This window comes from Collinsella sp. LCP19S3_B7 (assembly GCF_052121795.1).
Classification (GTDB): Bacteria; Actinomycetota; Coriobacteriia; order Coriobacteriales; family Coriobacteriaceae; genus Collinsella.
In genome coordinates this window covers 115,344-172,442 of the sequence record NZ_JBQKDO010000002.1, presented here as the reverse complement: position 1 = coordinate 172,442, position 57,099 = coordinate 115,344, and the positions used below count along the sequence as shown (strand labels likewise).

Here is a 57,099-nt window from a genome sequence, read left to right as displayed (position 1 = left end):
GCTACGTGCATGTTCTCTAGGCTTTTACCCGGCATGGGCAGACTCCTCCTCTATGATTTCTGCAGCTGATACCATATTGTAGCGATACCCCCTACGTTTCCCCAAAATCGAAAGGCTTCCATGAAACCCAGGACTAAATCTCAGGACATTCGCGACTTGAGCCAAAACGATATTCGCGAGCTCGTGGCCGAACTCGGCCAGCCCGCTTTCCGCGCGAAGCAGCTCATTGAATGGGTTTTTGAGAAGAACGTTTGTTCGTTTGACGATATGACCAACCTTCCCAAGGCTTTTCGCGAGCAGTTAAAGGAGGCATTTGCCTTCGACACGCCGACCGAGCTCACCAAGCAGGTGTCCAAGGACGGATCTCGTAAATACCTACTCGAGTACCACGATGGCATTTCTGTCGAGACCGTCGGCATGCCCCGTCGTAACAAGCTCTCTATCTGCGTATCCACCCAGGCCGGCTGCGGAATGGGCTGCGCTTTTTGCGCTACCGGCCTCAACGGCCTCAGGCGCTCGCTGACCGCCCAGGAAATCGTCGACCAGGTACTGCACGTTTCCAATGACTTTGGCGAGCGCGCGACAAGCGTAGTGTTCATGGGCCAGGGCGAGCCTTTTGCCAACTACGATGAGGTTCTTAAGGCACTGCGCATCCTTAATGACCCCGACGGTATCGGCATTGGAGCGCGCCATCTCACCGTGTCTACCAGCGGTGTTATTCCTGGTATCCGTAAGTTTGCCGACATTCCCGAGCAGTTCACCCTAGCTGTCTCGCTGCACTCCGCCATTCAGTCCACACGCAATAAGCTCATGCCCGGTGTCAAGAAGTACACACTCCTGCGCCTCCACGAGGCACTGCAGCTCTACACCGAGAAGACCGGCCGCCGTCCGACGTACGAATATGCCATGATCGAGGGCGTCAACGACACCAACCCCGAAATGCAGGCGCTCTGCGACTTCTGCGAGGGCACGCTGTGCCACGTCAACCTGATTCAACTCAACGATATTGAGGGCAGTCCGCTCAAGCCGTCACCGATCCATAAGGTAGAAGACCTTCAACGCCGGCTTGAGTCCCGTGGTATCGAGACCACGATCCGCAACTCTCGTGGCAACGATATCGATGCGGCTTGTGGCCAACTCAAGCAGCGTTTCAAAGTTCAGAAGAACGCGTAGGGGAGACCAGCCTAAACGTTTCATGTGAAACATCAGAAAGCCCCGGTTGCTTAATTGCAACCGGGGCTGTTTCATATTCATCGATTACCAGCATCATACGATTGTCCAGCATTATTTAGGACGATATTAGGGATCCCTGTACTGGTGATCAGACAAGGAACCCTTTGAGAATAGATGAGTCATTGTTAGGTACCTAAAAGCCTACATTTTCCCATTGATGATTAACCCAATCTTGGTTGATCTTTGGATTCTTAGTCATCTGAGCCGTACGCATGGCAACGTCCTCAGTCATAACATCCATTTTCTTTTTTGAGGTATCAACGATATCCTGTGCTCCGCGAAGTAAACGACCACGTAATTCATCATCTGTCACAATCTTATAACCGGCAAAAGCGCCAACTGCAACAGTTGCAGCCAAAGCGACAGCAGTCAGAACTTTATTCCTCATCCTGACCTCCTTGATCAAACTGAATGATTTCGCCAAGGATGCGAGAGAGTTCCTCTTCATCCTTAAATTCAATCTCGATCTTGTTCTTTCCTCGCGAGCTCTTTACGCGAACGTTCGTGTTAAACACCTGACGCAGAACGCGTGCCGCCTTCTTAAAAGACTGAGGGGTTGCGGTTCGAGGCGTTTTTGGTGTCTCTCCGGCAGAAAACAACGGAGCAAGATTTTCTGTCGCGCGGACGGACAATCCTTCCGCAACAACCTTCTCAGCTAACTTAATGCGTGCATCTTCGTATGGAACTGCAAGAATTGCACGAGCATGGCCAGCAGTCAGCTTACCTTCAAAGATCATCTGCTGAACAACCTCTGGAAGATCAAGTAGGCGCAGCGAATTGGTGATTGCAGAGCGTGACTTGCTAACAGCCTTCGACAAGGCCTCTTGAGTCATGCCACTCGCATCGATGAGCTGTCGATACCCCTTAGCCTCTTCGACCGGATTGAGATCAGAGCGTTGCAGATTTTCAATCAATGCAAGCGCAAGCATCTGTTCATCATCAACATCTTTTATGATGACAGGAACTTCCTCAAGTCCAGCAAGCTTAGAAGCCTGATAACGGCGCTCACCCGCGATAATCTCATAGCCTTTACCATGCTTGCGTACAAGAAGCGGCTGAAGAACGCCATGCTCCTGAATCGACTCACTTAACTCTCGAAGCTCGGTCTCATTAAAATGAATTCGGGGTTGGTTGGGGTTCGGAACGATATCTTCGATTGGAAGTTTAGTTTCCGAAGCAGTATTGGATGCAGACGTCGCAGATCCACCGGTCTCATATTCTGCTTCGGAGACCAATGCATTGAGTCCGCGACCCAAACCGCCACGCTTCCTTGGACTAGGCACGCTTGATCACCTCTTTGGCAAGGTTCATATACGCCTTTGCACCCTTATTTTGCGGCGCATATGTAATTACCGGCTCACCGAACGATGGTGCTTCTGATATTTTAACCGTACGCGGAATCAAGGTCTTAAATGCCTTATCGCCAAAGTACGACTGCACTTCTTCGACAACCTGATTTGAGAGCGATGTTCGCGAATCATACATCGTCATAAGCACACCATAGGTATCAAGGCTCTTATTTAAGCGTGTTTTGACCATCTTCATCGACTCAAGCAGCTTCGTGACACCTTCGAGTGCGTAATACTCGCACTGAATTGGAATCAGAACACTGTCCGCCGCCGTCAACGCATTAATGGTCAACAAGCCAAGTGAAGGTGGACAGTCGATAAATATAAAGTCAAACTCATCCTTAACAGGCTCAAGCAGATCCTTCAAGCGCGTTTCTCGTGCAATCGCACTTACAAGCTCAATTTCGGCACCTGCAAGCTGGATAGTAGCCGGAATTACAAATACCTTACTGCAATTTGTATCCAGAACAAGCGATTCTGCCGGAACATCATTCAGCAATGCATCATAGATGCAGTTATCAAGTTCTTCTTTTTCGATTCCAAAGCCGCTCGTGCTATTACCCTGTGGATCAAAATCGACAATCAGCGTCTTTCGACCCTGTTCACCCAGTGCTGCTGCAAGGTTTACTGCTGTGGTGGACTTACCCACACCACCCTTTTGATTGATGATTGCAATGATACGCGTGTCTTTTGCGCTCTTTGAACGCTTAACGTCGCGAAATCCCACGGTCCCTCCTGGTGTATTTTAAGCTGTTAAACGGAGGATGTTTCACGTGAAACATTCCGATTCATCATCTGTTATGTTTCACATGAAACATAACAAGTAATTACTATCAATTATGTTTCACGTGAAACATCTAGGCAAGCGGATTCTTCTTCGCCATGCCATTAGCACGTGGAAGCGAAATGGCTGCCGGACGAGATTTTTTTAGAATGATAAACTCGCGATGACCCAAGCCATTAGGCAAATCTAAATCATCTGTCATAAGTGTGGTGAACCCGCATATGCTAGCGGCAGTTAGACCAGACTGAAGTTCAACGTCTGAAGGGTTTCCCTTAGTAATAACAAAGAGACCATTATCTATTAGAAATGGTGAAGCATACTCGACGAGAACTGGTAAAGGTGCAAGTGCACGAGCAGTGACAACAGCAAACTGTTTCTTATGGCTTCGGGCATATTCTTCAAGACGATCATGAACCGCGTGAGCATGCTTGAGACTGAGAGCCTCAACAAATGAGTTGACGGCAGCAACCTTCTTGCCAACCGAATCGATATAGGTAGCCTTACGTCCGCTAGCAATTGTCAAAGGGATACCAGGAAACCCAGCACCAGTACCCATGTCTAACAAAGCGCCTTCTGGAGCTATGTCTATATAGGGAAGCAACACAAGCGAATCAAGAATATGAAGAACAGCGGCATCTTCGATATTTAGGATGCGTGTAAGATTGGTGGTCTTATTAGCCTCCAATACAAGATCAAGATGCTCAATACAGGAGCGTAGGACATCATGGGAAACCTTCAAAGAATAGTCTTCGCAATACGAAATTAGACGACTAAGCATCTGGCTTGCCTGCTCATCGGTTAGTACAAACAAGACAAACTCCTATCTGACAAAAATCAGTGTATCAATAACTTTTGACAAAAAAAGGGGACGTGGAAACCACGCCCCCTTAAGATAAGCTCGTTTAGGTTATCGAGCAACAATCACAACATGACGATCGGGGTCAGAACCCTCAGAATGCGTGTCGACGGCGTCGTTGCCGCGAAGAGCAATATGAACCAGACGGCGCTCGTAGGCATTCATGGGCGGAAGCGAAACGCTTTTGTGAGTACGAACTGCCCGCTCGGCAGCAGACTGAGCCATAGAGGCAACCTTGTCCTGGCGGCGGCTCTTATATCCCTCGACGTCGACGACGACCGGATACCTAAAGCCAAGCTTGCGGCTCACCAACAGCGAGAACATAACCTGAAGGGCATCGAGGGTGCGACCATGACGACCAATAAGGACGGCAAGGTCGGGAGCCATTACATCAAGAATCAGTTCGCCCTCGTCGCCCTCATACTCATCGATAGGAGAGTTGGCGGCGTCGAAATGCGAAAGGATGGAACGAAGAATAGAAATCGCAACATCAGCAATGGTGTCGAGCTCTTCGTCCGTAAGCTCTTCACCAGCCTTGTAGCGCTGTGCAATCTCGAGATAATCGCCCGCGGCCTGCGGGGCAACCTCCTCAAGCATATCCTCGACGATCTCTTCAGACATAACGTACTCCAAAAGTTAGGTACCTAAATAAGATTACTATACCGCTACTTCTTCTTGTGCGGGCGCGGCTTCTTCTCGCGACGTGTGACCTCAACCTGCAGCGGGGCGTTCTTAAGACGCTCCTCCTCTTCGGCCTTAGCCTTCTCGATAACCTTCTGCGTCACAAAGATCTGCTGGATGACCTGCCAGGCAGAAGACACGTCGTAGTACAAAAGAACACCAACGGGCAGGCTCCAACCCATCCAGAGCATCATGACGGTCATGACGACGGCCATCATGCGCATGCTCTGGGCCTGCTGGCCAGTCTGATTGCGCGACATGTACAGCTGCGGAATCAGGGTCAGGACAGCAAACAGAATCAGGCAAACCAGCGCAGGCAGTGCGACCATAAAGCCATCGGCAAAAGAGGCACTCGGCGTGGTAGTCAGATCGGGCAGAATGTTGAAGAACGAGAAGGTGCCCTCGTTAAAGTACTGCGGCAGGTTGCGCAGAAGCGTAAACAGGGCGATGAGGATAGGCATCTGAATCAGAAGCGGCAGGCAGCCGGACAGCGGATTGAACTTGTTCTCGCTGTAGAACTTCTGCATCTCCTCGGCCTGACGTTGGGGATCGTCGGCGTAGCGCTCCTGGATCTCGAGCATCTTGGGCTGCAGCACCTGCATACGGGCCGTCGACTTGGTCGACTTGAGCATGAGCGGCGTCAGCAGCAGACGGACGATGACCACCAGGATAATGATGGACAGGCCCCAGTCGACCGCAAAGGTCTGGATGAGCTTGAGCAGCTCGAAAAGGATGTTAACGATCCAATCCCACATGTAATTTTTCCTCCGATAGCGAGTGCCCGCTAGGGCACAGGGTCATAACCGCCGACGTGCAGGGGATTGCAGCGAGCGATGCGCCTCACGGCAAGCCAGCAGCCTCTACAAACACCGTATTTCTCGATAGCCTGGACGGCGTAATGAGAACACGTTGGATAATAAATGCAGGCGTCAGGCAATAAGGGCGAAATAACCTGTTGATATATGCGAATAGGAGCGATGGCAACACGTCGCAAAACGTGATTGCTCATCGCTCCTCCCCGGCAACGCCGGCGCGTATCACAAGCGAACGCAATGCCTCGTTCATCTCCTCCGACGACGAGATCCTCGTCTTGGGGGTCGCGAACAAGATGATGTCATAACCCGCAACGGGAAATCCGCAGCTGCGGGCGGCCTCGCGCATCACACGCTTAGAACGGTTGCGCACAACTGCGCAACCGAGTCGTTTAGCACCAACGAAGGCGACCCTTCCAGAGTCGCCTTCGCCAACCGATTCACATATGGTCATTCGAATCAGAGGATGATTGAAACGACGCCCCTGACTGAACACATGCTCGAAATCTTGCCGAGACTTAATAGTCTTCATGCGAGATGTGTGTATCGCTGCTAGACAGTGAGACGCTTGCGGCCCTTGGCGCGGCGACGGGCGAGCACGGCACGACCACCCTTGGTGGCCATACGGGCACGGAAGCCATGGGTCTTGGCACGCTTACGCTTATTAGGCTGATACGTACGCTTCATCTTAAGTTCCTCCTGCTGCATTTCGAGTGTCCGCGAGGGCGCGGACGCAGATATAGACACGTGAGCTTGAAGATTGTAGGGAAATCAATGTTCAAATGTCAAGAAATCAAAGGTAAAAGGTTGCGCAGTTCACACGGTTCCGCCATAAGCCGGATGAGTTTTTGAGTATGACTCCAACTTTTCACGATATTTCACCGAGTTTTCGACAGGTCATGTTGCCAATGTTGAGAACTTTTCGCCCATTTTCCAAAGTTTTCAACATGTTTTGAAAACTTGTCGAAAGATGAGAAACATTGCGCGGTGAGCTACTATTTATCCGAAACCTTTTGAAAGATTGCGAGCGGCATGTCTGACGACTTTTACACCATGGTCGATTCCGGTGACCCGGCACCCGACAACGAGCACATCAACGGCGTACGCGAAGAGCGCGAAGAGGGCGAGCAGACATCGAAACAGACACCGAAAACCATGTATGCGGCGCGCATCGCCGTCTATGACGACATGCTTTCGACCCCGCGCGTGATCGTCATCGAGCCGCAAGACATCCGCACGTATCTGGAAGAGACGACTAACACCGTCTACCAGTGCATGAAAGAGCAAGGCGGACACATCTCACTCATGGTTATCCGCGAGATTGTCGAAAACTTTATCCACGCCCACTTTGCCGAGCCCATTATCTCGATCCTGGACGGCGGGGAAACTATCCGCTTTGCCGACCAAGGTCCGGGCATCGACGACAAAGAGCGCGCCTTCGACTTTGGCGTCACCAGCGCAAACAGCAAGATGAAGCGGTATATACGCGGCACCGGGGCAGGTTTTCCCATGGTGCAGGAATACCTGGAAAACGCCGGCGGGGCAGTCTCCATCGAAGATAACATGGGCAACGGCACCGTCGTCACGGTGAGCCTCGACCCCAAGCGCGTGCAGGAAATTGAGCGCGCGGGAGGGCGCGGGGCAGCCGTGCGCCCCGAGGCCCAGGGGTCGGAATACCCACTGCCGGGAGCATTTCCACAGCAAGCAATGATGACTCCGCAGCAAACCATGGCCGCGTCCCCACTGCAACAGCCCATGGTTTCGCAGCAGATGCATCAACCCGGCATGCCGCCCATGCAGGACCCCCAGCCCGCGGGACAGACGACAACTCAAGGCTCGGCAGAGTCCATGGTCCCGGCCGATTCGGATGCAGCCGCGATGCAGCAGGTGACGGGCATGCAAGGAGCTCGGCAGATGGGCTTCCAACCGTACCCGCAGGCATATCCGGGACAATATATGCCGCAGCAGGGATACTCCCAGCAATATATGCAGCAGTATCCCCAGGGCTATCAGCAGCCGTATCAGCAGATGCCGCAGCCGTACAATCCCTGGGCCCAGCAGATGCCGCCGCAGCCATACCAACAGTGGCCGCAAAGTTTTCAACAGCCGATGCCAACCATGCAGAGTTCTCAACAACCAGCAGCTCAAATGATGTATCCTAATGCGGCGAATCAATACGCACAGCCGCAACCGGACGTATTTGTGAGCGAGCGCGGCAACGCGGCGCTGGGATATCTGGCTCAAAACCAAGAGTGCGGCGCCACCGACCTGGCGCGAGCATTTGGAAACTCCGCGCCCACGTGGTCACGCACACTCAATGACTTGGCGCAGGCCGGCTTGGTAATCAAACACGGTCAGAAATACCATCTGACCGAACTCGGCAGCGCTCGCGTGCGTGCCCAAAGTTAAGGACGGGAGAGACAGTGGACGAGGAAGCAAGCATCATCCTGGAGGATGCCATCGCCTTTTGCCAGCGCGGCGGCCAAGATGCACGCCTCATCAACATGTTGGGGCAATCGCGTGCCGTGAACCTGACCGAGGACACCTTGACCATCGAGGCACCGTCGCGCTTTGCCATTGCGCAGCTCAAAAAGCACCAGCCGACTATCGAGCACTACCTAGAAGAGATTGCCTTTGCGCCGATCGCGCTCAACATCGTGGCCCCGCAGGGTCCCACGACGGGCGCCACAGGGGCGGCACCCGTCACTCCCCCTTTGACGACCGTCGCCCCCGTGGCGGCTCCGGAGACCAATGCGAGCGATGTTTCCCGTGAAACCATGCCCCACGCAACAGCCGCGCCGGTAGCAACCGCCCCCAGCGTTTCACACATGCCCGTCGCGCACGACGCGGCGCCGGGCGAAGAACCGGGCGTCGCGATTAAAAACACGCTGTCGGCCGACGATTTCCGCCGCATGATGAATCAGATGAAGGGCGTGACACCCGCCAAGAGCGCAAAACCAGTCTCGACATCGCCTGTGAGCGTGCCTGCGGCTGCGGCGCCGGGCGAGCAGAACGCCGATGGCGCGCCCCTCGTGGCCAACTCAAAATTCACCTTCGAAAACTTTGTCTACGGCCCCGAAAACAGCCACGCCTATCGTTCGGCGCTTAAATTCGCCGCACTCGCAGACGAACGCGGTACTTGCACATCCCTGTTCATCTATGGCAAATCGGGCTTAGGCAAGACCCACCTGCTGCTCGCTATCAAAAACGAGCTCGCCGAGAAGTCGCCCGAGATCAAAGTGAAATACGCCAACTCACAGGCATACATCGATGATCTGATGACAGAATTCGACCGCCAAAAGAAGAGTAACGCTCCCATCATGCAGGCATACCACGGCGTGGACGTGCTCATCATCGATGACATCCAAAACATCATCGGCAAACGCGCGAGCGTGGACTACTTTTTCCAGCTCATGGACGAGTTTATCCGCAACAACAAGAAGGTCGTGATTGCCGCAGACCGTGCGCCCAAGGACCTGAACATGGACGAGCGCCTGACCAGCCGCTTTAACGCCGGCATGCTCTGCTTGGTAGCAGAGCCCAGCTACGAGATGAAGTACAAGATTCTGCAGCGCTATTACGAGAACACGATCGCGGCGGCGCCCGAGGCGGGCGACGACTCGCTGCTGGCGGCCTACGGTGGCGACAGCGGACATCTGACTGACGAGCACTTTAAACACATGGCGGAGGTATCGGGCACCAACATCCGTGAGCTCGAGAGCTTCTGCGAGCGCTGCGCCGGGGAGGCGGGCGACCGCGAGCGCGAGGGTAGCGAGCTGAGCTTCGACGACATCGATGCCATCGCCAGCCAGTACTTCGACACGTCGGCCAAAAAGATCAACGTGCAGACAGTTCAGTCTGTTATCGAGGAGCAGTACGGCGTGACGCATGAGGAGCTCATTGGTCCGCGCCGCAATGCCAATATCGCCAAGGCGCGCCATATCGCCATCTACCTAGCGATCGAGATGTGCGAGATGACAACCACCGCCGTGGGTGCGGAGTTTGGCAACCGCAACCACTCGACCGTCAGCACGAGCTACAAAAAAGTCCAGAAGATGATTCAGGAAGACCGGACCGTGACCGAGAACCTCAAATCGCTACGAGACAAAATTACACTGCGCTCGTAGGGAAATAGGCACACCTGTTGAAAACTTGTCGAAACCGCGGGCATAAGGTGTCTAAAACCCAGCCCGCTCCGATGAAAAGTTTTGCGCAGGTTTTGAACGTGGAAAACGACCCCTGTTGCACACAGGGAACTGTCGATTCTCTTTTTGGGTTTGACCTGCATGTTTGGGAGTAATCAACAGTTTCGTCAGTACTATTACTATTATTGAGATATTTATATCTATAGAAAGGTATTAAAAGATGAAGTTCACCGTCAGCCAGAGCTCGCTTACGCAAGCAATCGGCGTCGTCATGAAGGGTGTCGCTTCGGCATCCACCCTCCCTATTCTGTCGGGCGTGCTCATCAAGGCACAAGACGGCATCTTGGAATTCCAGACCTCTAACTACACTATCTCGATTCGTCACCGCATCGCGGCACATGTGGAAGAGGAAGGTGAGATGGTAATCCCCTGCAAGATGCTCTCCAACATCACCAAGACCCTTCCCGATGCCCCAGTTACCTTTGAGCTTTCGGAGCGCCAGGTGCTGATCGGTTGCGAGAAGAGTTCCTTCCGCCTGAATACGCTCGATGCCAACGATTTCCCCGAGTTCCCGGCCTATGCCATCGAGAGCGCCGTTGAGCTCCCGACCGACATTCTGTCCGAGATGGTCAGCCGCGTGTGGCGCGTCACCTCGACCGACAAGGCCCGCCCCATCCTGGGCGGTGTGCATATGAGAGTCGAAAACAACACCGTGCGCCTGGTGGCGACCGACTCCTTCCGTCTGGCCGTGTGCGATACGCAGGTGGAGACCTCGACGCTCGAGGGCTCCTTTGAGCTCAACGTGCCGGCCGATGCCTTCAACGACGCCCTGAGCATCATGGCGAGCCAGGCGACCATTATGATCGGTGCCACCGACACCCAGGTTGTCTTTGAAGCCGGCAACACCACCTACGTGTCGCGCCGCATCGAGGGTGTGTATCCCAACTACAAGCAGCTCATCCCCGATTCGTGCGTAACGAGCGTCAAGATCGACGTGGCAGCTTTTAATGCCGCCCTCAAGCGCGTGGCGGTCATCGCGAGCGCCAACCCCGCCGTCAAGTTTGAGATCGATGCCGAGAACGGCCAGATGGGCCTGTCCTCCATCTCCAATGACCAGGATCTGGCGCAGGAGACGATCGATGTCGAGGCCGAGGGCGAGTCGGGCACCATTGCCTTTAACTACCACTACATCTTTGGCTGTCTCAACGCCCTGTCCAAGGAGAAGGAGATCACGCTGGAGCTCAAGAGCTACTCGCAGGCCGGCATCTTTAAGTCCTACGACAAAATCAACTATCTGTACCTGGTCATGCCGGTGCGCATCTAGCGGCGCCCTATGGCCATGTTCGCCCGCGATCTTTCCGTCGCGCGCTACCGCAGCTTCGATAGCTATCGCCTGGAACTGAGCGAGGGCGTGACGGTGCTCGCGGGGCCCAACGCGGCGGGAAAGACCAACCTCATAGAGGCGCTGCAGCTGCTAACGAGCGGCGCCTCGTTTAGGCATTCCACTGCCGTCGAGCTTGTGCACGACGGCACGGGTTTGTGCAAGGCCGAGCTTAGGCTCGAGGGCGATGGCCGCGTGCTGGACATGGGCCTATGCGTGGAGGACGGTAAGCGTTCGTTTAGCCGCAACGGCAAGCGATGTGCCGCCTCTGGCGTGCGCGGCGTGCTGCCGAGTGTTTTGTTCTGCCCCGATCATCTGGATATGGTTAAGCGTGGTGCCAGCGTGCGTCGCGCCGCGCTCGACGACTTTGGCGTGCAGCTGAGCGCCCGCTATGCCGATCTGGCAAGCGCCTACGGCCGCTGCGTGACGCAGCGCAACGCCCTGCTCAAAGAGACATGGTGCTGTCGCGAGATGCTCGGTGCGTGGAATGAGTCGATTGCCCGCGCCGGATCGGCCCTGCTGGTGCACCGCTTGGCCTTGCTCGATCGCTTGGATGCCCACGTGCGCAATGCCTACGGGCTGGTTGCGTCCGGGGAGGAGGCCGATGTGGCCTATGCGTCCACGTTGGGGGAGCTGCCCCAGACCGATGACCGCGAGGAGCTGAGGGGCTGGGCATACGAGCACATGCTCGCGGCGCTCGACGAGCGCGCCGACGAGGAAATCCGCCGCGGCGTGACACTCGTGGGTCCGCACCGCGACGAGATTGAGTTTTCGGTCGCCGGCCGCTCGGCTCGCTCGTTTGCCAGTCAGGGTCAGCAACGTACGTTGGTTCTGGCTTGGAAGGTGGCCGAGGTGGCCGTAGCCCGCGATATTCTGGGTACCGCCCCGCTGCTGCTTTTGGATGACGTGATGAGCGAGCTCGACGGCGATCGCCGCGCCGCTTTTTTGCAGCTGATCGGCGACGACATCCAGACAGTCATAACCACCACCAATTTGGGATACTTTACCGATGAGTTACTTGATCGAGCCAAGGTGGTGAGCATGGGTGAGGCATGCTAATTACGAGCGTGAGAACGGCACGGCTGCCTTCAGTGACTTTTTGGGTGCCGAGCGCCAGCGCATCTTGGCGTCGGCTACGCCCGAGCGTCGTGCGCAAATGGAGGCCGCCGAGGAATCGCGCGCGGTCTACCGTGCTTGGAACGCGGTGTGCTCGGGCACGCGCGAGGGCCGGCACGTGACGGGGCTGCGTTATCTTCCCGAGTCCAACGAGCTGCTGGTGTATCTCGATTCGCCCTCGTGGACACAGGAGATGACACTTTTGCGCGAGATAATCCGCGCACGCATGGAGCGTGCCGGCGCGCATGTGGATGGCCTGGTATTTAAGACGACCCGCCCCGGCCACACGCCGCCCGCGGCAAAAGAGCGCCTGCGCCCGGTCGCGCCCGAGCGCCCGCCCGCGCCGCATGCCGACCTGAATGAAGCCGAGCGTGCCGAGATCGAGCGCCAGGTGTCGCCCATCGAAGACCAAAAACTGCGTGAGGCCCTCCAGAACGCCATGAGGGCCAGTGCCGAGTGGGCCAAGGGCGTGCAAAGCAAAAAAGAGTCTTAAATCGCATCTGGTGGCCTTGTATAGGCAAATACCCTCGTCCCCGAGGGTATTTTTTACGATAAAATAGTAAGGCTATACAGATTTTCTTAACCGAAGGAGGACGTGTGGCAAACGAAAACGATTACGATGGCGGCGAAATTAAGATCCTCGAGGGTCTCGAAGCCGTCCGTAAGCGCCCGGGCATGTATATCGGCTCGACGAGCGCCAGCGGTCTGCACCACCTGGTGTGGGAGATCGTTGACAACTCCGTCGACGAGGCCATGGCCGGTTTCTGCACCGAGATTCAGGTGACGGTCCACGCCGACAACTCCATTACGGTCGTCGATAACGGGCGCGGCATCCCCGTCGACGAGCACCCTGTCAAAAAGATTCCGACGCTCGAGGTCGTCATGACGATCCTTCACGCCGGCGGTAAGTTCGATAACTCGGCCTATAAGGTTTCCGGCGGTCTGCACGGCGTGGGCATCTCCGTTGTCAACGCCCTGTCCAAGCGCGTGGTCGTACAGGTGCGCCGCGACGGCAATATCTACGAGATGGAATTCTCGCGCGGCAAGACCGTCAAGAAGATGGAGGTTGTGGGCACCTCGGATTCGACGGGCACCACCGTCTCCTTCTGGCCCGACGACGAGATCTTCGAGACCTGCGTCTACGATTTCGATACACTGCACAATCGTCTGCAAGAGACGGCGTTTCTCAATAAGAACCTCAAGATCGTGCTGACTGACGAGCGTGAGGCGGCTCCCCGCGTGGAGGAGTTTTGCTACGAGGGCGGCATCACCGACTTCGTCAAGTTCCTCAACGACGGCAAGGACGTCCCCGAGGCCTTTAAGGAGCCCATCTACATTGAGGGTAAATCGGACCCGGATGCGCCCGTGGCCAAGATGGGCGAGGTCGAGGTATCCCTGCAGTGGAACGCCGGTTATGGCGAGAACGTCATGTCGTTTGCCAACGACATCTACACCCCCGAGGGCGGCATGCACCTTGAGGGCTTCCGCACCGCCCTCACCCGCGTGATTAACGATTACGCCCGCAAGCAGAACCTGCTTAAGGAGAAAGAGGCCAATCTGAGCGGTGACGACGTGCGCGAGGGTCTCTCGGCCGTCATCTCGGTCAAGCTGCCCGATCCGCAGTTTGAGGGCCAGACCAAGGCCAAGCTCGGTAGTTCCTACATGCGCACGCTTACGCTTAAGATCGTGACCGACGGTCTTGCCGACTACCTTGAGGAGCACCCCAAACCCGCCCGCGAGATCGTCAAGAAGGCGCAGCAGGCCTGCAAGGCCCGCAACGCCGCCCGCAAGGCGCGCGAGGCGACCCGTCGCAAGAGCCTGCTCGAGACGGCGTCGCTGCCCGGCAAACTCGCCGACTGCTCGGTGCGCGATGCCGAGCTGACCGAGCTCTTCATCGTAGAGGGCGACTCGGCAGGCGGTTCGGCCAAGGACGGCCGTCGCCGAGACATCCAGGCGATTCTGCCCCTGCGCGGCAAGATTCTGAACGTCGAGCGCGTGGGCGACCATCGTGCGTTCTCGAGCGACACCATCCAGTCGCTGATCACCGCGATCGGTTGCGGCGTCACGACGAGCGCCGGCGACGGCGGCGACTTCGATATCACCAAGGCGCGCTACCACAAGATCATCATCATGACCGATGCAGATGTCGACGGTGCGCATATCCGCATCCTGCTGCTGACGTTCTTCTACAAGTACATGCGTCCGCTGATCGATGCCGGCTATGTCTATGTTGCCTGCCCGCCCATCTTTGGCATTAAGGTGCGCAACAAGATCCACTACGTGTATCCCAACGGCCGACAGCCCGAAGACGAGATTCTGCGCGACACCATTCAGAGCCTGGGCCTGAACCCCGACGACAACGACGAGGACGGCAAGGCCAAGGATGGCAAGATCACCAAGAAGCGCAAGGGCTATACCGTCCAGCGCTACAAGGGCCTGGGTGAGATGGACCCCAAGCAGCTTGCCTCGACGACGATGGACCCCAAGACCCGCATTTTGCAGCGCGTGACGATCGAGGATGCCGTGGTGGCGGACCGTGCCGTACGCGAGCTCATGGGTTCCGAGGTGGGCTATCGCCGCGAGTACATTGAAAAACACGCGCATGATGCACGCTTCTTAGATGCCTAACCTGTTCGGCTTTCCCAGCCACCGCACCTTCGCCCTCAATCGTCGGTTGCGTACCCAAGTACGCTTCCCTCCTCTTTCGGGCGAATCTGCGGCACCTGGAAAAGCCGTCTCCGTGGTAGGGAACTAATGGACCACGCAAACCATGAGGAGGTAACGTGGCAGACGATATCAACAACAACGAGGGTATGGACGAGGCCGGCGACGCCGGTATGCCCGATGATCTGAAGCGCCTGCTCGCCCGCGCCGAGCAGGGCGAGGACGGCGATCCGGATTCCTACAACCCCGATGTCGAGGATGAAGAGGAAGAGGATGACGACGCCGAGCTCGAAGAGAGCTTTGGCGCGGTCGATCGCGGCGCCTCGGCCGGCGAGGACATCAACGGCGGCCAGCTCCAGATTTCGGAGTTTGGCCGCGAGATGAAGCAGTCGTTTATCGAGTACTCGATGTCGGTCATTACGGCACGCGCCCTGCCGGACGTGCGCGACGGCTTAAAGCCGGTGCACCGCCGCATCCTGTACGCCATGAACGAGAGCGGCATCTACCCCAACCGCCCGCACAAGAAGTCGGCCTGGACGGTCGGCGAAGTTATCGGTAAGTACCACCCCCACGGCGACTCCGCGGTCTATGAGACCATGGTTCGTCTGGCGCAGTGGTTCTCCATGCGCACGCCGCTTATCGACGGCCACGGCAACTTTGGCAACATCGACGGCGACGGTGCCGCAGCTATGCGTTACACCGAGAGCCGTCTGGCAAAGCCCGCCATGGAGCTGCTCCGCGACCTGCAGAAGGATACCGTCGACTGGCAGCCCAACTACGACGAGTCGCTCGCCGAGCCCGTGGTACTGCCCGCACGCTTCCCCAACCTGCTGGTTAACGGCAGCCAAGGCATCGCTGTAGGCATGGCCACCAATATCGCCCCGCATAACCTCACCGAGGCGATCGAGGCCACCTGCTACCTGATCGACAACCCCGACGCCACCGTCGACGAGCTCATGCAGATTATGCCCGGCCCGGACTTTCCCACCGGTGCCATCATCATGGGTAGTGCCGGCATTAGGCAGAGCTACGAGACCGGCCGCGGTTCGATCACCGTGCGCGCCAAGGCCCATGTGGAGTCCACCAAGACCGGCCGCAGCCGCCTGGTCTTTACCGAGATTCCCTACATGGTCAACAAGGGCACCCTGCAGGAGAAAATCGCCCAGCTCGTAAACGACAAGCGCATCGAGGGCATCTCGGATATGCGCGACGAGTCCAACCAAAAGGGCATCCGTCTGGTCATTGAGCTCAAGAAGGGCGTTATCCCGCAGGTCGTACTTAACAACCTGTATAAGTACACCTCGCTGCAGACCACCTTTGGTGCCAACAACCTGGCACTCGTCAATGGCGTTCCTAAATGCCTGAGCCTGCGCGAGATGCTGCAGCACTACATCGACCACCAGGTCGACGTAGTCACCCGCCGCACCCACTTTGACCTTAAAAAGGCCCAGGCCCGTGCACATATCCTTGAGGGCTACCTTATGGCCCTCGACCATATCGACGAGGTCATTAGCATCATTCGCTCCTCGCAGACCGATGCCGAGGCCAGCAGCCGGCTGATTGAGCGTTTTGGCTTTACGCCCGAGCAGACCACGGCCATCCTCGAGATGAAGCTGCGTCGCCTGACCGGCCTGGAGCGCGACAAGATCCAGGAAGAGCTGGACGGCCTGCGCCGTGCTATCGCCTACTACGAGGACCTGCTGACGCACGAGGAGAAGATTCTGGGCGTCATCAAGGAAGAGATGCGCGAGATCTCCAAGAAGTTTGGCGACAAGCGCCGTACCGAGATCAGCCAGGTCGAGAAGGATCTGGACGTCGAGGACCTCATCGCCGACGAGGACATGGTCGTGACGATCACCCACACCGGCTATGTGAAGCGTATCCCGGTGGCCGCTTACCGCGCCCAGAAGCGCGGCGGCAAGGGCGTGTCGGGCGTCAACCTTAAAGAGGACGACGTTATTGACGAGATGTTTATCGCTTCCACCCACGAGTATGTGCTGTTCTTCTCGAGCAAGGGCAAGGTCTACCGTCTGAAGGTGCACGAGCTGCCGGTTGGTACGCGCCAGGCACGCGGCACCGCAATCGTCAACCTGCTTCCCTTCGAGGAGGGCGAGAAGATCGCGAGCGTCATTAGCTGTCGTGAGTTCCCCGCCGATGAGTACCTGATGTTTGCCACCAAGAACGGCATGGTCAAGAAGACCGTGATGAGCGCCTATGATCGCAGCCGCCGCGATGGCCTCATCGCCATCAATCTGAGGGACGACGACGCGCTGCTCGCCGTGCGCCGCGTACGCGAGGGCGACAAGATCATCATGGCCACCACTGCGGGCAAGGCGATCATGTTCCCCGAGGACCAGGTTCGCGCTACCGGCCGCGACACCAGCGGTGTCCGCGGCATTGGCATGAAGGACGGCGTGAGTGTCTTGGGCATGGAGGTCACCAACGGCGAGGGTGACCTGTTTGTCATTACCGAGTGCGGCTACGGCAAGCGCACGCCGGTCTCGGATTATCCGGAGCAAAACCGCGGCGGCCAGGGTGTCTACACCATCCAAATGACCGAGCGCAAGGGCAACCTTGCGGCCATGAAGGCGGTCGGCCCGCAGCATGAGCTGTTTATCGTGACGGAGGGCGCGACGGTCATTCGCGTCAAGACCGACGAGATCAGCCAGACCGGTCGAACCACGCAGGGTGTCAAGATGATGACCGTAAGCGATGACGACCGCGTGTGCGCCGTTGCCCGCATGACGGCCGCCGAAGAGAAGCCCGAGGGCGAAAGTGCCGAGACCGCAGACGTCACCGAAGAGGCCCCAGTCGACCCAGGCCACGGCAACGACATACCAGAAGATCTCCTAGACGAGTAAGAGGACCTAGCTGGTAAAAATCATCAGACCCCATATATCGGCGGTCGGCGCACTGCGCGCCGACCGCTTTTTTGAAAACCTTGGGACCCCATGGTCGCTGGGCTGGCGAGATAGTGTTGGTTTGTCGCGAGTTCCGCACGCAAAGAAGGCCACTTAATGTGGCCTTCGTCTTGCGCAGGACTGCCCGAGCAGCAAACCAACACTATCTCGCCAGCCCAGCGACCACCCCTCCCAAAGATTTTCAAAAAAGTTGTTGACGCGCGCGTAACGACTCGTCTAATATATCCCTTGCGCGATGGACCTGTAGCTCAGTTGGTTAGAGCGTCCGGCTGATAACCGGGAGGTCACAAGTTCGAATCTTGTCAGGTCCACCACTTTCTTTCGCAATAAACACCCCAGCGAGAGCCGAGTCGCCGCTGGGGTGTTTATTACTGTCTCCGTGGGGGTTTAGCTCAGCTGGGAGAGCGCGGGCTTTGCAAGCCTGAGGTCAGGGGTTCGATCCCCCTAACCTCCACCATGATGGACCTGTAGCTCAGTTGGTTAGAGCGTCCGGCTGATAACCGGGAGGTCACAAGTTCGAATCTTGTCAGGTCCACCATCAAAACGTTAAGAGCCCTGGGGCATTGCCTCGGGGCTTTTTTCTTACCCGTTGGAGCAGTTAATTTGGGACGGGGCTTTTTTGGCTACCCTGTTCTGCGCAGCCTCAGTTTCTAGACCTGCCGCTGGGTAGCTAAAAAAGCCCCGTCCCAAATTAACTACTTTGATTTTGTGTGCTGGGCGAAAGATTGGGTAGTATAGCTATTCAATGCGGCGACCCTGCCGTGTGTTAACCGCTACGTACCGGAGGTGTTCCATGGTTCGTGTCGACATAGAGACCATCGTCATGGCCGCCGGTCCCGTGCCATCGCTGATCGTCTTGCGCGAGCGTTGCCGTAAGTCGGATTCGTCCGCGCCGCTGCGCTCTCTTTCCATCCAGACCGGTTCCTACGAGGCAGCGGCCATCAGCCGCGGTATCGATACCGGCCGCACCGATCGCCCCATCACCCACGATCTTTTGCTCGATACCATCGAAGTGGTGGGAGCGAAGATCGAGCGTATCGAGATCGTGCGCGCCGAGCCGCCGGTGTTCTACGCGACGGTCGTCGTGCACACCGATAGGGGCGAGCATATGCTTGACGCGCGACCGAGCGACGCTATCGCCCTTGCCGTGCGCAGCAATGCCCCCATGTTTGTGGAGGACGACATCATGAATCGCTTGGGCACCGTCTCTCCGCTTGCCGACGAGGTTGACGACGAGAGTGAGTTCGAGAAGTTTGACGAGTTTGTCCACACGCTCTCGCCCGATGATTTCTAAATGTCGGTTGAGCACGATGCACGGCGAGCGCTGATGGGCACCAGTGTGTCGACCGAAGCAGCCGCTATCGCGCGTGAGGCCCATATGCGCGCCGAGGCATTTGAGGCCGCGCGCATTGCGTATGTGACGCAGGCTCGCACCCTTCGCGAGCGCCGTGACTCCTATATCAAGATGGTTGTTGTCTCCGCGCTTGCCGCGGTAATCTTGTCGCGGCTTCGTGGTACAGTTGGTGCGCTTGGGTTTTCGATTTCGACGGGCCTGGTGATCTGGGGCGTGGTCGATGCGGTAATGCTGACCAGCCAGATCAAGGTGCTCGACAAGCGCGCGGCGGATATGGTTCGCGCCCGTGACGCTGCCGCCAGAATCGCGGCCGAGGCACAGGAGTTATAACGACGCCGGATGCGATGGGAAGGTCAAAAGATGGCACAGGATATGCAGGACGCCGGTAACGTCTCCGCCGAGCTCGACGCCATGGTGTGCGATCTGATCGGTGCGTTTTTGGACGACCTTGCCGCCGGTGAAAACCCGGGCGTTGTCGTGGCGATCGAGGATGCCGCCTCCAACCGCTATCTTGCGGCTCTCGACGAGGACGGTGAGGAGGCATGCCTGGAGGCTGCCACCAACTTTATCTCCGAGCACAAGATGGGTCTCAAGGACGAAGGCCTGGGCCGCATCGCCCGCTATGCCATCGGCTACACCGGCTGTGTGGAGATCGAGGGCGGATATCACGACGCTTTGCTCGTTAGCTTCTTCGAGACCACGCTCGAGAGCGGTTTTTCGGCATATGTGCTGTACGAGGGCATGGGCGCCGGCGATGGTTTTATGTGGAGCGACCCTGAACCTGCAGGTGAGGAAACCCCTCTCATCTAGAATCGCTAAAATAAACGAGTTTTCGGTAAAAGGCTCAATATTCCCGCCGAGCGTTGTGTTGCTGGACGGGTCGCATACGCGTGCCGTGTGTATATAGATAGAAGATAGGGGAACTACATGCGCGTAGACAATCTGAGGAACATCGCCATTATCGCCCACGTCGACCACGGTAAGACGACGATGGTCGACAAGCTCCTGCGTGCCACGGACGCCTTCCGTGCCAACCAGCAGGTCGAGGATCGCGTCCTGGACTCCAACGACCAGGAGCGCGAGCGCGGCATCACGATTCTCGCCAAGAACATCTCTATCGAGTACAAGGACGTTAAGATCAACGTCATCGACACCCCGGGCCACGCCGACTTTGGCGGTGAGGTCGAGCGCGTGCTGCGCATGGCCGACGGCGCCCTGCTGCTGGTCGACGCCTTTGAGGGCCCCATGCCCCAGACCCGCTTTGTCCTACGTCACGCCATCGACACCGGCCTTAAGATCATGATCGTCATCAACAAGATCGACCGTCCGGGCGCCAACCCCGAGAAGGCCTATAACGACTGTCTGGACCTTATGGCCGACCTGGGCGCCACCGACGACCAGCTCGAGTTTGCCATGGAGCACGTGGTCTATGCCAGCGCCATGAATGGCTTTGCCCGCCTTGACCCCAACGACGGCAACATGGACATGTACCCGCTGCTCGACATGATCATCGACGACATGCCCGCGCCCGAGGTTGACGAGACCGCGCCGCTCGCTATGCAGTGCGTGACCATCGACCACTCCAACTTTGTCGGCCGCATCGGCATTGGCCGTGTGTACTCCGGCAGCATTCGCCAGGGCGATCAGATCCTGGTCGTCAAGAACGACGGTTCCAGCGCCACCGCTACCGTCAAGCAGCTCTTTACCTTCGACTACCTGGGCCGCACCGAGTGCCAGGAAGTCGGCGCCGGCGACATTGCCGCCGTCGTGGGTATCGAGCGCACCGACATCGGCGATGTCTACACCGATCCCGAGAACCCCGTCGAGCTCGAGCCTATCGAGATCGATCCGCCGACCCTGTCCATCGTCTTTGAGGCCTCGACCTCTCCGCTCGTCGGCCGCGATGGCGACATTGTGGGCGCTCGTCAGCTCAAGGAGCGCCTATTCAATGAGGCCGAGAACAATGTGACCATGAAGATCGAGGAGCTCGAGGACAAGAGCGGCGTCGAGGTCTCGGGCCGCGGCATTCTGCACCTGTCCGTCCTGATGGAGTCCATGCGTCGCGAGGGCTTTGAGTTCCAGGTCGGCCGTCCCCGCGTTCTGTTTAAGAAGGATGAGAACGGCAACAAGATGGAGCCCGTCGAGCAAGCTGTCGTCGAGTGCCCGGACGAGTACTCGGGCAAGGTCGTCGAGGTCTTTGGCACCTCTGGCGGCATTATGACCAGCATGGACACCTCGGGCATCGTGACGCACCTTGAGTTTAAGATCCCGACCCGCGGCATCATGGGCCTTAAGAACCGCATCATGAACGTCACTCACGGCGAGGGCGTGTTCTATCACACCTTCCTGGAGTACGGTCCCTACGCCGGCGAGATCGGCAACCGTCAGAACGGCGCCATGATCTCCATGACCACCGAGAAGGCCGTTGCCTACGCTCTGGGCACGCTGCAGGAGCGCGGCCAGCTGTTTGTTGAGCCGGGTGTCGAGTGCTACGAGGGCATGATCGTGGGCGAGCGCAGCAAGGCCGGCGACATGGTCGTCAACATCGCCCGTACCAAGAACCTGGGCAACCAGCGTTCCTCGACCTCCGATATCTCCGTGCAGCTGGTGCCGCCTCGCACCTTCTCGCTGGAGGAGGCGCTGGAGTACATCGCCGATGACGAACTGGTGGAGATCACCCCCAAGAACATCCGTCTGCGCAAGCGTCTGCTCAACGCCACCGATCGCAAGAAGGCTGCCGTTCGCGCCGGTCAGGTCAACAAATAAGCGCTGAACTCTGTAGCATTCACAAGAAAGGGCGTCGACCATCGCGGCCGGCGCCCTTTTTGTACCACCACAAAGAGGAAGGACACCTTTGCGGTGGTTGGCGGTTAGGCGGAGGGAAGGCCCGGGGTGTTGGGGGCCTTTTGCGGTTTGACGTGGGCGTTGCGCCAGATGATCTGAATGAGATAGCCCAGCATAAAGACGAAGGCTACGCCGCTGATAAAGTTGCCCATAAGGGGAAGTGCTGTAAGGGCGCCGGCGATGGCGCCGCCCACGGCGGCCATGGCGTAGCGGTTCTGGCTGTGCCCGACCATGCGTGCGACCGCGGTGCCCGCAAAGGCCGCCGAGACCAGGGCGATGCCGATGACGCCGCACATCAGGGCTCCGGCGAGCGACAGGCCGGCAATCGAGATGATGAGCAGCAAGATGGCGGGAACGGCGGCTACCGTGCCCAAAAGACCGCTCACCCACAGCGGGGCGGGGTGCTGGTGAAGCATGCCGGCCGCGCTGGCTGTTGCACGCGGAAAGACGAGCTCAAGGAGAATCGCGACAAAGCAGGTGGAAAGAGCTGCGGCAACGATGCCGCCGATGACGTCGTTGACGGTGGAGGTGTCCTCGTTCTCGGTGCGGTCGATCTTGAGGGCTCCCACTTTGGCGCCGTCGGCGCGTTCGGGGTCCTGTGAGACATGAGCGTTTACGGTACCGGTGATGTTGGCGTTTTTGCCGAGCACTAGCTTGTCGGCCCAGACCTCAACATCGCCATCGACAGTGCCGTCGATGGTTACCGTACTGCCCGCGAGCACTGCCGACTTGGCGGAGCCGCGCAGGGCAACCGTCTCACCTGCGGCATAGAAGCAATTGGCGGTACTGCCGGAGTTAAGTACGACGTGCTGAGCGGCAACTGTCACGCTTCCATCAATGGTGGTCTTGGCGATATCGATGGTGCGCGCCGCCAGGCGAACGGCGCCGCCTACGGTGCAGTCGCGAATCGACAGGCTTTCGCCGGCGGCGATGATATCGCGGTCGATGGAAGCGTCGTCCAGGCTAAGGCTTTGACCGGCCCAGTACAGATCGCCCCCGACGCCGGATGGACTGGAATCCCCGTCGGACACGAAAACATTGCCCGCGGTGTCGGTGCCGGCGAATGCCATGGAAGGCAGCGCGGTAAACGCCAGCGCGATAAGCGCGAAGGCCATAATCAGCCGCCCGCGCATGTTGTGATGTTGCGCCGCCGCGGGTTGGTTGTGAGGCATGGTGAATCCTTTGCTTGGTGATTTGCATACGCCCAATATGGTACCCATTGCGCCTTCGCTCTAAAAGAAACTCGCGGTTGCAGTATTCTGCATGGGCAATTGCCTACGTAAGGTGTCGTGGGATATCGGGCCTGCGGCCGGTTGTGGATAGGCTGTCACCTTGCGACGGGCCGGGCCGTGCTATCTATTTTTTACGATGTAGAAAACGCGCGATATCGTCCTCGGTGGGGCTTTTGATGTCAAAGCGCAGCGAGAGCCAGCGCAGGCCCATGGTCACTGCGACGCAAACGACCAGCGCGACGACATTGCTGACCAAGCCGCTCATGACAAGGCAAACATAGCTTGCCGATCCAGCGATAGCCGCGATGGCATAGAAGTTGGTGCGCTGGAAAATACCCGGCACCACGCCCATAAAACCATCGCGCAGCATGCCGCCGCCTACCGCGGTAAAAAAGCCCATCATGATGCACACGACCGGTGCAAATCCGTACACGAGCGCCTTATCTGCGCCGGTTGCCGCATAAATACCCACCGAGATGATGTCGAGCAGGGGGATGAGCTTGTCGGGCTTGTCGACGATGGCAGGGAAGATGTAGATGATGGCCGCCGTGGCGATGGACAGCGGCAGCGCCATGGGCTGGTTAAGGATGTAGACGTTGCCCACCTGGAGCGTCATATCGCGCAAAAGACCGCCGCCCAGACCGCAGACCACGGCGAGCGCGACGGCGCCCACCAGATCGAGTTTGTGCTCGCGCGCAACCAGTACACCCGAAATTGACGCCGCGACGACAGCGAACATCTCGAGCCAAAACGGGATGGCAACCATGGCATCCGAGGCGTGTGCGGTAACGATTGCAGTGGCGATGACGGGCAAGGTGGGTTCCTTTGGGTAGTTGGATTGGAAAATGCCCGTACATAGTACATGGTTGTGGGAGGTCGTGACCCCATTGCTCGGTAAACGGTCGGGACTGGGTGCGGTCACAGGTTCCAAACATGTACATCAGCCTCCAAAAACGTCATTTTTTGACATCTTTGGAGGGTGATGTACATGTTTGGAGATCTGGGTTGGTGGTGAACGCCCTGGCGGGTTCGAACCCCTCCTCCGCCGCCGTATTTGTTTGTAAGGGACTCAAAACAAAAAAGCTCCCTTTGTTGGGAGCTTTATCAACCAAAATGGCGGAGGAGGAGGGATTCGAACCCTCGTGACCTTATACAGGCCAAACGGTTTTCGAGACCGCCGCATTCAACCACTCTGCCACCCCTCCGCGTGGGGTAAAAACAAAGCAGGCACAAAGGCCTGCTTTGGAATTAACTGGCGGAGAGTCAGGGATTTGAACCCTGGAGACGCTTTTGACGCCTACACGATTTCCAATCGTGCTCCTTCGGCCACTCGGACAACTCTCCGTTAAATGCGAAAGTCAGTATACACGAGGAATCGCAAAGTGCAAACCAAAAACTTGGCATTTTTTAAATTGCATCGCTCCGTCGTTTGCCCAACCGTGTCGAAACCAATCGATGACCTGCGTAATCGGCCCAGGCGAACTGTTCAAATGAGGTAGTTACGGACGGTCGGGAATCAAGTTTAATAATTCAATATGTCGCGTTGTACCGCTGGTATGCATTTTGCGACCGCAGCCATGTTGCGAGCGACTTGCGGTTATCTGGCAGAAAGTCGGCATGCACCCGCCCTTGTCCTCAAATCCGTCAAGCTCTTGGACAGCATTTGGTTGGAATACGCAAGAAAGGCCGTGCGAGTATGGACATATGTGGAGGTCATGAGGTTGTAGCTGCATATTCTTGCAGCCTGGGAGGTTGAAAGATACTATTACCAAGTCTTTTCCTGCTTCAGGCGCACCTTCACGACCTGAAGCCACATTTGTCCAGAGGAGGTGACAATATGAAGGCTTATGAACTGCTGTTCTTTGTTGACCCGTCGCTCGACCCCGAGACTCGTCTCGCTGTTATGAAGCGTATCGATACCACGATCGCTGAGGGCGCTGGCAAGGTCGACTCCGTTGACGAGTGGGGCAAGCGCAAGCTCGCCTACGAGATCAACGACCTCACCGATGGTGACTACACCCTCATCAACTTCCACGCAGATCCTACCCAGATCGCCGAGCTTGATCGCGTCCTGCGCATCACCGACGCTGTGGTCCGCCACATGATCGTCCGTCGCGACGACCAGGAGTAAGACTGTCGTTTTGGACTGGGCTTGTGCCCCAAGAGGAAGTAGTGAGTAATGAGCATCAATCGAGTGAACATCACCGGTAACCTCACCCGCGATCCCGAGCTGCGCGCCACTGCCGGCGGAACCCAGGTTCTGTCCTTTGGCGTCGCCGTGAACGATCGCCGCCGCAATGCGCAGACTGGCGAGTGGGAGGACTATCCCAACTTTGTCGACTGCACTATGTTCGGCACCCGCGCCGAGGCCGTGAGCCGTTTCCTGGCAAAGGGAAACAAGGTCGCGATCGAGGGCAAGCTGCGCTACAGCTCTTGGGAGCGCGACGGTCAGCGCAGGAGCAAGCTTGAGGTCATCGTCGATGAGATCGAGTTTATGAGCTCCCGTGGTGGCCAGGGTGGCTACGATCAGGGCGGTTACGCCCCCGCAGCTCCCGCGCCCGCAGCACGTCCTGCCGCACCGGTGGCTACGCCGCCCGCGGTCGACGTCTACGATGAGGACATCCCGTTTTAAGGGTTGTTCACCTATTTTTGAGTGAGAGGCGGCTTCGGTTCGCCGAAGTTGCCAAATGAAAGGTATTTTGACATGGCTAATGATTTTTCTGCACGTCAGCCGCGTCGTAAGTACTGCCAGTTCTGCAAGGAGAACACTGAGTTCATCGACTATAAGGACACTCAGCTTCTCCGTAAGTACATGACCGACCGTGGCAAGATCAAGCCCCGTCGCGTCACTGGCGCTTGCACGCAGCATCAGCATGACATCGCCAACGCCATCAAGCGTGCCCGCGAGATGGCTCTCCTGCCGTACACCGTCCCCGTGGTTTCCTCTCGTGGCAACCGCGACCGCGGCTAAGAAGGGAGACGCATCATGAAGGTTATTCTTCTCGATGAGATCAAGGGCAAGGGCGGCGAGGGTGACGTCGTAGAGGTCGCTCAGGGCTACGCTGAGAACTTCCTGTTCCCCAAGAAGCTCGCTGTTGCCGCCACTAAGGGCAACCTCAAGCAGCTTGACGAGCGTCGCAACAACATCGCCAAGCGTGAGGCCGTCCGTCTGGCTACCGCCAACGAGACCAAGGCTGCCCTCGAGGGCAAGCAGGTCACCGTTGACGTCAAGGTCGGCGACGAGGGCATCCTCTTTGGCTCCGTCACCGCCGCTATGATCGCTGACGCCATCAAGGATCAGCTCGGTATGGACATCGACCGCAAGCGCGTCGAGCTCGGTAAGCCCATCAAGGTTGCCGGTGCCCACACCGTTGCCATCTCGCTGTACCGCGAGATCAAGGCCGAGGTTGTCGTTCTCGTCGGCGTTACCGCCGAGGAGCTCGCTGCCGAGGCTGAGGTCGAGGAGGCCGCTGAGGTCGCCGAGGCCGAGACCGCCGAGGTCGAGACCGAGGCTGCTGCCGAGTAGCATTTGCTGCAACGCAACAATCTTGTTCTAAGAAGGGCGCTCTGGGAGACCAGGGCGCCCTTTTATTTTTTGCGCTGGGGGAGTGTCGTGGCAGCCATTGAGATGCGGTCCCGTGTATGCGTTGTGTTAGACCGCTTTGGATACTGGGACTTTTCCTATAATCTTTCTTGCTTAGATAGCAGGCGAAAGCGAAGGAGCTCCTATGGTCACCAAGGATGATGCGTGTTGGATAATCGGCCTTTCCGCAGGTGCGGGCATCGACGTATATCTTGATGGCGGCTGGGGCGTCGATGCGCTTGTCGGGCGTGAGACCAGGGCCCATAACGACATCGACCTGTTCGTTCAGCGCGGGGATTACCAAAGGTTCGTGGATCTAATTGCTGATGAGGGGTTTTCCGAGGTGGCTGCATCTTTCACCACCGAAGATCACACGGTGTGGCAAGACGAGGCGGGGCGCATCGTCGACCTGCATTGCTTCGATTTCGCCGAGAATGGCGATATTCTGTATCAGGGAGATCGTTTTCCCGGGGAGGTCTTTTCGGGGAGGGGGCGCATCGGCGAGGTGGAGGTGTCGTGCATCGACCCCGAAAGCCAGCTGTTGTTTCACTTGGGCTATCAGCATGACGAGCACGACGTCCACGATGTCATGCTCCTATGCCGTGAGTACGGTTTCGACGTTCCCGAAGAATATCGCTAGCTGTTGCTATTTGCATCGGGGCACGACTTCAGCGCTTGCCGCAGATGCGCTGCGCCAGACCGCCCTGGACATCACGCCACGCCGTATATGGCCCTCCGCGCACGCGAGTCCCATTTCGCCTGCTTGATCCAGTACTCGTAGAACGGATAGGGGGTCGCCTTGTACTGGCGCCAGGTCTTCTCGTACGTGCCGCGGGCCGCCTGCCTCACTATGAGCTCGGTGAGCTCGTCCGCGCTCCTGCGGACCTTGAAGCACCATGTCCACTTGAACCAGGCGAGGTAGTTCTCGAGGCGTCTCGTGGAGACGCCCCGGAACCTGCCGATGAAGTGCCTCATCTGGGAGTGGAGGCTGTTCACCCTGTTGATGGCGTGCTCCTCCCTCTTGCTGGCGATGTGCGCGCCGACGCCGAGGGCGGGCAGGACGCGGCGGTACACGCGAGCCCGGTCCGTCGAGATTATCGCGCCGACCGTGAGCTTGTCGGCGAGCAGTTCCCTGGCCGCCGCCTCGTCGAGGCCGCCCCTCCCCGCGATCTCGTAGAAGATGTCGCCGGCGTCGTTGATGCCGGTGAGCACGCATATCTTCTCGTGCCCGTCGGTTCCCTGCGACCTTGTGCGGGGCTTCCTGGGCACGCCGGACTCCGACCTGGAGCGGTTTCCCTTAAAGCTCTCCCTGAAGAAGCACTCGTCGAGCTCGGCCCCGCCGCCGGCCTCCACGCGGAAGGCGGGCATGCGCTTGGCCATGGCCTCGAGCAGCCTGTGGCGCATGAAGAACGCCGTCTTGAGGCACACGCCTCACTTTTCCGCCGACTCGCGCAGCGGGAGCATGTCCACGTGGCACTCCGCGAACCTCATCCAGGCCGACCTGTCGAGCTTGGTGGTGGAGAAGATGCGCATGGTGGCGTCGGTGAAGGTCCTGGCGCACCCTCGGCAGAGGAACCGCTGACGGCCGCGCCCGTCTCGCCCCCTCTTCACGTAATGCGGGGAGCCGCACCAGGGGCAGGCTCTGTCGGGATCGTCTTCCGCCCCCTCGCTTGCCGCGAGGTCGAAAAGCTCCGCGTCTATCAGCGCCTTGAGCGATCTCAGGGCCCTGCTCTTCTCGGCAGCCGTCATCTGCGGGAGGAGCTGCCTCGTCAGCTGGGTGATCACGTCTTCCATTGCAACCTCCATCTCTCCTGATGATGGAATTGTCGCAACCGGGGCCCCGTCGCGTGTACTGCGTGCAGGACACTTATCCAAAGTGGTCTAACACAACGCGTGTATGGGACCGTTCATCCGTTTGGTTCGGTGATGATTGCCGGGGCGCGGCCCGTTTTGAGGCTGTGGCTGATACTATGGATGCTCGCAAGCGATATGAATGAGGATGCTCATGGCATATGACGAAAGGGAGACGGGGCTGACGGTCGAGGACCGTGGCTCTAAGTTGGGTCTCCCTCAAAACCAAGATGCAGAGGCCAATGTACTGGCCGCCATGCTGCTATCGCCCGAAGTGGTCGAAGAAGCCCAGGTCGAGCTGCAGCCCGATGATTTCTACCGGCCCATTCATAAGACCATCTATACCGCGATGGTCGATATGTACAACAGTCGTATCCCCATCGACTCCATCTCGCTGATCGATTATCTGCGAAGCATCAACAAGCTCGATGCCGTGGGCGGCGAGGCGTACATTTTGGAGCTGATGGGTCAGACCCTGTCGCTCGTCAACTGGCAGCACCATGCCGCCATCGTTCGTCGCGACTCGATGCTGCGTGAGCTGATTGGCGCCACCAACGAGATTAACGCGCTGGCCTACAACGCCCCCACCGATACCAAAGAGGTCGTTGAGCTGGCCGAGAGCAAGCTGCTCAAGGTTACGGCGCGCGAGGTTAAGTCGAGCTACAAGACACTGACCGAGTTTATGGTCGAGGCCTATAACGAGGCCGAGGAAGTGTGCCAGGCCGGTGGCCAGGCAGCGGGCGTTCCCACGGGCTTCCCGTCACTCGACCGCATGCTTATGGGCTTCCGCGAGGGCCAGCTCATCATTATCGGCGCCCGCCCCGCCGTGGGTAAGACCTCGTTCGCTCTAAACCTGGCGCTCAATGCCGCCGCTGCGGGCTACACCGTCGGCTTTTTCTCGCTGGAGATGTCGGGCAAGGAAATTGCCCAGCGCCTGATTTGCGCCTATGCCATGATTTCGATCAGTGATTTTCGCATGGGTCGCATTAGCCCCGAGCAGTGGGCCAATATCAACGAGGCCACGCAGACCTTGTCCAAGCTCGATATTCTGATTGACGATACGCCCGGCACCACGGTGACCGAGATTCGCGCCAAGAGCCGCCGCATGCTCCACAACAAGGAGAAGGCCATCATTATCTTGGACTACCTGCAGCTGGTGAGTCCTCCGCCGGGACGCCGTTTCGAGAGCCGCACCGTCGAGGTCTCCGAGATGTCGCGTGGCTTAAAGATTATGGCCAAGGAACTCAAGATTCCGCTGATCGCGCTGTCTCAGCTGTCGCGTCAGGTCGAATCCCGTACCGGCAAGCGCCCGCAGCTTTCCGACCTGCGCGAATCGGGCTCCATCGAGCAGGACGCCGATATCGTCATGTTCTTGGACCGTTCCGCCGACGTGGCTGAGGCCTCACGCGACGACCGACCCGACGAGGGCGTCACGCGTATTGTCGTGGCCAAGAACCGTTCGGGCCCGATCGGCGACGTCGACCTGATGTTCCTGCCGGCATCCACCAAGTTCTATGAGCTTGATGGGGTGCATACCGAGGAGTAGGACAGGCGCCCGTTGCACGGGTATACTGGGAATGTTTTGTGCTTCTGCCCGCCGTGTGGCGCGCAGACAGTCCATGTATGTAAGGAGTAAACATGCCGTCAACCGTTTTGGTCGGTGCCCAGTGGGGCGATGAGGGCAAGGGTAAGATCTGCGACCTGATCGCCGGCGACTTCGATGCCGTCGTGCGCTATTCGGGCGGCAACAACGCCGGGCACACCATCGTTGTCAACGGCAAGAAGTACGGCTTACATCAGGTGCCCTCCGGCATCATGTACGCCGACCACGTGTCGGTGATTGGCAACGGCTGCGTCGTCAACCCCAAGGTTGTCCTTGAGGAGATCGACATGTTCGAGGCCGATGGAATCACCACCAAGAACCTCAAGATCAGCGGCAACGCACACGTGATCATGCCGTATCACGTCGACCTGGACGGAGCCTTTGAGCAGAAGCTCGGCAAGAAGAGCATCGGTACCACCAAGCGCGGCATTGGCCCGTGCTATCAGGACAAGATGGCTCGTATTGGCCTTCGTATGCAGGACATGCTGGACGAGGAGCTCTTCCGCGACAAGCTGGAAACCGCTCTCGCCCGCGTGAATCCCGAGCTCGAGCTGCTTTACGGCCTGCCCACCTACACCGTGGACCAGATCTGTGAAGAGTACCTGCCCATGGCCGAGCGCCTGCGCCCGTACATCACCGAGACGAGCCTGCTGCTCAACAACATGATCGATGAGGGCAAGACCCTGCTCTTTGAGGGCGCCCAGGCAACATTGCTCGATATCGACCACGGCACCTATCCGTTTGTCACATCTTCTAACTGCACCGCCGGCGGCGCGATCACCGGTTCTGGTGTTGGCATGAAAAACGTCGACCGCGTGCTGGGCGTCATGAAGGCCTACATCACCCGCGTCGGTGCAGGCCCCATGCCCACTGAGCTTTCCTACGAGTCCGAGGCCGGCCATACGCTGACCGAGGAGGGCTATGAGTACGGCGTGACCACCGGTCGCCGTCGTCGCTGCGGCTGGTTTGACGGTCCCATCGCCAACTACGCCTCGCGCGTCAACGGTCTTACCGACATCGCCCTGACCAAGCTCGACGTGCTTTCGGTCTTCGACACCATTAAGGTGTGCGTGGCCTATGACGTCGACGGCGAGCGCTACACCAGCGTGCCCGAGCACCAGGTGCGCTTTGAGCATGCCAAGCCCATCTACGAGGAGCTTCCTGGCTGGAAGTGCGATATCACCGGCTGCCGCAGCTTTGAGGAGCTGCCGCAGGAGGCTCAGGACTACGTGGCATTTGTCGAGGATCTGGCGCACACGCGCGTGACGTTTGTCGGTGTTGGCGCCGGCCGCGAGCAGATCATCAACCGATTCTGGAAGTAATCGGCGTTATTTGGTTATTGCGATATACCCCTTCGCAGCCCGGACGGGCGGCCGAGGGGTATATTTGCTTGTAATGGGCCCGCATGGTTGACGGGCCGTTAATCCATAGAGGAGGCACCCTTGAAGGCGGACACTCAAACCATCGACATCCTGTTGTTGGGCAGCGGCGGCCGCGAGCATGCTTTGGCAGCCAAGCTCGTGGCATCACCGCGCGCCGGCAAGCTCTACATCGCCCCGGGCAACGGCGGCACCGCGAGCTGCGGCGAGAACGTGGTTCTCGACGATTGCGATCCTGCTGCCGTGGCGGCGTTTGCACAGAGCCACGGATGCGGACTCGTGGTAATTGGCCCCGAGGCTCCGCTCGTGGCGGGCGTGGCCGACGCCGTGCGCGCGGCGGGCATTCCCTGCTTTGGCCCGGGTGCCGAGGGCGCCCAGATGGAGGGCTCTAAGCTGTTCTCCAAGCAGCTCATGGAGCGCGCGGGCATTCCGACGGCCGCCTACGGCTCGTTTACCGACGAGGCTTCGGCTCTCGCCTATGTGCGCGAGCAGGGCGCTCCGCTGGTCGTGAAGGCCGACGGTCTTGCCGCGGGCAAGGGCGTTATTGTGGCAACCGAGCTTTCGCAGGCCGAAGAGGCCGTGCGCGAGTGCTTTGGCGGCACCTTTGGCGACGCCGGCAACACCGTGGTTATCGAGGAGATGCTCGTTGGCCCCGAGTGCTCGCTGCTGGCCTTTACCGACGGCAAGACCGTGCGACCCATGGCCACCTCGCAGGACCACAAGCGCGCGCTTGAGGGCGACCTTGGCCCCAACACGGGCGGCATGGGCGTCTACAGCCCGGTGCCCATCGTGACCGACGAGGAGCACGCCACCATGGTGAAGGTCATGGAGCAGACCGTGGCCGAGCTCGCTGCCGAGGGCATCGATTACCGTGGCTGCCTGTACGGCGGCTTTATGCTTACCCCTGCCGGCCCCAAGGTGCTGGAGTTTAACGCCCGCTTTGGCGACCCCGAGACGCAGGTCGTGCTGCCGCGCCTTAAGAACGACTTGGTCGAGGTCATGCTTGCCTGCGCCAACTGCGAGCTCGACCAGATTGAGCTCGATTGGCGTGACGAGTGGGCGGTGGCCGTTGTCCTGACGAGCGCGGGCTATCCCGGCAGCTACGAGAAGGGCAAGGTCATCACCGGTATCGAGGATGCCGAGGCCATGGAGAACGTGACCGTGTATCACGCCGGCACCGCCGTGGTGGACGGCCAGCTCGTGACCAACGGCGGCCGCGTGCTCGCCGTGACCGCGCTGGGCGACACGTTCGAGAACGCTCGCAACCTTGCCTACGAGGCTTGCGAGAAGATCGATTTTGAGGGCAAGACCCTGCGTCACGACATTGGCCTGCGCGCGCTGCGCGGCCGCGACGCCTGGGATGCCTAAAATCCGAGAGGAATGAGACGGATGGACGAGAAGAACGAAGAGCTCGTGGACGCGCAAATCGTCGAAGAGGACAGCCGCATGTATGGGCACGCCGAGGGCGAGCCTGGTGGCGAGGTCGCTGACGAGCCGGCGCTGGTGCTGGGCGACGACGACCCGCACGATGCCGAGCTGCACGAGAAGATTCTTTCGGAGGAGTGTGCCTGGAAGGGCAAGATCCTCGACGTCCACCGTCTTGAGGTTGAGCTGCCCAACGGTCACCGCAGTGCCCGCGATATCGTTCGCCATCCGGGTGCGGCGGCCGTTGTGGCGCTGACCGAGAGCGGCAAGATCGTACTGGTGCGTCAGTACCGCACCGCCATCGACCGCGTGACGGTTGAGATTCCCGCCGGCAAGCTCGACCCAGGCGAGGACCCGCTCGATTGTGCCAGGCGCGAGCTGCATGAGGAGACGGGCTTTAAGGCCGGGCGCATTCGCTTTTTAACGTCTATTGTCACGACCTGCGGTTTTTGCGACGAGATTATACACATCTACCTGGCCACCAAGCTCGAGTTCGATGCGCCCAACCCCGACGATGACGAGTTTGTCAACGTTGACCTGGTGCCGCTGCACGAGCTGATCGATGCCGTGCTCGACGGCAAGATCGAGGATGCCAAGACCGTCGTGGGCGCGCTCGCCTGCGACAGCATCGCGCACCGCCTTGGTGGTTCTGAGCTGTAACGAGTGGGGATAGCCCTGGGACAAGTACTACTGATTGCTTTGTCCCAGGGTCTTACGTTGCTGATATTTCTTTGAGGATCACATGCTGAAGCGTTTTCTGTCTTACTACAAGCCCCAGATGGGGCTTTTTGTTGCCGATACCATTTGCGCCCTGGTGCTCGCCGCCATTGACCTGGCGTTTCCCATTATCCTGCGCAATCTGTGCGGCGGGCTGTTTACCCAGGGCCAGACTGCCATTATGCAGGCGCTCGGTATGATCGCGGTGGGACTGGTGCTGATGTATGCCACCCGCTGCGCCTGCCGCTACTTTGTGAGCTATTGGGGCCACGTGATGGGCGCGCGCATGGAGTCCAAGATGCGTGAGGACTTGTTCGATCAGTACGAGCGTTTTAGCTTTGCGTACTTTGATCGCAACAGCTCGGGTGACATGATGAGCCGCGTGGTCAACGACCTGTTCGATATCTGCGAGGCGGCGCACCACGTGCCCGAATGGATCATTATTTGCGGTATCGAGATCATTGGCTCGTTTGTGATTCTGTTTACCATTGCGCCGGTGCTCGCACTCGTCATGGCCGTGGTGACGGCGGTGTTCGCGGTCATTATGTTTTGGCAGAATATGCGCATGCGCGAGGTCTTTAGCGATAACCGCAAAAAGATCAGCGGCATCAATGCGCAGCTGCAGGATTCGCTGGCGGGCATGCGTGTGGTCAAAAGCTTTGCCAATGAGCAGACCGAACGCTCTAAGTTCCGTGCCTCTAACGATCGCTACCTTTCGTCCAAGGAAAACATGTATCACGCCATGGGCGTCTACACCGCGACGTATGGTCTGCTCTCGGGCGTGCTCTATGTGATCGTGGTGCTGCTGGGCGGTTGGCTCGTTGCCCAAGGCCAGCTGCAGGCGGTCGATATGGCAACCTTCGCGCTCTACATTTCGCTGTTCTGCACGCCGCTTGAGACGCTCGTCAATTCGGCCGAGACGTATCAGAAAGCCATCGCCGGTTTTAAGCGCATGGACGAGGTGCTCTCGACTGTCCCCGATATTCAGGATAAGCCGGGTGCTGCGGATCTGCAGGTGACGGCCGGCGCTGTTGAGTATCGCGACGTGTGCTTTAGCTACGAGGATGTCGAGCTGGGCGCGGGCGACGGGACGCGTCCCGTTATCGACCATATGGATCTGTCCATTAAGCCCGGTCAAACCATCGCTTTGGTTGGTCCCTCGGGCGGCGGCAAATCAACGACTTGTTCGCTGTTGCCGCGCTTTTACGACGTTGCCGCCGGCTCCATTAGCATCGACGGCCAGGATGTGCGCGACGTGACGCAGCGTAGCCTGCGCCAATCCATCGGCCTGGTGCAGCAAGATGTCTATCTGTTCGACGGAACGATTGGCGAGAACATCGCCTATGGCAAGCCGGGCGCCACGGCAGAAGAAATCGCCGAGGCGGGCCATCGCGCCAACATCGATGCTTTTATCGAGTCGCTTCCGCAGGGCTACGACACCGTGGTGGGCGAGCGCGGCAGCCGTCTTTCTGGTGGTCAAAAGCAGCGCGTCGCCATCGCGCGCGTGTTTCTCAAAAATCCCAAGATCCTTATTTTGGATGAGGCGACCAGTGCTCTGGATAACGAGAGCGAGGAGGCAGTGCAGGAGTCGCTCGAGCGCTTGGCGCGCGGCCGCACCACGATCATCATCGCTCACCGTCTCTCGACCATTAAGCATGCCGACGAGATTGCGACGGTTGAGCATGGTCGCGTTGTGGAACGTGGCACGCACGAGGAGCTTCTCGCCCGTGGCGGCACTTATGCCCGTTACTATCGAATGCAGTTCGAAGGTGCGCGTGCGCACGAGCTCGACTGATTGATATGGCAGGAAGGTTATGGCTGATAAGAACCATCTGACTCCGGAAGAAGTGACGGAGTTATTCTCCGAAATCGATGCATCCGGCGTCTTGGATCCTACACTCGCCAAAAAGCGTACCGAGCGCATGCGCGAGAAAGAGTCTGCCGTCAAACGCGGTGACAAGGCGACACTGGCGCGGCTGCGCAGCGAGGATCGCGCGAGCCAGGCAAAACATATCGACCCGCTGTCCGAGGACGATCCTTCGGGTTCGCAGGTGAGCCATACCATTACGAAAACTGCCATGGCCGTGGTTATCGGCATCCTGGTGCTGATTGTGGGCATGCAGATCGGCTACGGCGTGATGCGACGCCTGAACACCGCGAACCTCTCCGAGAGCGTTTCGGTGGATACCGTTTCGACCGCGCTCAAAGGTGGACTTGAATGGGGCAACGGCTTTACGCAGTTCCCGCTCGATTTTACCGTCGACGAGGCCGACGAGGGTACGGGCACGGTTGAGGTGACGGTGCTGGACACGTCTTCTGCCAATGAGCTCGAGTTGCTGTCCAACGGTCAGATTCAGGCGGCGGCGCTCGCAACCAACGCCCTGCTCAACGACAAGATTGACCGTGTGGTGTATAACGTCCACGCCTATATCGACGAGGACAGCAGGATTCAGCATGATTCCTTCTTTGGCATGTTTCCCGCCCAGGGCCATCAGAGCGCCATCCTGACGTTCGTCTGGACCAAGAGCTCTTCCAACGCCACCAATATCGACTGGAAGATGCGTATCGTGAGCATGGATGACACCATTGCCGAGCGCATTCAGAAACAGGTGAACTCGGTATCGTCGCTCATCGAGGACCCGGCGGTGAGCCAGACTAAGATTGACGAGGAAAAGGCCGAACGTGACCTGGAGCATCGCCTGCACGGCCGCGAGATTTTCCGTGGCGGCAAGCTTGGCCGCACCCCGTCCGAATTACTTGAGCAGGACAAGCAAAAGTAGTCCGCAGCCACATAGAACGATGACATCCCGCGTGAGCCGCAAGCCCACGCGGGATGATTTTTCTGGGACGGGGATTAAAAAATTATTCTGTCATGTATGCGGTTGGCGAGTAGTCAATTTGGGACGGGGCTATTTTAGCTACCCCGGCTGGTGGCACGACGGTTAGGTTGATTGACGGACGGGGCAGCTAAAATAGCCCCGTCCCAAATTGACTACTCAGCGACAAAGCTCTGCTTCCAGAATGATTTTTTAATCCCCGTCCCAGAAAAATCATTATGCATAAGAAGTCATAATTATCATTTTGTAAACAATTCTATGTAATTAACGCCATACGGCATACTTACGGTTAGAATACCGCGAGGCCTAACTACACACCTTTAAGCCGGTCCCGAGAGACCGGGAAGGAGAACTATGGCGAACAACCATATTGCGGGCGCTGCCGCCCGCACCATCGCGCCCAGCGAACTGTGCCAGCGCATGCTGGCCAAAACCAGCAAGGGTGCTTGCGGTCCCTGCATCCTGTACCTTGAGGATGGGACCATTTTTTATGGCCGTGCATGTGGTGCCGAGGGCACCGCGACCGGCGAAGTCTGCTTCAATACCTCACTCGAGGGTTACTTTGAGGTTATGACCGACCCGAGCTATGCTGGCCAGATCGTTACCATGACCTATCCGCAGATTGGCAACTATGGCATCGACGAGACCGATGTCCAGTCCGCCTTCCCCGGCGATGACGTACGCCCTGCGAGTGCTCCCGCCATGCGCGGCATGATCGTGCGCGACATGTGTGCCACGCCTTCTAACTGGCGCTCGGCCGTCAGCGTGCCGGAGTACCTGCGCGCACACGGCATCGTCGCTATCGAGGGCGTCGACACCCGAGCCCTGGTGCGCCACCTGCGCGACAATGGCTCCAAGATGGGCATTATCTCGACCGAGGTCCTCGATATCGACGAGCTTGCCGAGCGCTTGGCCTCTGCTCCCACGCTGGTGGGGGAGAACCTGGTCAAGACCGTGAGCTGCCTTGCGCCCCATCCGTTCGCCGGAAGCGATCTGCCTGCCGAGCATGGCTTTGCGCTTGCAGCCCCCGCTCCCGCCCGCCACAACGTGGTCGCGTACGACTGCGGTGTCAAGCGTGGCATCCTGGAGGGTCTGGTCCGTGCTGGCTGCGACCTCACCGTCGTGCCGTGGGATACACCCGCGCGTCAGGTACTCGACATGAATCCCGATGGCGTCTTTTTGTCCAACGGTCCCGGCGACCCCGATGCCGTGGTAGAGACCTACGAGCAGGCGCAGCAGCTGATCGGCAAGGTGCCCGTCTTTGGCATTTGCCTGGGTCACCAGATGATCAGCTTGGCATGCGGCGCCCAGATGGAAAAACTCAAATTCGGTCACCGTGGCGGTAACCAGCCGGTTATGAACCTGGTCAGCCGCCGCGTGGAAATTACCGCGCAAAACCATGGCTTTGGCCTGCTGTTCCCCAGCTTGGGCAAGCTTGTCCCCGAACTTTCGGGCGGCGAGACCGAGCATGCGGCCGACGGCGATCTGCGCGTCTGGGTGCGCCGTGGTATCGCGCCCGTCGTGATGAACGAGCGCTTTGGCCGCATTCGCCTGACGCACGTGAACCTCAACGACGGCACCGCCGAGGGCATTCAGCTGCTCGACGCCCCGTGCTTCTCGGTCCAGTACCACCCCGAGGCCTCGCCCGGCCCCACCGATGCCCACTATCTCTTTACCGCCTTTACGCGACTCATGGACGGCGAGGAGAACTACCTGGACATCGACACCGCGAAGGACCGCCTGCAGGGCTGGAACTTTGCCGACAATGGTTCCGCCACGACCGAGACCGAGGAGAACTAACATGCCTAAGCGTACTGACATCAAGCGTATCCTCGTCATTGGCTCGGGCCCCATCGTCATTGGCCAGGCCTGCGAGTTCGATTACTCCGGCGCCCAGGCCTGCAAGGTGCTCAAGGAGGATGGCTTTGAGGTCATCCTGGTCAACTCCAACCCGGCGACCATCATGACCGACCCGGGCCTGGCCGACCGCACCTATGTCGAGCCCATCACCGCCGAATTTATCGAGCGCGTGATCAAGAAGGAGCGCCCGGACGCGCTGCTGCCCACGCTGGGCGGCCAGACCGGTCTGAACGCCGCCGTCGAGCTGGCAAAGGACGGCACGCTCGACCAGTACGGCGTCGAGATGATCGGCTGCGACCTTGCCGCCATCGAGCGCGGCGAGGACCGCAAGCTCTTTAACGAGGCCATGGCCGAGATCGGCCTGGAGGTCGCGCGCTCGGGCTATGCCTACAGCGTGGCCGACGCCGAGGCCATCGCCGAGCGCGTGGGATATCCCTGCGTGCTGCGCCCGAGCTTTACCCTGGGCGGCGCCGGCGGCGGCATCGCGCACACCCACGAGGAGCTCGTCTCCATCGTGAGCCAGGGCCTTGAGCTTTCGCCCGCCCACGAGGTACTGGTCGAGGAGTCCATCGAGGGTTGGAAAGAGTACGAGATGGAGGTCATGCGCGACCACGCCGGCAACGGCATCATCGTGTGCTCCATCGAGAACCTCGACCCCATGGGCGTGCATACCGGCGACTCCATCACCGTGGCGCCGGCGCAGACCCTCTCCGATCTTGAGTATCAGCGCATGCGTGTCGCCTCGCTCGCCATTCTGGAGAAGATCGGCGTCGAGACCGGTGGTTCCAACGTGCAGTTTGCCGTGAACCCGCAGACCGGTCGCCTGATCGTCATCGAGATGAACCCGCGCGTGAGCCGTTCGTCCGCACTGGCCTCCAAGGCCACGGGCTTCCCCATCGCCAAGGCCGCCGCTCGCCTGGCCGTGGGCTACACGCTCGACGAGATCGTCAACGACATCACCAAAGCCACGCCTGCCTGCTTTGAGCCCACGATCGACTACTGTGTGGTCAAGGTGCCGCGCTTTGCCTTTGAGAAGTTCAAGGGTACCGACCCCACGCTCACAACGCGCATGAAAGCCGTGGGCGAGATCATGGCGATCGGCCGCACCTTTGAGGAGGCCTTTGGTAAGGCCATGCGCTCGCTGGAGGACGGGCATCAGGGCATTTGCGCTGGTGGCAAGGAAGGTGCCGATAAGCTGAGCGACGACGAGCTCGCTCAGGCCGTGGGCACCCCGACTGAGCACCGCATCTTCTTTGTGGTCGAGGCCCTGCGTCGTGGCTGGGATGTCGGGCGCATCCATGCCATCTGCGGCATCGATCCGTGGTATCTCAACCGTATCAACGATATGGTGCAGGTCCAGGAGAGCATTCGCGGCCTGCGCGTGGAGGACATCGACGCCGACGCGATGCGCCTGCTCAAGCAGTATGGCACGAGCGATGCCGAGATTGCCGCGCTGACCGGCTCGGACGAGCGCTTTGTTCGCGCTTACCGTAAGGGCCTGGGCGTGGTTCCCAGCATGAAGACGGTCGACACCTGCGCTGCTGAGTTCTCGAGTGCCACGGAGTATCACTACAAGACCTACGAAAACATCTACCGCACGAGCCCGGTCGCCAAGAAGTGCGTTGCCCCCGACGAGACCACGCCGGCAGATAAGCCCAAGGCGATGATTCTGGGTGCCGGCCCCAACCGTATCGGCCAGGGTATCGAGTTTGACTACTGCTGCGTGCACGCGAGCTACGCGCTGGCGGCCCGTGGCTTCGAGACCATCATGGTCAACTGCAACCCCGAGACCGTCTCGACCGACTACGACACGTCCGATCGTCTGTACTTTGAGCCGCTCACCTACGAGGACGTCATGGACGTTATCGATGTTGAGCGCCCCGACGGCGTCGTGGTGACGCTCGGCGGCCAGACCCCGCTTAAGCTGGCGCGCATGCTCGAGGAGAGCGGCGTGAACATCATGGGTACTAAGCCCGATGCCATCGATTTTGCCGAGGACCGCGAGCGCTTTGCCGCCCTGCTCGACAAGCTGGGCATTATGTACCCGCCGGCGGGTCAGGCCACCTCGTTTGAGGAGGCCGAGGCCGTGGCTGCGCATATCGGCTACCCGCTGCTGGTTCGTCCGAGCTATGTGTTGGGCGGCCGCGGCATGATGATCGCCTACGATGCCGAGCATCTGCACGATTACATGGCCGAGGCTGCGCGCATCAGCCCCGACTACCCGGTGTACCTCGACCGCTTCCTGGAGGGCGCGATCGAGTCCGATGTCGATGCCCTGTGCGACGGCGAGGAGGTCTACATCGGCGGTATTCTGGAGCATATCGAGGAGGCCGGTATCCACTCCGGTGACTCCGCGACTTGCATTCCGCCGTTTAGCTTTAGCGAGAGTCTGCAGGCGAAGCTCCGCGAGACCACGTGCCGCATCGCGATGGCGCTGGGAGTTCGTGGCCTGGTCAATGTGCAGTATGCCATCAAGGGCGAGACCGTCTACGTGATTGAGGCCAACCCGCGTGCCAGCCGTACCGTGCCGTTTATCTCCAAGGCCACCGGCGTGCCGCTGGCCAAGTGCGCGGCGCGCATCATGGCGGGCGATTCCATCGCGAGCCTGGGCCTGCCGAGCGACGAGCGCCAGCTGGACTGCTTCTGCATGAAGGAAGCCGTTATGCCCTGGGGTCGTTTCCCGGGAGCCGACGTTATCCTGGGGCCCGAGATGAAGTCGACGGGCGAGGTCATGGGTGTCGCCAAGAGCTATCCCGAGGCATACGCCAAGACACAGCTGGCGATTGACTACAAGCTTCCCGATCCGAGCGCCGGCAAGGTGTTCATTAGCGTGTGCGATCGCGACAAGCGCCATATCCTTTCGGTCGCCCGTATCCTGCGCTATCTGGGCTTTGACATCTGCTCTACCGAGGGTACGGCGCGCGTGCTGCGTGGAGGCAACGTGACGTGCGAGGTCGTGGAAAAGATCAGCGGCCCGCACGACGGCGAGCGCCCCAACATCGGTGACCTTATCGCCGATGGCAAGATCGCGGTAATCATCAATACGCCGTACGGCCCGGGCTCGCGCGGCGACGGCTATCTGTTGCGCACCGAGGCGGTGCGCCGCGGCGTGACCTGCGTGACGGCGATGTCTGCCGCCAACACCTACGTGAGTGCTATCGAGGCGGTGCGCGAGGACCAACAGGGCCACGGCAGCGCCAACGACATGGGCATGGACGTCATCGCCCTGCAGGACCTGCCGCAGTACACGGTGTAGTGTGACCTGGTCGGCCGGGGCGGGAGGGGCCGAGATTTCCCCCTTTCGCTCCGGCTGCAAGCAGAGTCGCTCAGGAGGAAACTCGGCCCCTCCCGTCCCGGACTGCGGTGACTTTGCTGCACCGTGTGCTGCCGAAGGGGCTTTGCGCGATGACTAGGGCTGAATAAAATTGAGTGTGGGCGCCGTCGTTCATTCGAACGACGGCGCCCACGTTATGTAGGAGGGACTTTCAGCCTCGTCAACCTCCCATTCCAAACCAAATCAGCCAACGTACGTCATGGCAATATCCGGTAGGTCCCCGGGTGCCCCGCGGCGGGCTGGGTTATTTAGCTGAGCGACTTTGCGAAGCAAGGGAAGCTCATTATTTCAGCCAACGTACGTCATAGCAATTCCCGGTAGGTCGAAGGTGCTCTGCGGCGGCCCGGTGTTTTCATCTGAGCGACTTTGCGAAGCAACCGGAGTGAAGATGAAAACACCGGGCCGCCGTAGAGCACCAACAGACCGCAGGGACGGGAGCAGCTATACTACTCTCAGTAGTTAAGGGTCGCGGATTGGCCGCGTCACCGCTCTCAACAGGAGGTCTTTGTTTATGGCAGATCAAAAGCCGGTTGTCGGGATCATCATGGGTTCCAAGTCCGATCTGGGCGTTATGGAAGGCTGCACCGCCGAGCTCGAGGCGCTCGGTGTGCCCTATGAGCTCGTGATTGCCAGCGCGCACCGTACGCCGGCGAAGGTCCACGAGTGGGCCTCGACTGCCGCCGACCGTGGCATCAAGGTGATTATCGCCGCAGCCGGCAAGGCCGCGCACCTGGGCGGTGTCGTGGCTGCCTTTACGCCGCTGCCGGTTATCGGCGTGCCTATGAAGACGAGTGATCTGGGCGGCATGGATTCGCTGCTGTCGATGGTGCAGATGCCTTCGGGCGTGCCTGTGGCATGCGTTGCCATCAACGGCGCCAAGAACGCTGCCATCTACGCCACGCAGATTCTGGGTGCTTGCGATCCCGAGTATCGCGCAATTATCAAGAAGATGAAGCAGGAGATGGCTGACGCTTAAGCGGCTTGCCGTTCCGTTGTAATCATAGGGAGAGTCATGTCCGACTATCAGGGAAAACGTTTCTCGGCTTCTCAGATCCCCGATCCATCCAAGTCGGGATCGGCCCGCTCCATGCAGCAGGGTCGGGCATCCTCTCCTCAACAGGCTCGTGCGCCGCGCCCCGTAACGCCGACGTCCCATCGCCGTCAGGATACGCCGGCTGCGTTTCGCCCCTCGTCATATGGCACGGCAAAGAAGCAGGCCCGGTCGACGAGGCAACCGAGCGGCGCTCCGTCCAGCTACACCGAGCCGCCGCGTAAGAAGCGCCGCTCCATCATCCCCATTCTGCTCATCATCGTGGGCATCGGTCTGATCGTTGCCGCTGCCGCCATCTTTATCAATGCACAGATTGGCTACAAGCAGGCGAGCGATTCGTACCAAAAGATCGAGAAGCAGTACGTGAGCGATAAGGATGCGAGCGGCGTGCCGATTGTCGATTTTGACGCTCTTGCTAAGGCAAATCCCGAGATCGTGGGATGGATTTATGTGCCGGATACCAACATCAACTATCCCGTGGTGCAGGCCAAGGACAACTCTAAATACCTCAACACGCTGTTTGACGGTACGTCCAATGCATCGGGTGCGATTTTCTTGGACTTCGAAGATGTCGCGCCGGGCATGGTGGACCAGCAGACGACAATCTACGGCCACCATATGAACGACGGATCGATGTTTAATGTGATCTCGGACACCACCGACCAGGCGACGTTCGACAGCATCGAGTACGTGTACTACATCACGCGCGATGACACGTATAAGCTGAGACCGCTGGCGACCAAGGTGGTTGAGGATACGTACTCCAAGGCGCGCGCGACCAACTTTGAGGGCGACGACGGGCTGACGAATTATCTGTCCGAGATGCTCGACGGTGCCTCTGCCGTGGCGAGCGATGCCACCGATCGTGCCGCTTCGGCAACCAAGGTCGTAACACTTGTGACCTGCCGCTCACTGTCATTTAGCAATACGCGCGCCGTCATGGTACTCACGCCGGTCGAGGAATAAGTGGTTCGAGAGTAGCTAATTTGGGACGGGGCTCTTTTAGCTACCCCGGGTATGCAGAATGATTTTGCTGGGTTAGGTGACTGGGGTAGCTAAAAGAGCCCCGTCCCAAATTAGCTACTCGACGACGGAAAAAAGGGGAAGCGATGCTTGAAAGTGGCAAATTGATGCCTTCGGTCGATGCGTGGCTGCGCGAAGCCAAGGCCGACGCTTCGGCGCCGGCGTGTGGCATGTACCTGACGCACAATGGCGTGGTGCGTGCAACGCCCAAGTCTGAGGCCCGTGGTGTCGAGACCGATGGCGTGGCGCCGGGCCACAAGGTGGGCGGCGTGGTGTTTGGCTACGACGCCAGCAAGGTACAGGCTGCCATCGAGGCGACGCGCGCGATGCCCGGCATCGGCTATGTGCGCGTATGGCTGGCGAGCGGCGAGCTTGCCGTGGGCGACGACATCATGCTCGTGCTCATTGGCGGAGACATTCGCCCGCACGTGGTCGATGCGCTGCAGGCGCTCGTCGGCACTATCAAGAACGAGTGCGTGAGCGAGGTCGAGCGCGAATCGTAACGCCTAGCCGGCAACCCGTGTACGTCTATAGCAAAAGCCCGCTGGCAGTTCAGGTAAATCTGCCAGCGGGCTTTGGTGTGTTGGGGCTGTTTTGTGCCGGCGCTCGCTACACGCGTGTGGCGTCCTTGGGGCTCATGGTCATGCTCTGGAAGCGATTTTCCATATACTCGTTATCGAAGTACTTTCCGTAGAACTGCGCAACGGGAATATCGCTGGCCGTGCCGTTGACACGCTGGTACCAGTAGTCGAGCGATTGCAGCGTCATGACGCCGTCGACCAGCATGATGATGGTAAAGATGACGGTGGCTGAGTAGCGATTCTTCCAGGGAATCATGTTAATGAGCTTGAGCAATCTGGGCAGCAGCAGCTTGATCCAGATGAGTCCGCCCAGACCCCACAGGCAGGCGAAGCCCGTGCAGGTGCGACCGCCCGTAAGCACGGCGAGCGGATCGGGCATGCCAAAGAGCTTCATGTGCGAGTAGTTCCACGAGACCACACCGAACGAGGTCTGCATAAACCAGCCCACAAAGACCTCAAAGCTTGCGCCAAGCAGGGCGCTCACCAAAAAGATAATGATGGGGTTCTTTTTGTAGAAGCGGTTGAGCACCATGGTCATGAGTACGGCGCCAAATCCGTAGATGGGGCTGAAGGGGCCAAATAGCATGCCGGCGCGGTTCTGGTAGACGCCTGGATCGTCGACCGTCATGTGCCAGATGTCCTCCAGGATCAGACCGAGCACGCAGCAGACAAAGAATACCCAGAACAGGTTGAAGTAGTTGAGCTTGATGTAGCCCTCGCCGGTCTCATCGCGGCCGAGCATACCCTCGGCGGCGGCGTCGCGATCGAGCATCTCCTGCAAGCGGCGCTGCAGTTCGCGCTCCTGACGAAGCGTTGGGTCAACAGTGGCCGAAAGCGCGACGAGGATGCCGAGCTGGATGGCGGGGCGCAGCAAGAACGGCCCGATACCCTGGAGCATCACGTCGACCAAAAGCTCAACGACGGTAAGTGCGATAAGGATATAGGACAGGCGCGCGGCGTTGCGGCGCTGGTTCTTGATGAGGTCCAGGCCAAAGATGATCAAGATGACCGCGCTCGCCGCCGAGAGCATGATGCCGGCGACGATAAGGCCGACCGCGACGAGCGTGTTGTCGCCGAGCTTGGCGGCGGCGTTGCCGTTGATGAGCGCGGTGATGACCTGCCACATAAAGGCGCCGACCGAAGGGAGCGTGCCTACGCCGGACAGGATGCACAGGACGGCGTACACCTTAATGATGAGGGGAATCTTCTTGACCTCCGTGGCGCTGGGGACGCTGGGGTCGAGTTCGTTTCGATCCATACGGAACCTTTCTCGTTTTGTTGTAGGTTACAAGGATACGCCGCCGACCTGCTTAAAGACAGGACGAATGGCCCAATTGCAGCAATGTAAGCCCTAACGGTGGGCGAGACGCGTCGCGACGGAAACATACGGGACCGTTGGCCCCGAGGGCGGGTTGCCAGATAAAATGTTTGGCCGCAAAACGGATTATAAGCTCGGTGGGCTTTTAAAAACCGCTGTTCATGCGCGGGAGTGCTTGTCTTGCCGTGCGTATAATAGGGCAGGTAACGCCAAATAACGAGGCTCTGAGGGGATGCCATGTCTCAAGAAACCATCCGCGCGGCCGAGCGTGCTACGGGACGGCTGACGACCATGTCGACGTATGATCCGGACTCCGACCAGCTGCATGAGGAATGCGGCATCTTTGGTGTGTGGGCACCCGATCGCGACGTGGCTCGACTGACGTACTTTGGTCTGCGTGCGCTGCAGCATCGCGGCCAGGAATCGGCGGGAATCGCCGTGGGCGATGGCGGCACGGTTATGGTTCGCAAAGACCTGGGACTGCTCGATCGCGTGTTCTCCAACGCCGACCTGTCGACGCTCTCCGGCCAGTTGGCTGTGGGCCACGTGCGCTATGGCACCGCCGGCGCCAAGAGCTGGGAAGCCTCGCAGCCGCATCTTTCCACCATCAACAGCGTCATCATCGCGCTTGCGCACAACGGCACCCTGGTTAACACTGACGAGCTGCGCCGCCAGCTGATCGAGCTCGGCGTGCCGTTCCTCTCCAATTCGGATTCCGAGGTCGCGACCAAGCTCATTGGCTACTTTACCCAGTGTACGGGCCACCTGCGCGAGGGCATTCGCAAGACCATGGAGCTCGTGCGCGGCGGCTACGCCATGACGCTCATCAACGAGCAGGCACTCTACGCTTTCCGCGACCCGCATGGCATTCGTCCGCTGGTGCTGGGCAAGCTCGTGGACGAGGGCCTGGACCAGGCCGACGCCGCATCCGTTTCGCAGCTACCGTCGCAAGACGACGCCGCGAGGGTCGACGCTGCCGCTCATGTCACGCGCGCTGGCGGCTGGGTCGTTGCCTCCGAGACATGTGCACTCGATATCGTGGGCGCCGAGTATGTCCGTGATGTCCGTCCCGGCGAGATCTTGCGCATCAGTGCCGAGGGCCTGGTATCCGAGCAGGGTGTGCCCGCTGCCAAAGAGCCCGCTAACTGCATCTTTGAGCAGGTCTACTTTGCCCGCCCCGACTCCATCATGAATGGCAAGAGCGTCTACGCCTGCCGTTACGACATGGGTCGTCAGCTGGCACACGAGGAGCCCGTCGATGCCGACCTGGTCATCGGCGTGCCCGACTCCGGTCTGCCGCCTGCGGAGGGTTATTCGCGCGAGAGCGGCATTCCCTTTGGCGAGGGCCTCATCAAGAATCGCTATGTGGGCCGTACGTTTATCGAGCCCACGCAGGAGCTGCGTGCCATGGGCGTGCGCATGAAGCTCAATCCATTGCGCGACAATATCGAGGGCAAGCGCCTGGTCGTCATCGACGACTCCATCGTTCGCGGCACCACCATGGTGCAGCTCGTCAAGATGCTGCGCAACGCCGGCGCCAAGGAGATTCACATCCGCATCAACTCGCCCGAGGTCATCTGGCCGTGCTTCTACGGCATCGATACCGACGTGCAGTCGCAGCTCATCAGCGCTAACAAGACGGTCGATGAGATCTGCGAGTACATTGGCGCCGATTCGCTGGCCTTCCTTTCGGTCGAGGGCCTGCTGAAGGTCATGCCCAAGGGCGGCTACTGCGATGCGTGCTTTACCGGCCGTTATCCCGTGGCGATTCCCGAGAGCTTTGGCCGCGACAAGTTTATGGAGGGCTTTAAGCCCCGCAACCTGGATAAGCCGCTGCACTTTGGCGAAGACGCCGTGGTCGAGAAATACGATGACCGCAGCTGGGAAGAGAAGCACGGCGAGGCCTAAAACCTGTCATTTAGGGACAGGTTTATTTTGGTAGGTTTTACCTGCTGTTTTGTTGATATGACGGCGCGCACCGCTGCGGTGTGCGCCGATATGAACGCAACTATGAGCACTGTTTGGCGTCTGTGTGTCAAACGGTAGTGGGAGAGGAAGGCTCAGATGAGCGACAGCAAGCATGTGACGTATGAGGATGCCGGCGTCGATACCGCCGAGGGCGGCCGCGCCGTCGACGCTATTAAGCAAATGGTTAAGGATACCAACCGTCCCGAGGTTATCGGCGGCATCGGTGGCTTTGGCGGCCTGTTCTCGGCCGCCGCGCTTAAGGATATGGAAGACCCGATCCTGATCAGCGGTACCGACGGCGTGGGCACCAAGCTCGTCCTCGCCCAGATCATGGACCGTCACGAGACGGTGGGCCAGGACCTGGTCGCCATGTGCGTCAACGACATTTTGGCTTCGGGCGCCGAGCCGCTCTTCTTTTTGGACTATGTTGCCATCGGCCACATCGAGGCCGAGCACATGGCAAAGATCATCAAGGGCGTGGCCGATGGCTGCAAGCTCGCGGGCTGCGCGCTCGTGGGCGGCGAGATGGCCGAGCACCCGGGCGTCATGGCTCCCGCCGACTACGACCTCGCCGGCTTTACCGTGGGTGTCGTCGACCGTCCCAAGATGCTCGACCCCGCCAACGTCCGCCCCGGCGACGTGATTCTGGGCCTTCCCTCCACCGGCGTGCACTCCAACGGCTACTCGCTCGTGCGTAAGGTCATCGGCGTTGACGGCATCAAGCCGGGTACGCCCGAGGCCGCCGCTAAGGCCGAGGAGCTGAGCCGTCCGCTCGAGGAGCTCGGCGGCGCATCACTGGCAGACGCTCTGCTGGCCCCCACGCGCATCTACGTCAAGCCGATTCTTGAGCTGCTCCGCGGCGGCGCTCCGGTGCACGCCATCGCCCATATCACCGGCGGTGGCATCACCGAGAATCTTAACCGTGCGCTGGCCGACGACGTCGACGCCGTGGTCACCCGCAATGGCGCCGAGATGGGCTGGGACATTCCGCCCGTCATCACCTATGTTTCGCACCAGGCCGAGCTTACGCCCAACGAGGCATGCAAGACCTTCAACATGGGCGTCGGCCTGTGCCTGATTGTCGCTCCCGAAGATGAGGCCGCGGTAACCGATGCCCTGGTCGCGCTGGGCGAGAAGCCGTTCCGCGTGGGCGAATGCGTCGAGGGCTCCGGTAAGGTCGTGTACTCCGATGAGCGCTAACGAGCAGACGGCTGCCGCCGAGGGCCTGGGTTTTGCGCCCTATACCCGTCCGACCGGCACCGATACCACCGAGCCGCTCAAGATCGGCGTGCTCATCAGCGGTTCGGGCACCAACCTGCAGGCGCTGATCGACCTGATCGCCGCCGGCAAGCTCAATGCTTCGATCGAGCTCGTGGTGTCGAGCCGTCCTTCGGCCAAGGGCCTGCAGCGTGCAGAGCGTGCGGGTATCCAGACGCTGACGCTCTCCAAGGATGTCTACGCCGACCCTATCGCCGCCGACGAGATTATTGCGCACGAGCTTCTCGAGCGCGGCTGCGAGTATGTGGTCATGGCTGGTTACATGCGCATGGTGCATACGCCGCTGCTGGCGGCGTTCCCCAACCGCGTTGTCAATCTGCATCCGGCGCTGCTGCCGAGCTTTACCGGTGCGCATGCGATCGATGATGCCTTTGCGCGCGGCGTCAAGGTGACCGGTGTGACCGTGCATTTTGCCAACGAGATCTACGACAACGGTCCCATCATCGCCCAGCGCGCGCTGGCTGTTGAGGAAGGTTGGGATGTCGACACACTCGAGGAGCACATTCACGCGATCGAGCACGTGCTGTATCCCGAAGTCGTGCAGATGCTCGCTGACGGCCGCGTCCACGTGCTGGAGAGCGGTAAGGTGGCAATTGATCCGGCGCGCCATCGTGCGTAAAAGGATTCGCTTGGTTTTCGTTGCAACGTAAACTATCAAAAAGCTGATTGGGGCATTTGGAATCACATGTGCCCCAATCAGCTTAATATCTCTTTGATTTTGGGCTCTGGATAACGTGACGGGCACCATTCCCATTTCAAGAAATCCGATAGGGCCTCGTCTGTGTGTGGGCGGGGCCCTTTTGCGTGGCCTTTTATGTTTGCTATACTGCTAGCAAGTAGAGAGGAGCCGCTATGGGTGCAGCAACGGTGCAGCTCAACACACGAATCGATCCTATGCTCAAGGCTGGTGGCGATGCGGTCCTGACACGCAATGGATTGGGGCCGAGCGATGCCATTCGTGCGCTTTGGGCCTATCTTGTCGAGCATCAAGCGTTGCCGGGATTTATGGTGACGGATAAGCGCGAGGCGCCCCGCGCGGAGAGCCTGGCTGAGCAGGGGTGTGGCCTAGCTTTTTCATCGCTGGGGCTAAATGCTTCGGATTTTGCGCCAGTTGGATCATCTGCGGAAGACTGGGATGCCGTACGAGATGATATGTATGACACGATGATTGCCGATATTGAGGCGAATTGTCGATGATCGAGGCAAAGCATCTCTTGGTAGATACGAACGTTTGGCTCGATTATTACCTGCAAGAGGGGGCGTTCGACGAAGCGAAGAGATTAGTTGAACTGGCCGAGGCGGGAAAGATTGACCTTCTGTACACGCCCACGACGGCAAAGGATGTGTTCTATATCCTGCCTCGGCGTCTGGCCCGGCGGAATGCGAATGGGATTAACGTTTCGTTTGCCTCGGCGTCATGGGCCTGCATCGAGCATATGATGCAGGTGGCAACTGCCTCTCCGCTTTCGTTGGCAGAGTGCGAGATGGCGCGCATGCTTGGCAAGCGCATGCCGGATCTTGAAGACAACCTCATCATCGCTTCGGGCGAGACGGCAGATGTTGACTACGTGGTCACGAGCGATCGGCGCATGCTGGAGGCGATGCCCGAGGTGTGCTTGACGCCTGCCCGCGCACTCGAGATGATTGGGATCCTCGGCTAACCTTGCCTGTCTGGTTTCGCTATCATATGGGGCATTGTGAACCTCATGCAACTTTGGAGGACGGTATGGCGGATAACGCCGAGATGCTATTCGCGCCTGAGCTGGTGTTTTTTGATTGGGAGTGCGCGACGCCGGATGAGGTGTTTGCGCGACTCGAGGGCGAGCTTGCTCCGCGCGGCTACATTGCGTCCGGTTGGCTCGATGCCGTCCGTACGCGCGAGGACATCTATCCCACGGGCCTCGCCATGCCGGCGGCCAATATTGCCATTCCGCATACCGATCCGGGGTTTGTGGCTAAGCCCTATATCGCGGTGATTAAGCCCTCCGCGCCCGTGACGTTCAATGCTATGGCGGGCATGGGTGCCCCCGTGCCGGCGCAGATCATCATCAATCTGGGTATTGCCGAGCCGGGCGGCCAGGTCGAGGCCCTGCAAGCGCTTATGAATATCTTTATGGATGCCGACGCCGCAGCCGACGTGCTCGGTCAGACTTCGTCCCAGGGCATGGTCGACGCCATCCGCCGCCACTTCTAAGACTGGCACCTTTGCACCAAAATGGTGCAGATTAACCTGTCTCCCATGCACCAGGTGTGCCGCGGGGCTGTGTTGTGACACAATGACGTTTGTTCGATTCGTGATGCGAAAGGCCAACTATGGCAAACAAGAAAAAGAACCCAGAGGCCGCACCGACGCCCGAGCAACGGTCCCGCGCTGCCTCCAGCTCTCGCAAGAAGCAGCGCAAGACGTACGTGTCTAAGACCGTCAAGATCGTTCTGGTGGTTATCGGCGTGCTGGCAATGCTGCTTTCCGTCTCGGCCATGGCGTGCTCCGGTTTGATGTCGCAGACCGAGAACAATAACTCGGGTTACAAACTGACCGGCGGCGTGGCTGCTACTATCAACGGCACCAACCTCACCGAGGACACCGTGACCAAGCAGATCATGAGCATGCGCACGTCCTACGGCTATACCAAGGATGAGGATTGGGCGCAGTATCTGGTTGACAACGACCTGACGCCCAAGAAGTACCGCAAACAGCTCATCGATTCCTATACGCAGCAGATTCTGCTCCAGCAGGCGCAGAAGGAGAACGGCGTGACGGTTTCGGACGAGGAAGTAGAGAAGGCTTGGAAGGACGCCTGCAAGAGCGCGGGCGGCGCCAAGACCTTTAAGGAGACCCTTAAGACCTACGGCTATACCGAGGACACCTACAAGGATTCGCTCAAGGAGAGCCTGGCGCAGCAGAAGCTTAAGGATGCCGTTGCTCCCACCAGCAAGCCCAAGGACAGCGAGATTGTCGATTACATTAACGAGAACCTGTCTAACTACAACGATGCCCGCCGCTCGTCGAACATCCTGATCAAGGTTGATTCCGACGCTTCCGACGAGGACAAGGCCGCCGCCAAGGCCAAGGCGCAGGAGTGCCTGGATAAGATCAACTCCGGCGAGCTGAGCTTTGAGGATGCCGTGAAGCAGTATTCCGACGACACCGGTTCCAAGGAGAAGAAGGGTGACGTGGGCTGGGATAAGCTCACCACCTTTGTCGACAGCTACCAGACGGCGCTCGAGGGCCTTAACAAGGGCGATGTGAGCGATGTGGTCGAGTCGACGTATGGCTACCACATCATCAAGTGCACCGACTACTTCCATGTCGATGGCCAGGTCGATGACATCAATCAGGTGCCCAAGGCTATTAAGAAGTACGTTTCCAATGTGGTGAAGACCCAAGCATCGGGCACGGCATACAACGAGTGGCTGGAGAAGTACACGAAGGATGCCGACATTACCGTCAACCCCATGCCCAAGGACGTGCCCTATAACGTGAGCCTGAAGGGCGTCACCAAGAGCTCGACCGACGATTCGTCGACGACTGAGTAATCAAGGGGCGGTGCTCGTGCGAGTGCCGCCCACACTATTGAGGAGGATTTGCAGATGACCAACGAAGAGCTGCAGCAGGAAATGATTGCCGCCATGAAGGCCAAGGACAAGGTTCGCCTGTCTATCATTCGCCAGGTCAAGGCCGAGGTTAAGAACATCGAGGTCAACGAGCGCCGCGACGTGACCGAGGAAGACGTCAACAGCATGATCAAGCGTCTGATTAAGCAGACAAGCGAGACGTTGGAGATGTCCATCAAGGCCGGTACCGATCAAGATCGTACCGACAACCTGACCGAGCAGGTCAAGATTCTGGAGAGCCTACTGCCCGCGCAGGTTTCGGGCGAGGAGCTCGAGGCTCTGATTGAGCAGGTCATCGCCGAGCTGGGCGCCACGTCCAAGAAGCAGATGGGCCAGGTTATGGGGGCGCTCGGCAAGGCCACCGGCGGCAACTTCGATAAACCGGCCGCGGCAAAGATCGTCGGCGGCAAACTCGCGTAATTTGTTACGCGGTTTTACCAAACCGCGTAACGGCTCGACGCTGCAAACCCGTACACGCGGCAATCTGACGTTCAATTTCAAGGGCGCGACCATGAGGTCTGCGCCCTTTCATTTCACGTCACCTTGCTCGCGTGTACGGGTTTTCGCTGACTTATGCTCAACAAGGGCGGTTGTATTATTTTCGGGTCTTGAGGGGCGCGGCCGTCATGGTCGCGCCCCTTTTTGCTGGGCTGGGTACTCATTTAAGCCTGTCCCCAATGAGTGGTCCCCAATGAGCGGGTTAAAGGTTGCGGGTTCTTTACGGGAATGTAGTGTGGGCTGCGGAAACGTGGTTCTTTCCGTAAAATAGAGCAATTCGTGTAAGCGCAGGGAAGGGATATTCATGGCAGACATGATCGAGATCAAGCATCTCAACAAGTACTTTGGCGACCTGCATGTGCTCAAAGATATCAACCTCACCGTCAAGCGCGGCGAGAAGCTCGTAATGATCGGGCCTTCCGGCTCGGGCAAGTCCACGCTCATCCGTTGCGTCGATTATCTGGAGGAGCCCACGTCGGGCGAGGTCATCATCGACGGTACGCCGCTCACCAAAAAGAATCACCTGGAGATGGCTCGCAAGTACAGCTCCATGGTGTTTCAGCAGTTCAACCTATATCCCAACATGACGGTGCTGGGCAACCTGACGCTCGCGCCCATCAAGCTGCAAAAGAAGAGTAAGGAGGAGGCGACCGAGATCGCCATCGCCGCGCTCAAGCGCGTCGGCATGGCGCATAAGGCCGGCGAGTATCCGCAGAACCTCTCGGGCGGTCAGCAGCAGCGCATCGCCATTGCCCGTGCCCTGTGCACCAAGCAGCCCATCATCCTGTTTGACGAGCCGACCTCGGCGCTCGACCCCGAGATGGTCCAGGAAGTCCTGGACGTTATGATTGAGCTCGCGCAGGAGGATATCACCATGATCTGCGTGACGCACGAGATGGGCTTTGCGCGCCAGGTGGCCGACCGCGTCATCTTTATGGAGGACGGCCGTATCCTAGAGGAGGGCACACCCGAGCACTTCTTCGATAACCCCGAGAACCCGCGCTGCCGCGAGTTTCTGTCCAAGATTCTGCACTAGGCGCGGTGATGGACATGACGGATATGACGAGGGCGGCCGTGTCGCGCCGCCACTTTTTGCAGCTGGCGGGCGCCGGTATGCTCGCGCTGACGGGGACCGCGCTTGCCGGTTGCGGCAACTCCACCGTCGGCGAGGGCTCCGACAAGGGGTCTAAGCTTGCGGCCATCAAGTCGCGTGGCCATCTGAACGCCGGCGTTAAGAAGGACGTTCCTGGCTACGGCTATTACGACACCGCCAAGGGCCGCTTTGAGGGCATGGAGGTCGATTTGTGCTACCAGATCGCCGCTGCCGTCTTTGGCGTGAGCTACAAGGATGCCCGCGCCCAGGAGCTTGTCGAGTTTACCGACGTAACGCCCAAGACGCGCGGCCCGCTGATCGATAACGGCCAGCTCGACGTGGTCGCGGCGACCTACACCATCACCGACGAGCGCAAGAAGAGCTGGGATTTCTCGACGCCGTACCGCACCGACTACGTGGGACTCATGGTCAAGAAGCGTTCGGGCTTTACCTCGATTGAGGACCTGGACGGCAAGGTCATTGGCGTGAGCCAGGGTGCCACCACGCAGGGCCTGATCGAGCAGATGATCAAGGACAACGGCTTTAGCTGCGAGCCCGAGTTTAGGGCCTTTAGCGGCTACCCCATCATTAAGAGTTCGCTCGATGCCGGCAATATCGACGTCTTTGCCATGGACCGCTCCACGCTGGCCGGTTACATGAACGAGACCGTCGAGCTGCTGCAACCCGAGGTCAAGTTTGGCGAGCAGGGCTACGGCGTGGCGACCAAGAAGGGCTGTGATCTTTCGGCCGTGGTCGATCAGGTGATATGCGATCGCCTGGCCGACGGCTGGCTCGACCAAGAGGTTAAGACCTGGGGTCTTGTATAGGCGCATCGTCCAAGGAAGGAATCAAATGCTCGAAGGATTGTTTGACGCCGACCGCTGGTCGACGACATTCCAAAACATGGGGCCCTTCTGGGAGGGCTTTGGCGTGACGATGCAGGTGGTCGTTGCCGGCCTGCTGCTGTCGCTGGTGTTGGGCACGCTGCTGGGCGTGTTCTCTACCACTCGTTCTCGCGTTTTGCGCGCCATAAGCCGCGTGTACGTGGAGTTTTACCAGAACACCCCGCTGCCCGTGCAGGTGCTCTTTATGTACATGGCCGGTCCGCAGTTTTTGCAGGCCATAACCGGTGCCGACCAGCCGGTGCGTATCGCGCCGTTTGTGCTGGGCTTCTTGGGCGTGGGCCTGTATCACGCTGCCTACATTTCGGAGGTCATCCGTACCGGTATCGAGGCCGTTCCGCGTGGCCAGATGGAGGCGGCCCAGAGCCAGGGCTTCACCCGTGCGCAGGCATACTGGTACATCGTGCTGCCCCAGACGTTCGAGATCATTCTGCCGCCTCTGTGTAACCAGGCACTCAACCTGGTCAAAAACACGTCGGTGCTGGCGCTTGTGGCCGGCGGCGACCTTATGTACCGTTCCGACAACTTTGTGAGTCTGTACGGGTACCTGCAGGGATACATCGTCTGCTGCCTTATGTACTTCATCATCTGCTTTCCGCTCGCCATGCTGGTGCAATGGCTCGAGCGCCGCTCCAAGGAGCGCCCGCGCGGCATGAGCCTGGCCGAGCTGGGGCTTGACAACGTAGAGGAGGCCTAGCGCATGGAAATCTTCAACGCGACCAACCTGCTTTACATTTGGGGTGGCTTTGTTAAGACGATCGAGATCTCGGCGCTGTCGATCTTTTTCTCGCTCATCTTTGGCACGGTGCTGGCGCTCGTTAAAAGCTACGCGCCCCGTCCATTCCGTATTTTGGTGAGCGCCTATATCGAGCTGTTCCGTTGCACGCCAAACTTGCTGTGGATCCTGTTTATCTACTTTACGGTGCAGGGTTTGGACATTGTGATTTCGACCATCGCCTTTACGCTGTTTACCAGCGCTGTTATGGCCGAGATTGTGCGTGGCGGCCTCAACTCGATTCCGCGCGGCCAGTTTGAGGCGGCGCAGAGCCAGGGCTTTGGCTTCTTTGCCACCATGCGCTATATCATTCTGCCGCAGACGTTTAAGACGATCATTCCGGCGCTGTTTAGCCAGTGCACGACCGTCATCAAGGACAGCTCGTATCTTTCGGGCATTAACGTGGCCGAGCTCATGTACACGGCAAACGTCGTGATGGCCCACGCGATCGACCTGTCGCAGGTGCTTATGCTCTACGGCCTGGTGTTTGCGATGTACTTTGTGCTCAACTTTGGTATCTCGCTGCTGGTGAGGGCATATCAACGTCGCATTGTGGCCGCATAGTCCTGCTTCCCCAAGCACGGCACCTTGCCCCTCAATCGTCGCTTGCGTACATTTAGTACGTGGCGCTCCTCTTTCGGGGCAATCTGCCGCACTTGGGAAACCAGGACGAAGGTGGGGGCAAAATGAATGTGACAAAGGGACTGTCCCTTTGTCACATAGAGAAAGGAATCGCGATGAGCGATCTGGAGAACAAGAAGAATCCTGTGGTCATTACCATCGCGCGCGACTTTGGCGCCGAGGGCCACGAGATTGGCCGCATGCTTGCCAACGAGTTGGGAATTCCGCTGTACGATAACGAGCTGCTGGTGCGTGCGTCGATGCGCGCGGGTGAGTCGCTCGATAAGATGGCCGCCTATGACGAGCGTCTGGCCGTGGAGAACATGGCGTTTCTGCCCGACCGCTACGATGCGCGTTCGTACTCGGACAAGTTGTTCCAAAAGATGAGTCAGGTGATTTTGGACCTGGGCGAGAC

General features: G+C 59.0%; 56 protein-coding genes and 5 tRNA genes (2 of these 61 running past the window's edge). 44 read left to right on the top strand and 17 right to left on the bottom strand.

Features of this window, described 5'->3' with window-relative positions:
• Nucleotides 1-35, bottom strand: the beginning of a protein-coding gene (locus ACTQW0_RS01695) for a D-alanine--D-alanine ligase family protein (RefSeq protein ID WP_441566633.1). It extends 931 nt beyond the left edge of the window; 35 of the gene's 966 nt are visible here — the first part of the coding sequence; its start codon is at nt 33-35; its stop codon lies off the left edge, out of view.
• Between the two features lie 85 nt (nt 36-120).
• Between ACTQW0_RS01695 and rlmN the strand changes: the two genes are divergently transcribed.
• Nucleotides 121-1,173, top strand: coding sequence for a 23S rRNA (adenine(2503)-C(2))-methyltransferase RlmN (rlmN, locus tag ACTQW0_RS01690; protein WP_441566631.1), 1,053 nt, complete (start codon nt 121-123; stop codon nt 1,171-1,173).
• Between the two features lie 193 nt (nt 1,174-1,366).
• Here rlmN and ACTQW0_RS01685 read toward each other — a convergent pair whose 3' ends face one another.
• The 9 genes from ACTQW0_RS01685 to rpmH all read right to left on the bottom strand — a co-directional run bounded on the left by ACTQW0_RS01685 (nt 1,367) and on the right by rpmH (nt 6,402).
• Nucleotides 1,367-1,621, bottom strand: coding sequence for a hypothetical protein (locus tag ACTQW0_RS01685; RefSeq protein ID WP_441042219.1), 255 nt, complete (start codon nt 1,619-1,621; stop codon nt 1,367-1,369).
• Complete coding sequence (locus ACTQW0_RS01680) at nt 1,611-2,489, bottom strand: ParB/RepB/Spo0J family partition protein (protein ID WP_441566628.1); 879 nt, start codon at nt 2,487-2,489, stop codon at nt 1,611-1,613. Before ACTQW0_RS01680 ends, ACTQW0_RS01685 begins: the two co-directional genes overlap by 11 nt.
• Nucleotides 2,490-2,508: 19 nt before the next feature.
• Nucleotides 2,509-3,309, bottom strand: a complete 801-nt coding sequence (locus ACTQW0_RS01675) for a ParA family protein (RefSeq protein ID WP_427729019.1) — start codon at nt 3,307-3,309, stop codon at nt 2,509-2,511.
• A gap of 130 nt (nt 3,310-3,439) precedes the next feature.
• Nucleotides 3,440-4,177, bottom strand: coding sequence for a 16S rRNA (guanine(527)-N(7))-methyltransferase RsmG (gene rsmG / locus ACTQW0_RS01670; RefSeq protein WP_441566626.1), 738 nt, complete (start codon nt 4,175-4,177; stop codon nt 3,440-3,442).
• Nucleotides 4,178-4,273: 96 nt separating this feature from the next.
• Nucleotides 4,274-4,843 (bottom strand): Jag family protein, encoded by a 570-nt coding sequence (locus ACTQW0_RS01665; protein ID WP_441566624.1) that lies wholly within the window; start codon nt 4,841-4,843, stop codon nt 4,274-4,276.
• Between the two features lie 44 nt (nt 4,844-4,887).
• Entirely contained in the window at nt 4,888-5,658 is a 771-nt protein-coding gene (locus ACTQW0_RS01660; RefSeq protein WP_441056460.1) for a YidC/Oxa1 family membrane protein insertase, read from the bottom strand.
• Between the two features lie 29 nt (nt 5,659-5,687).
• Nucleotides 5,688-5,912: a membrane protein insertion efficiency factor YidD gene (gene yidD, locus ACTQW0_RS01655; RefSeq protein WP_154516787.1), complete on the bottom strand. Its 225-nt coding sequence runs from the start codon at nt 5,910-5,912 to the stop codon at nt 5,688-5,690.
• Entirely contained in the window at nt 5,909-6,247 is a 339-nt protein-coding gene (gene rnpA / locus ACTQW0_RS01650) for a ribonuclease P protein component (protein WP_441566622.1), read from the bottom strand. Before rnpA ends, yidD begins: the two co-directional genes overlap by 4 nt.
• A gap of 20 nt (nt 6,248-6,267) precedes the next feature.
• Entirely contained in the window at nt 6,268-6,402 is a 135-nt protein-coding gene (gene rpmH / locus ACTQW0_RS01645) for a 50S ribosomal protein L34 (protein ID WP_019127408.1), read from the bottom strand.
• Between the two features lie 345 nt (nt 6,403-6,747).
• Between rpmH and ACTQW0_RS01640 the strand changes: the two genes are divergently transcribed.
• The 14 genes from ACTQW0_RS01640 (at nt 6,748) to typA (ending at nt 22,062) form a co-directional block, all read left to right on the top strand.
• A complete protein-coding gene (locus ACTQW0_RS01640; RefSeq protein ID WP_441566620.1) occupies nt 6,748-8,124 on the top strand; it encodes an ATP-binding protein in 1,377 nt (458 codons plus the stop codon).
• 14 nt (nt 8,125-8,138) lie between these two features.
• Entirely contained in the window at nt 8,139-9,842 is a 1,704-nt protein-coding gene (locus ACTQW0_RS01635) for a DnaA ATPase domain-containing protein (protein WP_441566618.1), read from the top strand.
• A 238-nt stretch (nt 9,843-10,080) separates the two neighbouring features.
• Nucleotides 10,081-11,184: a DNA polymerase III subunit beta gene (gene dnaN / locus ACTQW0_RS01630; protein WP_441566616.1), complete on the top strand. Its 1,104-nt coding sequence runs from the start codon at nt 10,081-10,083 to the stop codon at nt 11,182-11,184.
• A gap of 9 nt (nt 11,185-11,193) precedes the next feature.
• Complete coding sequence (gene recF / locus ACTQW0_RS01625; RefSeq protein ID WP_441566614.1) at nt 11,194-12,300, top strand: DNA replication/repair protein RecF; 1,107 nt, start codon at nt 11,194-11,196, stop codon at nt 12,298-12,300.
• The gene (locus ACTQW0_RS01620) at nt 12,287-12,850 is read left to right on the top strand and encodes a DciA family protein (RefSeq protein ID WP_427729032.1); all 564 of its coding nucleotides are present in this window, start codon (nt 12,287-12,289) and stop codon (nt 12,848-12,850) included. The genes recF and ACTQW0_RS01620 overlap by 14 nt, the downstream gene beginning before the upstream one ends.
• A 104-nt stretch (nt 12,851-12,954) precedes the next feature.
• Entirely contained in the window at nt 12,955-14,985 is a 2,031-nt protein-coding gene (gyrB, locus tag ACTQW0_RS01615; protein WP_441566612.1) for a DNA topoisomerase (ATP-hydrolyzing) subunit B, read from the top strand.
• Between the two features lie 185 nt (nt 14,986-15,170).
• Complete coding sequence (gene gyrA / locus ACTQW0_RS01610; RefSeq protein ID WP_441566650.1) at nt 15,171-17,882, top strand: DNA gyrase subunit A; 2,712 nt, start codon at nt 15,171-15,173, stop codon at nt 17,880-17,882.
• Nucleotides 17,883-18,179: 297 nt separating this feature from the next.
• Nucleotides 18,180-18,256, top strand: a tRNA-Ile gene (locus ACTQW0_RS01605).
• A gap of 67 nt (nt 18,257-18,323) precedes the next feature.
• A tRNA-Ala gene (locus ACTQW0_RS01600) sits at nt 18,324-18,399 on the top strand.
• A gap of 4 nt (nt 18,400-18,403) precedes the next feature.
• Nucleotides 18,404-18,480 (top strand) — tRNA-Ile (locus ACTQW0_RS01595).
• Nucleotides 18,481-18,735: 255 nt separating this feature from the next.
• The gene (locus tag ACTQW0_RS01590; protein ID WP_441042203.1) at nt 18,736-19,236 is read left to right on the top strand and encodes a bifunctional nuclease family protein; all 501 of its coding nucleotides are present in this window, start codon (nt 18,736-18,738) and stop codon (nt 19,234-19,236) included.
• Nucleotides 19,237-19,626 carry a hypothetical protein gene (locus tag ACTQW0_RS01585; RefSeq protein ID WP_441566610.1) on the top strand — a complete coding sequence of 130 codons (390 nt, stop codon included), beginning with the start codon at nt 19,237-19,239 and terminating at the stop codon, nt 19,624-19,626.
• 30 nt (nt 19,627-19,656) lie between these two features.
• A complete protein-coding gene (locus tag ACTQW0_RS01580) occupies nt 19,657-20,106 on the top strand; it encodes a hypothetical protein (protein WP_154516767.1) in 450 nt (149 codons plus the stop codon).
• Between the two features lie 117 nt (nt 20,107-20,223).
• Nucleotides 20,224-22,062, top strand: a complete 1,839-nt coding sequence (gene typA / locus ACTQW0_RS01575; RefSeq protein ID WP_441032650.1) for a translational GTPase TypA — start codon at nt 20,224-20,226, stop codon at nt 22,060-22,062.
• A gap of 104 nt (nt 22,063-22,166) precedes the next feature.
• Here the strand turns inward: typA and ACTQW0_RS01570 are convergent, their stop codons facing one another.
• The 4 genes from ACTQW0_RS01570 to ACTQW0_RS01555 all read right to left on the bottom strand — a co-directional run bounded on the left by ACTQW0_RS01570 (nt 22,167) and on the right by ACTQW0_RS01555 (nt 24,716).
• On the bottom strand, nt 22,167-23,312 hold the full coding sequence (locus ACTQW0_RS01570; RefSeq protein WP_441566608.1) for a polymer-forming cytoskeletal protein: 1,146 nt from the start codon (nt 23,310-23,312) through the stop codon (nt 22,167-22,169).
• Between the two features lie 184 nt (nt 23,313-23,496).
• Nucleotides 23,497-24,186: a trimeric intracellular cation channel family protein gene (locus tag ACTQW0_RS01565; RefSeq protein ID WP_441566606.1), complete on the bottom strand. Its 690-nt coding sequence runs from the start codon at nt 24,184-24,186 to the stop codon at nt 23,497-23,499.
• Nucleotides 24,187-24,486: 300 nt separating this feature from the next.
• Nucleotides 24,487-24,577: transfer RNA gene (locus ACTQW0_RS01560), tRNA-Ser, on the bottom strand.
• A gap of 48 nt (nt 24,578-24,625) precedes the next feature.
• Nucleotides 24,626-24,716 (bottom strand) — tRNA-Ser (locus tag ACTQW0_RS01555).
• 493 nt (nt 24,717-25,209) lie between these two features.
• Here ACTQW0_RS01555 and rpsF point away from each other — a divergent pair.
• The 5 genes from rpsF to ACTQW0_RS01530 all read left to right on the top strand — a co-directional run bounded on the left by rpsF (nt 25,210) and on the right by ACTQW0_RS01530 (nt 27,595).
• Nucleotides 25,210-25,503, top strand: a complete 294-nt coding sequence (gene rpsF / locus ACTQW0_RS01550) for a 30S ribosomal protein S6 (protein WP_006235831.1) — start codon at nt 25,210-25,212, stop codon at nt 25,501-25,503.
• 48 nt (nt 25,504-25,551) lie between these two features.
• On the top strand, nt 25,552-26,004 hold the full coding sequence (locus ACTQW0_RS01545) for a single-stranded DNA-binding protein (protein ID WP_006235830.1): 453 nt from the start codon (nt 25,552-25,554) through the stop codon (nt 26,002-26,004).
• Nucleotides 26,005-26,076: 72 nt separating this feature from the next.
• The gene (rpsR, locus tag ACTQW0_RS01540; protein ID WP_006235829.1) at nt 26,077-26,343 is read left to right on the top strand and encodes a 30S ribosomal protein S18; all 267 of its coding nucleotides are present in this window, start codon (nt 26,077-26,079) and stop codon (nt 26,341-26,343) included.
• Between the two features lie 15 nt (nt 26,344-26,358).
• The gene (gene rplI / locus ACTQW0_RS01535) at nt 26,359-26,898 is read left to right on the top strand and encodes a 50S ribosomal protein L9 (RefSeq protein ID WP_154516756.1); all 540 of its coding nucleotides are present in this window, start codon (nt 26,359-26,361) and stop codon (nt 26,896-26,898) included.
• 202 nt (nt 26,899-27,100) lie between these two features.
• Complete coding sequence (locus ACTQW0_RS01530) at nt 27,101-27,595, top strand: nucleotidyltransferase domain-containing protein (RefSeq protein ID WP_117843039.1); 495 nt, start codon at nt 27,101-27,103, stop codon at nt 27,593-27,595.
• Between the two features lie 71 nt (nt 27,596-27,666).
• Here the strand turns inward: ACTQW0_RS01530 and ACTQW0_RS01525 are convergent, their stop codons facing one another.
• Nucleotides 27,667-28,383 carry an IS1595 family transposase gene (locus ACTQW0_RS01525; protein ID WP_441015230.1) on the bottom strand — a complete coding sequence of 239 codons (717 nt, stop codon included), beginning with the start codon at nt 28,381-28,383 and terminating at the stop codon, nt 27,667-27,669.
• Nucleotides 28,384-28,386: 3 nt separating this feature from the next.
• A complete protein-coding gene (locus ACTQW0_RS01520) occupies nt 28,387-28,749 on the bottom strand; it encodes an IS1/IS1595 family N-terminal zinc-binding domain-containing protein (protein WP_441566603.1) in 363 nt (120 codons plus the stop codon).
• 205 nt (nt 28,750-28,954) lie between these two features.
• Between ACTQW0_RS01520 and dnaB the strand changes: the two genes are divergently transcribed.
• From dnaB to ACTQW0_RS01465, 11 genes are all read left to right on the top strand, one after another.
• Nucleotides 28,955-30,352, top strand: a complete 1,398-nt coding sequence (gene dnaB, locus ACTQW0_RS01515; RefSeq protein ID WP_441015390.1) for a replicative DNA helicase — start codon at nt 28,955-28,957, stop codon at nt 30,350-30,352.
• A 92-nt stretch (nt 30,353-30,444) separates the two neighbouring features.
• Complete coding sequence (locus ACTQW0_RS01510; RefSeq protein WP_427717940.1) at nt 30,445-31,731, top strand: adenylosuccinate synthase; 1,287 nt, start codon at nt 30,445-30,447, stop codon at nt 31,729-31,731.
• A gap of 120 nt (nt 31,732-31,851) precedes the next feature.
• Complete coding sequence (gene purD, locus ACTQW0_RS01505; RefSeq protein WP_441566601.1) at nt 31,852-33,156, top strand: phosphoribosylamine--glycine ligase; 1,305 nt, start codon at nt 31,852-31,854, stop codon at nt 33,154-33,156.
• Nucleotides 33,157-33,177: 21 nt separating this feature from the next.
• Nucleotides 33,178-33,873 carry an NUDIX domain-containing protein gene (locus ACTQW0_RS01500; RefSeq protein WP_195838565.1) on the top strand — a complete coding sequence of 232 codons (696 nt, stop codon included), beginning with the start codon at nt 33,178-33,180 and terminating at the stop codon, nt 33,871-33,873.
• Nucleotides 33,874-33,955: 82 nt separating this feature from the next.
• Nucleotides 33,956-35,725, top strand: a complete 1,770-nt coding sequence (locus tag ACTQW0_RS01495) for an ABC transporter ATP-binding protein (protein WP_441566599.1) — start codon at nt 33,956-33,958, stop codon at nt 35,723-35,725.
• A 19-nt stretch (nt 35,726-35,744) separates the two neighbouring features.
• Nucleotides 35,745-36,710, top strand: coding sequence for a hypothetical protein (locus ACTQW0_RS01490; protein WP_441054653.1), 966 nt, complete (start codon nt 35,745-35,747; stop codon nt 36,708-36,710).
• Nucleotides 36,711-37,121: 411 nt separating this feature from the next.
• The gene (gene carA, locus ACTQW0_RS01485) at nt 37,122-38,567 is read left to right on the top strand and encodes a glutamine-hydrolyzing carbamoyl-phosphate synthase small subunit (protein WP_441566597.1); all 1,446 of its coding nucleotides are present in this window, start codon (nt 37,122-37,124) and stop codon (nt 38,565-38,567) included.
• Between the two features lies 1 nt (nt 38,568).
• Complete coding sequence (carB, locus tag ACTQW0_RS01480; protein ID WP_441566595.1) at nt 38,569-41,883, top strand: carbamoyl-phosphate synthase large subunit; 3,315 nt, start codon at nt 38,569-38,571, stop codon at nt 41,881-41,883.
• Between the two features lie 589 nt (nt 41,884-42,472).
• Nucleotides 42,473-42,937, top strand: coding sequence for a 5-(carboxyamino)imidazole ribonucleotide mutase (gene purE, locus ACTQW0_RS01475; protein ID WP_441566593.1), 465 nt, complete (start codon nt 42,473-42,475; stop codon nt 42,935-42,937).
• A 36-nt stretch (nt 42,938-42,973) separates the two neighbouring features.
• Entirely contained in the window at nt 42,974-43,978 is a 1,005-nt protein-coding gene (locus tag ACTQW0_RS01470) for a class B sortase (RefSeq protein ID WP_441048758.1), read from the top strand.
• 143 nt (nt 43,979-44,121) lie between these two features.
• A complete protein-coding gene (locus ACTQW0_RS01465; RefSeq protein ID WP_441566591.1) occupies nt 44,122-44,538 on the top strand; it encodes a molybdenum cofactor biosynthesis protein MoaE in 417 nt (138 codons plus the stop codon).
• A 106-nt stretch (nt 44,539-44,644) separates the two neighbouring features.
• On the opposite strand, the gene ACTQW0_RS01460 is transcribed toward ACTQW0_RS01465, so the two are convergent.
• A complete protein-coding gene (locus tag ACTQW0_RS01460) occupies nt 44,645-45,874 on the bottom strand; it encodes a putative ABC transporter permease (protein ID WP_441015242.1) in 1,230 nt (409 codons plus the stop codon).
• A gap of 297 nt (nt 45,875-46,171) precedes the next feature.
• Between ACTQW0_RS01460 and ACTQW0_RS01455 the strand changes: the two genes are divergently transcribed.
• The 13 genes from ACTQW0_RS01455 to ACTQW0_RS01395 all read left to right on the top strand — a co-directional run.
• Nucleotides 46,172-47,842, top strand: a complete 1,671-nt coding sequence (locus ACTQW0_RS01455) for an amidophosphoribosyltransferase (RefSeq protein WP_441015244.1) — start codon at nt 46,172-46,174, stop codon at nt 47,840-47,842.
• Between the two features lie 156 nt (nt 47,843-47,998).
• A complete protein-coding gene (gene purM / locus ACTQW0_RS01450) occupies nt 47,999-49,102 on the top strand; it encodes a phosphoribosylformylglycinamidine cyclo-ligase (protein ID WP_427717964.1) in 1,104 nt (367 codons plus the stop codon).
• On the top strand, nt 49,092-49,799 hold the full coding sequence (gene purN, locus ACTQW0_RS01445) for a phosphoribosylglycinamide formyltransferase (protein WP_441015246.1): 708 nt from the start codon (nt 49,092-49,094) through the stop codon (nt 49,797-49,799). Before purM ends, purN begins: the two co-directional genes overlap by 11 nt.
• A 233-nt stretch (nt 49,800-50,032) precedes the next feature.
• Nucleotides 50,033-50,377: a type II toxin-antitoxin system RelB/DinJ family antitoxin gene (locus tag ACTQW0_RS01440; protein WP_441566588.1), complete on the top strand. Its 345-nt coding sequence runs from the start codon at nt 50,033-50,035 to the stop codon at nt 50,375-50,377.
• Nucleotides 50,374-50,841: a PIN domain-containing protein gene (locus ACTQW0_RS01435; RefSeq protein ID WP_427747589.1), complete on the top strand. Its 468-nt coding sequence runs from the start codon at nt 50,374-50,376 to the stop codon at nt 50,839-50,841. The genes ACTQW0_RS01440 and ACTQW0_RS01435 overlap by 4 nt, the downstream gene beginning before the upstream one ends.
• Before the next feature lie 65 nt (nt 50,842-50,906).
• Complete coding sequence (locus ACTQW0_RS01430) at nt 50,907-51,374, top strand: PTS sugar transporter subunit IIA (protein ID WP_427717974.1); 468 nt, start codon at nt 50,907-50,909, stop codon at nt 51,372-51,374.
• A gap of 119 nt (nt 51,375-51,493) precedes the next feature.
• A complete protein-coding gene (locus ACTQW0_RS01425) occupies nt 51,494-52,717 on the top strand; it encodes a peptidylprolyl isomerase (RefSeq protein ID WP_441015252.1) in 1,224 nt (407 codons plus the stop codon).
• 54 nt (nt 52,718-52,771) lie between these two features.
• Nucleotides 52,772-53,215: a GatB/YqeY domain-containing protein gene (locus ACTQW0_RS01420; protein WP_427795123.1), complete on the top strand. Its 444-nt coding sequence runs from the start codon at nt 52,772-52,774 to the stop codon at nt 53,213-53,215.
• 382 nt (nt 53,216-53,597) lie between these two features.
• Nucleotides 53,598-54,329, top strand: a complete 732-nt coding sequence (locus tag ACTQW0_RS01415) for an amino acid ABC transporter ATP-binding protein (RefSeq protein ID WP_055251548.1) — start codon at nt 53,598-53,600, stop codon at nt 54,327-54,329.
• An 8-nt stretch (nt 54,330-54,337) separates the two neighbouring features.
• Nucleotides 54,338-55,213 carry a transporter substrate-binding domain-containing protein gene (locus ACTQW0_RS01410; RefSeq protein WP_427793746.1) on the top strand — a complete coding sequence of 292 codons (876 nt, stop codon included), beginning with the start codon at nt 54,338-54,340 and terminating at the stop codon, nt 55,211-55,213.
• A 25-nt stretch (nt 55,214-55,238) separates the two neighbouring features.
• Nucleotides 55,239-55,985, top strand: coding sequence for an amino acid ABC transporter permease (locus ACTQW0_RS01405; protein ID WP_441566585.1), 747 nt, complete (start codon nt 55,239-55,241; stop codon nt 55,983-55,985).
• 3 nt (nt 55,986-55,988) lie between these two features.
• Nucleotides 55,989-56,627, top strand: a complete 639-nt coding sequence (locus ACTQW0_RS01400; protein WP_055285379.1) for an amino acid ABC transporter permease — start codon at nt 55,989-55,991, stop codon at nt 56,625-56,627.
• Between the two features lie 173 nt (nt 56,628-56,800).
• A protein-coding gene (locus ACTQW0_RS01395; protein WP_427717988.1) for an AAA family ATPase crosses the window boundary here: on the top strand, nt 56,801-57,099 show its beginning. It continues 325 nt past the right edge of the window; only the first 299 of its 624 coding nucleotides appear in the window; the start codon lies at nt 56,801-56,803; its stop codon lies off the right edge, out of view.

What these genes read in the sequence shown, in the direction of transcription:
- ACTQW0_RS01520 (WP_441566603.1), bottom strand. Translation starts at nt 28,749, where the DNA reads ATGGAAGACGTGATCACCCAGCTGACGAGGCAGCTCCTCCCGCAGATG.
- ACTQW0_RS01495 (WP_441566599.1), top strand. Translation starts at nt 33,956, where the DNA reads ATGCTGAAGCGTTTTCTGTCTTACTACAAGCCCCAGATGGGGCTTTTT.
- ACTQW0_RS01430 (WP_427717974.1), top strand. Translation starts at nt 50,907, where the DNA reads ATGGCGGATAACGCCGAGATGCTATTCGCGCCTGAGCTGGTGTTTTTT.
- typA (WP_441032650.1), top strand. Translation starts at nt 20,224, where the DNA reads ATGCGCGTAGACAATCTGAGGAACATCGCCATTATCGCCCACGTCGAC.
- rlmN (WP_441566631.1), top strand. Translation starts at nt 121, where the DNA reads ATGAAACCCAGGACTAAATCTCAGGACATTCGCGACTTGAGCCAAAAC.
- ACTQW0_RS01415 (WP_055251548.1), top strand. Translation starts at nt 53,598, where the DNA reads ATGGCAGACATGATCGAGATCAAGCATCTCAACAAGTACTTTGGCGAC.
- rplI (WP_154516756.1), top strand. Translation starts at nt 26,359, where the DNA reads ATGAAGGTTATTCTTCTCGATGAGATCAAGGGCAAGGGCGGCGAGGGT.
- ACTQW0_RS01425 (WP_441015252.1), top strand. Translation starts at nt 51,494, where the DNA reads ATGGCAAACAAGAAAAAGAACCCAGAGGCCGCACCGACGCCCGAGCAA.
- carB (WP_441566595.1), top strand. Translation starts at nt 38,569, where the DNA reads ATGCCTAAGCGTACTGACATCAAGCGTATCCTCGTCATTGGCTCGGGC.
- ACTQW0_RS01465 (WP_441566591.1), top strand. Translation starts at nt 44,122, where the DNA reads ATGCTTGAAAGTGGCAAATTGATGCCTTCGGTCGATGCGTGGCTGCGC.
- ACTQW0_RS01400 (WP_055285379.1), top strand. Translation starts at nt 55,989, where the DNA reads ATGGAAATCTTCAACGCGACCAACCTGCTTTACATTTGGGGTGGCTTT.
- ACTQW0_RS01570 (WP_441566608.1), bottom strand. Translation starts at nt 23,312, where the DNA reads ATGCCTCACAACCAACCCGCGGCGGCGCAACATCACAACATGCGCGGG.
- rpsR (WP_006235829.1), top strand. Translation starts at nt 26,077, where the DNA reads ATGGCTAATGATTTTTCTGCACGTCAGCCGCGTCGTAAGTACTGCCAG.
- ACTQW0_RS01585 (WP_441566610.1), top strand. Translation starts at nt 19,237, where the DNA reads ATGTCGGTTGAGCACGATGCACGGCGAGCGCTGATGGGCACCAGTGTG.
- ACTQW0_RS01530 (WP_117843039.1), top strand. Translation starts at nt 27,101, where the DNA reads ATGGTCACCAAGGATGATGCGTGTTGGATAATCGGCCTTTCCGCAGGT.
- rpmH (WP_019127408.1), bottom strand. Translation starts at nt 6,402, where the DNA reads ATGAAGCGTACGTATCAGCCTAATAAGCGTAAGCGTGCCAAGACCCAT.
- ACTQW0_RS01420 (WP_427795123.1), top strand. Translation starts at nt 52,772, where the DNA reads ATGACCAACGAAGAGCTGCAGCAGGAAATGATTGCCGCCATGAAGGCC.
- ACTQW0_RS01545 (WP_006235830.1), top strand. Translation starts at nt 25,552, where the DNA reads ATGAGCATCAATCGAGTGAACATCACCGGTAACCTCACCCGCGATCCC.
- ACTQW0_RS01665 (WP_441566624.1), bottom strand. Translation starts at nt 4,843, where the DNA reads ATGTCTGAAGAGATCGTCGAGGATATGCTTGAGGAGGTTGCCCCGCAG.
- ACTQW0_RS01660 (WP_441056460.1), bottom strand. Translation starts at nt 5,658, where the DNA reads ATGTGGGATTGGATCGTTAACATCCTTTTCGAGCTGCTCAAGCTCATC.
- ACTQW0_RS01590 (WP_441042203.1), top strand. Translation starts at nt 18,736, where the DNA reads ATGGTTCGTGTCGACATAGAGACCATCGTCATGGCCGCCGGTCCCGTG.
- ACTQW0_RS01440 (WP_441566588.1), top strand. Translation starts at nt 50,033, where the DNA reads ATGGGTGCAGCAACGGTGCAGCTCAACACACGAATCGATCCTATGCTC.
- rnpA (WP_441566622.1), bottom strand. Translation starts at nt 6,247, where the DNA reads ATGAAGACTATTAAGTCTCGGCAAGATTTCGAGCATGTGTTCAGTCAG.
- ACTQW0_RS01470 (WP_441048758.1), top strand. Translation starts at nt 42,974, where the DNA reads ATGTCCGACTATCAGGGAAAACGTTTCTCGGCTTCTCAGATCCCCGAT.
- dnaN (WP_441566616.1), top strand. Translation starts at nt 10,081, where the DNA reads ATGAAGTTCACCGTCAGCCAGAGCTCGCTTACGCAAGCAATCGGCGTC.
- ACTQW0_RS01460 (WP_441015242.1), bottom strand. Translation starts at nt 45,874, where the DNA reads ATGGATCGAAACGAACTCGACCCCAGCGTCCCCAGCGCCACGGAGGTC.
- ACTQW0_RS01510 (WP_427717940.1), top strand. Translation starts at nt 30,445, where the DNA reads ATGCCGTCAACCGTTTTGGTCGGTGCCCAGTGGGGCGATGAGGGCAAG.
- ACTQW0_RS01500 (WP_195838565.1), top strand. Translation starts at nt 33,178, where the DNA reads ATGGACGAGAAGAACGAAGAGCTCGTGGACGCGCAAATCGTCGAAGAG.
- gyrA (WP_441566650.1), top strand. Translation starts at nt 15,171, where the DNA reads ATGGACGAGGCCGGCGACGCCGGTATGCCCGATGATCTGAAGCGCCTG.
- purN (WP_441015246.1), top strand. Translation starts at nt 49,092, where the DNA reads ATGAGCGCTAACGAGCAGACGGCTGCCGCCGAGGGCCTGGGTTTTGCG.
- rpsF (WP_006235831.1), top strand. Translation starts at nt 25,210, where the DNA reads ATGAAGGCTTATGAACTGCTGTTCTTTGTTGACCCGTCGCTCGACCCC.
- yidD (WP_154516787.1), bottom strand. Translation starts at nt 5,912, where the DNA reads ATGAGCAATCACGTTTTGCGACGTGTTGCCATCGCTCCTATTCGCATA.
- ACTQW0_RS01405 (WP_441566585.1), top strand. Translation starts at nt 55,239, where the DNA reads ATGCTCGAAGGATTGTTTGACGCCGACCGCTGGTCGACGACATTCCAA.
- ACTQW0_RS01435 (WP_427747589.1), top strand. Translation starts at nt 50,374, where the DNA reads ATGATCGAGGCAAAGCATCTCTTGGTAGATACGAACGTTTGGCTCGAT.
- dnaB (WP_441015390.1), top strand. Translation starts at nt 28,955, where the DNA reads ATGCTCATGGCATATGACGAAAGGGAGACGGGGCTGACGGTCGAGGAC.
- ACTQW0_RS01640 (WP_441566620.1), top strand. Translation starts at nt 6,748, where the DNA reads ATGTCTGACGACTTTTACACCATGGTCGATTCCGGTGACCCGGCACCC.
- recF (WP_441566614.1), top strand. Translation starts at nt 11,194, where the DNA reads ATGGCCATGTTCGCCCGCGATCTTTCCGTCGCGCGCTACCGCAGCTTC.
- purM (WP_427717964.1), top strand. Translation starts at nt 47,999, where the DNA reads ATGAGCGACAGCAAGCATGTGACGTATGAGGATGCCGGCGTCGATACC.
- ACTQW0_RS01490 (WP_441054653.1), top strand. Translation starts at nt 35,745, where the DNA reads ATGGCTGATAAGAACCATCTGACTCCGGAAGAAGTGACGGAGTTATTC.
- carA (WP_441566597.1), top strand. Translation starts at nt 37,122, where the DNA reads ATGGCGAACAACCATATTGCGGGCGCTGCCGCCCGCACCATCGCGCCC.
- ACTQW0_RS01580 (WP_154516767.1), top strand. Translation starts at nt 19,657, where the DNA reads ATGGCACAGGATATGCAGGACGCCGGTAACGTCTCCGCCGAGCTCGAC.
- ACTQW0_RS01685 (WP_441042219.1), bottom strand. Translation starts at nt 1,621, where the DNA reads ATGAGGAATAAAGTTCTGACTGCTGTCGCTTTGGCTGCAACTGTTGCA.
- ACTQW0_RS01410 (WP_427793746.1), top strand. Translation starts at nt 54,338, where the DNA reads ATGGACATGACGGATATGACGAGGGCGGCCGTGTCGCGCCGCCACTTT.
- ACTQW0_RS01455 (WP_441015244.1), top strand. Translation starts at nt 46,172, where the DNA reads ATGTCTCAAGAAACCATCCGCGCGGCCGAGCGTGCTACGGGACGGCTG.
- purE (WP_441566593.1), top strand. Translation starts at nt 42,473, where the DNA reads ATGGCAGATCAAAAGCCGGTTGTCGGGATCATCATGGGTTCCAAGTCC.